Below are 48,442 nucleotides of genomic sequence, written 5' to 3' on the forward strand. Positions count from 1 at the left end.
CACATCCGTGACTCGAAGAACACCGAGGGTCCGCGATTTGCCGTCGCCTCTGCCGCATGGACGGACTTCGTGCACTTGCTGGAAGAGGTGTGATGCCCGAACTGGCCTGGTTCAAGAGCAGTTACAGCAGTGGCCCCGATGGCGACTCCTGCGTCGAAATCGCCACCGTCCCCGGCACGGTCCACATCCGTGACTCCAAGAATGTGGACGGGCCTCGATTCACGGTCGCCGCGCTCGCCTGGGCAGACTTCGTGACCTACACCTCCGCCCCAAAACTGTGACACCTCCCACCGAAGCGTCACACTTTTCTCTCCCCTCCCCCAGACCCCTTGGAAGGCGACGCGGACCGCGAAAGGATGTTCGTGCTCTGTCAGCCATGTGAGGGGATCGGTGGATGAAGCAGAATCGGCTCGGCCGGAGCAAGGTGCAGGTCACGGAGCTGGGGTTTGGGGGCGGTCCGCTCGGCGGGCTCTTCGAACCGCTCGACGACGAGACCGCGGCGGGGGCTCTTGAGGCGGCGTGGGACAGCGGCATCCGCTACTTCGACACCTCGCCCCATTACGGAATCGGGCACTCCGAACGCCGTATCGGCGATCTCCTGCGGAGCAAGCCGCGCGACGAGTGGACGCTGTCGACGAAGGTCGGCAGATTACTGATTCCGCAGGACCCCGCAGGCCGGACCGACGAGCCGTTCCAGGTGCCCGCCACACACCGTCGGGTGTGGGACTTCACCCGGGACGGTGTGCTGCGCAGCGTGGAGGACTCGCTCGCACGCATCGGCGTCGACCGGATCGACGTGCTCTACCTGCACGACGCGGAGGAGCACTTCGAGGACGCGCTGCGCGAGGGCATCCCCGCCCTCACCGAACTGCGTGCCCAGGGCGTCGTGGGGGCGATCGGCGCGGGGATGTACCACCCGGGCAAACTGACCCGGCTGGTCGAGGAGTCGGACGTCGACGTCGTGATGCTCTCCGGCCGCTACACACTGCTCGATCACAGCGCTCTCGACAGCCTGCTCCCCGCCTGCGCGGATCGGGGCATCTCGGTACTCGCGGCCTCGATCTTCAACTCCGGCCTCCTCGCCACGGCCCGCCCGTCCGCGAGCGCGACCTTCGACTACGGGCCTGCCACACCGCAGACACTTGAGCGCGCACACCGCATAGCGGATGTCTGCGAGGCCCACGACGTGACGCTGCCCGCCGTGGCCATGGCCTTCCCTCTCCACCATCCCGTCGTCGCGGGCATCGTCGTAGGCATGCGCACCGAGGACGAAGTCCGGCGCAATATCGCGGCGTTCGGCCTGGACATCCCCGCACAGCTCTGGGACGACCTGCGAACCGAGGGCCTCCTGGACGAGCGAGCGCCCGCACCCACGATCAAGTGCTAGTCGCGAAGTACCGCAACAACCGCTGAACTGGCCGGTGTTGCGAGTACTTCAGTGGCGTCCAGGTGAGAAGGCCACCGGGAGCAAGCAGCCGCCAGCCGCCGGTGGGGACGCTGACGCGGTCGTCGTCCGCGAAGACACCGGCCGCCCGGCGGGCCAACTCCTGCTCACGCTCCACCGTGACCAGCCGGGCACCGGCACCGAGCCCACTGTGCAGCCAGGCGGTACCCACGCTCGAACCGGTCCCGCTCTCCGAGACGACTCCATAGGGTTTCGCGGCAACGGCCAACCCGAACAACCTGCCCACCTCAGGGACGCAGCTGTTCGCGAAACCCACCGCGGCCACCACACGAGGCGAAAGGTCGGCCTCCGCAACCAAGAACGCGAACCCGACACGGACCTCCGCCAGGAACTCCGCGGTCCGATCCCCCCCGCCCCCTCCCGATCCCGACCGAGACCCGGCCTCCATGCTTGGCTCACCCGATGAACCCGATGAACCAGATGAATCTTCTGCTGACGGCCGGCGGTCTGCGCAACAAGACGCTGCGGGAAGCCCTCCGCGACATGCTGGGCAAGCCGTTCAGCGCGGCCAACGTCGTGTTCGTCCCCACGGCCTCCGTGGCCGAACCAGGCGACCACACCTGGCTGGTGCGGGACATGAACCGGCTGCACGCCCTCGGCTGGCGGGAGTTCGACATCCTTGAACTGAACGGCCTGCCCCGGCAGTTGGTGTTCGACCGACTGCTCCGCGCCGACGTCGTCTACGTCGAGGGCGGCAACCACTACCACCTCGCCCGCAGCATCACCGGCAACGGCCTGGCCGACGGCTTCCTGAAGGCCCTGGAGAACCGGGTCTACGTCGGGGTCAGCGCAGGATCGATGATCTTCAGCCAAAACCTCACCGGGCACTCCGCCGACGTCATCGGTGACACCGCCGACCTCCGCCTCCTCGGCGCGACGACCGTGCAGCCGCCGTTCGCCCTCTTCGACTGGTACCTCAAACCCCACCTCCACTCCCCGGACTTCCCCGAGCGCGACGACGCCTGGGCCGACCGCATCACCGAACGCGCGGACTTCCCGATCTACTTCATCGACGACGACACGGCCCTGCGCGTCCGGGACGGCGAGGTGGACGTCGTCACCGAAGGCCGCTGGCGATTCCACCCGTAACTCAACACTCAACGACTGCTGCGGAGCCACGCACCCGCAGCCGCCGACGAAACGGGAGCGGGTCGTGACGGTACGGCGAGCCCGCCGCTCAGCTGGTCCCCACGCCGTCCACTTGGCAACGGACAGAGGGGCGCAACCCGCGGCGGGCTCGCCGTACCGTCGCGGCCCCGACCCCCACCACCGCCCGCGGGCGAAAACCCAGCACCCCCCTCCGCGCGGTACCTTCATCGCGACGTCGATGAGGAGAGTGAACGTACGTGAGTAAGTTCGTGCGGCCCGCCGCCGAGGGTGCCGACCCGTTCGGGACCGCCCGGCTGCGGCGTGGGGTGCTCGACGCCTGGGCGACCAGCCCGGCCCGGTTCCGGGAGGACGCCAACGCCGAGGAGGACCTCGTCCTCGGCGGCTACCGCGACCGGCTCGTCGTCGAGCTCGCGCAGAACGCCGCCGACGCCGCCGCCCGCGCAGGCGTCGCCGGCCGGCTCCGGCTCACCCTCCGCGACGGCGTCCTGTGCGCCGCCAACACCGGCACCCCCCTCGACGCGACCGGCGTCGAATCCCTCTCCACCCTCCGCGCCTCCGCGAAACGCGACGCGGGCGACAGCGCCGTAGGCAGGTTCGGCGTCGGCTTCGCCGCCGTCGTCGCAGTCACCGACGAACCCGCCCTCGTAGGACGCCACGGCGGCGTCCGCTGGTCCCTCGTCGAAGCCCGCGAACTCGCCGAGGAGACCGCCCGCCACAGCCCCGGCCTCGGCACCGAGATCCGCCGCCGGGACGGCCACATCCCCCTCCTCCGCCTCCCGTTCGCCGCCGTGGGCAGCGCCCCCGACTCCTACGACACGGTCGTCATCCTCCCGCTGCGCGACACCGCCGCCGAGGACCTGGCCGAGCGCCTCCTGAACGCCGTGGACGACGCCCTCCTGCTCGCCCTGCCGGGCCTGGTGGAGGTCGTGATCGAGGTGGGGGACCAGACCCCCCGCAGCCTCACCCGCCGCACGGTCGGCGCCGACACCGTCGTCGACGACAGCCGCGACGGAACCACCCGCTGGCGTACGGTCGACGCCCACGGCGAACTCGCCAAGGAACTCCTCACCGACCGCCCCGTAGAGGAACGGCTGCGCCCCTACTGGTCCGTCACCTGGGCCGTCCCCGTCGACACCGACGGCACCCCGGCCCACCCTCGCACCAGCCCCGTCGTACACGCGCCCACCCCCAGCGACGAACCCCTGGGCGTACCCGCGCTGCTCATCGCCTCCCTCCCCCTCGACACCACCCGCCGCCACGCCGCCCCCGGCCCGCTGACCGACTTCGTCGTGGAGCGCGCGGCCGACGCCTACGTCGAACTCCTCGCCGCCTGGCGCCCGGTGACCCCCGGCATCATCGACCTCGTCCCCGGCCCGCTGGGCAAGGGCGAACTGGACGGCACCCTCCGCCAGGCCATCCTGGACCGCCTGCCGCGCACCGCCTTCCTGCCGCCCGCCGTCGAACCCCCCACCGACGAACCCCTCACCGATGACTCGGAGTTGCCCGAGTCGCTACGCCCCCGGGACGCCGAGGTCGTGGAGGGCGCGGGCGCCGACACGGTCCGCGTGCTCGCCGAAGTCCTCCCCACCCTCCTCCCCGCCGGCCTCGAACGCCGCGTGGAACTACGGACGTTGGGCGTAGCCCGAGTCCCCCTCACCGACGCGATCGACCGCCTGGCCGGCCTGGAGAAGGCCCCGGACTGGTGGCGACGGCTCTACGACAGCCTCGCGGGCGTAGACCCCGACCGCCTCTCCGGCCTGCCGGTACCGCTCGCCGACGGGCGCACGACCATCGGCCCCCGCCAGGTCCTCCTCCCCACCCCCGACTCCGCGCACGTAGAACCCGAGATCCTCGCCCGCCTGGGCCTCAAGGTCGCCCACCCGGACGCGGCGCACCCCCTCCTGGAGAAGCTCGGCGCCCTGCCCGCGACCCCCCGCGCGGTCCTCACCACCCCCCAGGTACGGGCCGCCGTGGCCGCCTCTCTCGACGACGAGGGCGGCGCCGTATGGGACGAACCCACCCCGGACGCCGAGGAGTTGGCGGACACGGTGCTCGCCCTCGTCCGGGACGCGGGCCTGGAACCCGGCGACGAACCCTGGCTGGGCGCGCTCGCCCTCCCCGACGAAGAGGGCGAACTGGCGCCCGCAGGCGAACTCGTGCTCCCCGGCAGCCCGTTCGCCCAGGTGATGCGCGAGGACGAGCTGGCCTTCGTCGACCCCGAGTTGGCAGACCGCTGGGGCGAACAACCCCTGGCCGCCTGCGGAGTCCTCGCCAACTTCGCCCTCGTCCGCGCCACCGACGTGGTCCTCGACCCGGACGAGCTGGAGCCCCGGGACAGCGACTTCGCGGAACCGGACGACCCCGGCCTGCTGGACTCGGTGGACGTCTGGTCCGAGGACGTCCTGGACCGCTTCCCCGACACCCCGGTACCCCCTGTCGCCACCGAACTCGTAGCGGTCCGCGACCTCGACCTCGTCGACGACGACCGCTGGCCCCAGGCCCTCGCCCTCCTCGCCCAGCCGCCCCTCCGCGACGCGATCACGCAACAGGTCCGCATCCTGCTGCCCGACGGCTCCTACGAGGTCGTACGGCCGTACACGGCCTGGTGGCTGCGCGGCCACCCGGTGCTCGACGGCCGCCGCCCGGCGGGCCTGCTGGCGTCGGGCGGCGACCCGCTCCTCCGAGGCCTCTACGACGAGGCCGACGCGACGGGCTTCGACGACGAACAGGTACTCCGCGCACTCGGCGTACGGACCTCCGTGGCCGCGCTCCTCGAAGAACCCGGCGGTGCCGCCGAACTCCTCGACCGCCTCGCCGACCCGGACCGCGAGGTCACTGGAGCCCAACTGCACGCCCTGTACGGAGCGTTGGCCGACCTGGACCCTGAACAGGTCACCCTGCCGGACGACTTGAGGGCCGTGGTCGACGGCGAGGTCACGGTCGTGGACGCGGCGGACACGATGGTGGTCGACTCACCCGACCTGCTCCCGTTCACGGCGGGCGTCCCCCTGCTCCCCGTACGCCCGTCCAGGGCGGCCGAGTTGGCCGAACTCTTCCAGGTCCGGCGCCTGAGTGAGTCCGTCACCGGCGAGGTCACCTCCGAGGGCACCGAACACGACGTACCGGAATCCGTCCGCGTCCTCCTCGGCCCCCGCACCCCCGCGACCTACGTCGAACACGAGGAACTCGTCGTCGACGGCTTGGAGATCGACTGGCGCCGCACCCGAGACGGAGTGCTCCACGCCTCGACCCTGGAAGGCGTAGCCGCCGGACTCGCCTGGGCGGCGGGCCAGTGGCCGCGCCGCTTCGAGGTCGCCGCCCTCCTGGAGGACCAGTCCCGGACGGAGGAACTCGCCAGGGACCGCTGGTTCGACTGATCCCACTGATCCCACTGATCCGACTGGCCGGACAACAACCGGGGGCCCGAAGGGATCTTCACCATCACCCCAAGAAAAAGTCACGAGATGTACAACCATTCCCCCGGCTCGCGAATCTGATCACCTGAGCCACCCGGTTCCATGATCTCGTTCACGTTCCACAGGGGGAACACATGCGCATACGTGCCACCGTCGTCGCCGTCTCCGGCGCCCTCGCCCTCTCCGCCCTCGCGGTCCCGGCCGCCCAGGCGGACGGCGGTGCGGGCGACACCAAAGTCACCAAGGTGGTCGTCGACGGCGACAACACGGTCAGCGTGAGCGCCGCCAGCACCAAGAGCATCAAGGTCAGCGTGACGGCCACCGACAACTCGGGCATCGCGAGCGCCGACGAGTTCAACCTGATCGGCCCCAACTACGGCTACCTCTCCACCGCCAAGCCGACCTGCGTGAAGGTCAACGCCACCACCTCGACCTGCTCCGCCACGGTCCTGGTCGACCCGAGGGTCGGCGACCTCTTCAACGACGAGGCCGGCACCTGGTACGTCGACGCGTGGGTCGACGCCAAGGACGGCGACTTCATCTGGAAGGAGAAGGCCGGTTCCTTCAAGGTCCAGCGCGCCTCCCAGCTGACCGCCAACGCCACCCCCGAGCCGGTCAAGAAGGGCAAGACCATCACGGTCACCGGCAAGCTGTCCCGCGCCAACTGGGAGACCCACAAGAACGCGGGCTACGCGGGCCAGTCGGTGAAGCTCCAGTTCCGCAAGAAGGGCTCCAGCACCTACACCACGGTCAAGACCATCAAGACCAGCTCCACCGGCACCCTGTCGACCACCGTGAAGGCGACCGTCGACGGCTACTTCCGCTACAGCTTCGCGGGCACCTCGACCACCCCGGCCGTCAACGCCGCCGGTGACTTCATCGACGTGAAGTAGTCCGGGCGGCGATGGCGGAGCCTCCACACTTCATCACGGGTTGGCAATACCCGTACAAAATCTCGATCCGGCGTACAACCATCCCCACGCGTCACGGATCAGATCTTGCGAGCCAACAGGCTCCGCCATCACTTGGGCCCCGGCGCCGACGACGAGCCGTACGGAACGACCACCGCGCCGGGACCCCCTTTCTCCACTTGGGGAACGCATGCGCATACGCGCCACTGTGGCTGCCGTTTCCGGCGCCCTGGCCCTCTCCGTCTTCGCCGTACCCGCCGCTCACGCGGACGAGGTCCAGGGAGACACCACGATCTCGGGCGTCGTGGTGAATGGTGGGAAGGCGGTCGTCGTCGGCGCGACCGCGAAGAAGACGATCACCGTCAGCTTCACCGTGAAGGACGCCTCGGGCGTCGGCTGGGCGCAGGCCGTCCTGTACCACGGCACCGACATCGACTCCTCCGACACCGGTTCGGTCGCCAACAGCAGCAACCACCGCGCCACCTGCACCACGGTCAACGCCACGACGTCGACCTGCAAGTCGACCTTCGACCTGGAGCCGAACACCGAGGTCTTCAACTTCGCGGCCGGCGGTTGGAAGGTCTGGGCGATCGCCACGGGCAAGGACAACGACTACGTCCAGAAGGACAACGCGAAGACCTTCCAGGTCCAGCGCCTGTCGAAGCTCACGGCCGACGCCACCCCGGAGCCCGTGAAGAAGGGCAAGACCATCACGGTCACCGGCAAGCTGACCCGCGCGAACTGGGACGCCGGCACGTACTCCGGCTACGCGGGCCAGTCGGTCAAGCTGCAGTTCCGCAAGAAGAGCTCCAGCACCTACACCACGGTCAAGACCATCAAGACCAGCTCCACCGGCGCCCTGAAGACCACCGTCAAGGCGACCGTCGACGGTTACTTCCGCTACAGCTTCGCGGGCACGTCGACCACTCCGGCGGTCAACGCGACGGGTGACTTCGTCGACGTGAAGTAGCAGTACCGAAAGCAGCGACCGCGCCCCTGAGAACGGGGGCGCGGTCGCTGCTTTCAGGGGCGCACCGAACCCCGCCGATCGACCACCCTCCACACCCCCTCCAGCAGAACCCCCGCCACCCCCGCGATCCCCACCGCGACCCACGGCATGGTCACCCCCACCAGCTTCAACGCGAAGAAGTGCTGGAGCCACGGCACGATCAGCACCACCACGAACGCCGCCCCCATCGACGCCACCAGCGTGACCCGCCACCACGTGTACGGCCGGGCGATGATCGCCAGCACCCACATCGAGATCAGGAACAACGTCAGGGTCGCCGCACTGGTCTCCGCCCCCAACGACCCCTTCCCCGTGTAGTAGTGACGGGCGATCAGATACGTCACGAACGTCGCCGCCCCGGCGATCACCCCACCCGGGATCGAGTACCGCATCACCCGTCGCACGAAGTGGGGCCGCGCCCGCTCCGTATTCGGCGCCAACGCGAGAAAGAACGCCGGCACCCCGATCGTCAACGTCGACAACAGCGTCAAGTGCCGTGGCAGGAACGGATATTCGACCCGCCAGCACACCACCAGCACAGCCAACAGCACCGAATACACGGTCTTCACCAGAAACAGCGTCGCCACCCGGGTGATGTTCCCGATGACCCGCCGCCCCTCGGCGACGACCGAAGGCAGCGTCGCGAAGCTGTTGTTGAGCAGCACGATCTGCGCGACCGCCCGCGTGGCCTCGGACCCGGAGCCCATGGACACCCCGATGTCGGCGTCCTTGAGGGCGAGTACGTCGTTGACGCCGTCCCCGGTCATCGCGACCGTGTGCCCGCGGGACTGCAACGCCCCCACCATGTCCCGCTTCTGCTGCGGAGTGACCCGCCCGAACACCGTGCCCTCGTCGAGGGACGTCGCCATCTCCCCCTGATCCGACGGCAGTTGACGCGCGTCCACGACCTGCCCGGTGAGCCCCAGCTTCCCGGCCACCGCGCCGACGGACACCGCGTTGTCCCCGGAGATGACCTTGGCCCGTACATCCTGCTCGGCGAAGTAGCGCAGCGTCTCCGCCGCGTCGGGCCGCAACCGCTGCTCCAGGACGACGAGCGCGGTCGCCTCGGCCTCCCGCGCGACCTCGGGATCGTCCAGCTCGCCCGCGACCCGGGCCAGCAACAGCACCCGTAGCCCCTGCTCGTTCAGCCGCCCGGTCTCGGCCAGCGCCGGATCATCCGCACCCAACAACACATCCGGCGCCCCGAGCAGCCAGGTACTGGACTCCCCGTCGCCCTCGCTGAAGGACGCCCCGCTGTACTTGCGCGCGGACGAGAACGGCAGCGACTCCACGCACCGCCACTCCTCGCTGTCCGGGTAGGCGGTGATGATCGCCTGCAACGACGCGTTCGGCCGCGGGTCCGACTCACCCAGCGCGCCCAGGACTTTGCGTACGTACGTTTCGTCGGCCCCGCCCAGCGGACGCAGCTCGGTGACGTCCATGCCGCCCTCGGTGAGCGTGCCCGTCTTGTCGAGGCAGACCGTGTCGACGCGGGCGAGCCCCTCGATGGCCGGAAGCTCTTGAACCAGGCACTGTTTCCGGCCAAGCCGGATGACCCCGATCGCGAAGGCCACCGAGGTGAGGAGGACCAGCCCCTCCGGGACCATCGGCACGATCCCGCCGACGGTCCGCGCGATGGAGTCCTTGAACCCGTGCTGTTTGACGACGAGTTGGCTGATGACCAGGCCGATCGCGGTCGGGATCATCATCCACGTCACGTACTTGAGGATCGTGGAGATACCGGTCCGCAGCTCGGAGTGGACGAGCGTGAACCGCGAGGCCTCCTCGGCGAGTTGGGCCGCGTACGCCTCACGCCCGACCTTCGTCGCCTCGAACGCGCCACCGCCGGCGACCACGAAACTCCCGGACATCACCGCGTCCCCCGGCCGCTTCACGACCGGATCCGCCTCACCGGTGAGCAGCGACTCGTCGATCTCAAGACCGTCCGCCTCGACGCACTCACCGTCGACCACGACCTTGTCCCCGGGCCCGATCTCGATGAGATCCCCGAGCACGATCTCGGAGGTGCTCACCTCCACGGCGGCGCCGTCCCGCCGTACCGTCGGCTTCGCCTCGCCGATCACCGCGAGGGAGTCGAGGGTCTGCTTCGCCCGCCACTCCTGGAAGACCCCGATCCCGGTGTTGGCGAGGATCACGTACCCGAACAGGCTGTCCTGCAACGGCGCCACGAACAGCATGATCAGCCAGAGCACACCGATGATCGCGTTGAACCGGGTGAAGACGTTCGCGCGCACGATCTCGCCGAGGGACCGGCTGCTGCGCACCGGGACGTCGTTGACCTCCCCGCGCGCCACCCGTTCGGCGACCTCGGCGGTGCTGAGTCCATGGGCCCGCCGCGCCGGAATGGGCACGGGGTGCACAGGGTCGAGTTCGGCGCCCGCGTCGGTGTGCGTCATGCATTCGACGGTACGTGCGGATTTACGGCTTCACCCGCCGAGTGCCCGGAAGATCCGACCAGGGGAGGACGGCGGGCGGGGCGGAGTGATGCCGTGGTTGTAGGGGAGTGTCCTTACTCGGCAGCAGTCGCCGCAGAGGCCTCCGCCGCCCGCTTGAGGGCCGCGTCCCGCCCCCGGACGTACCAGATGCCGATCAGCCCGAGCCCGGCCCCGGCCAGGCAGGTCCACAGCCACCACAGATGGCCGTGGTCGTCGAACCAGCCGTAGAACGGGAGCTGTACCAGGAAGAGGACGAACCAGAGGATCGTGAGGCCGGTGATGGTCGGGACGATCGGGCCCTCCAGGGGCTCCGGTGCCTCGTGTGTCGGTGTCCACTTCGCCATGCCCACAGCTTACGAGGCAGCGCAACACTCTCGGATCTACGCGCGGAGATAGCGCCTGACGTCTTCATATGTTCATACTGAAACGGTTTCCGTCTGTCCACTTCTGCTCGTAGGAACATCCAATGCAGACCGCCCTCGACCGCTACTTCAAGATCTCCGAACGGGGCAGCAGCCTCCCTCGCGAGATCAGGGGCGGGTTCGCCACCTTCTTCGCGATGGCGTACATCATCGTGCTGAACCCGATCATCCTCGGCAGCGCGAAGGACATGTACGGGCACCACCTCGACAACGGCCAGCTGGTCACCGCCACCGCCGTCACCGCCGCGTTCACCACCCTCCTCATGGGGGTCATCGGCAACGTCCCGATCGCGCTGGCCGCCGGACTCGGCGTGAACTCCGTCGTCGCCCTCCAGCTCGCGCCCCGCATGACGTGGCCGGACGCGATGGGCATGGTCGTCCTGGCCGGCCTGGTCGTGATGCTGCTGGTCGCCACCGGGCTGCGTGAGCGCGTCATGAACGCCGTGCCCTACGGCCTGCGCAAGGCGATCTCGATCGGTATCGGCCTGTTCATCATGCTGATCGGACTCGTGGACTCCGGGTTCATCACCCGCATCCCGGACGCCGCCCAGACCACCGTCCCGCTCCAGCTCGGCGCCGACGGTCACCTCAACGGCTGGCCCGTGCTGATCTTCATCCTCGGTGTGCTGCTCACGCTCGGGCTGATCGTCCGCAAGGTGTCCGGCGCGATCCTGATCTCGATCGTCACCATGACCGTCCTCGCGGTGATCGTGAACGCGGTCGCGACGATCCCCTCCTGGGGCCTGACCACCCCGAAGTGGCCCGGAAACCCGGTCGCCACCCCGGACTTCGGCCTGATCGGCAAGTTCAGCCTGTTCGGCGGCTTCTCCAGGGTCGGCGTGCTGACCGGCGTCCTCTTCGTCTTCACGGTCCTGCTGTCGTGCTTCTTCGACGCGATGGGCACGATCATGGGCATCAGCGACGAGGCGAAGCTGACCGACGGCGAGGGCAACATGCCCGGCATCAACAAGGTGCTCTTCGTCGACGGCATCGCGGTCGCGGCCGGCGGCGCCAGCTCCTCGTCCGCGACCACCTGCTTCGTGGAGTCCACGGCCGGGGTCGGCGAGGGCGCCCGCACCGGCTTCGCGAACGTCGTCACGGGTGCCCTCTTCGCCGTAGCGCTGTTCCTCACGCCCATCGCCACGATGGTCCCCTCCCAGGCGGCCACCCCGGCCCTGCTCGCGGTGGGCTTCCTGATCCTGGCGGGCTCCGTCAAGGAGATCGACTGGGCCGACTACACCATCGCCATCCCGGCCTTCGTCACGATGGTGATGATGCCGTTCACCTACTCGATCACCAACGGCATCGGCATGGGCTTCATCACCTTCGTGGTGCTGCGCCTGGTGGCGGGCCGGGGCCGTGAGGTCCCGGTGCCGATGTACGTCGTGGCGGCGGTCTTCGGCTTCTACTACCTGATGCCGGCCCTGGGCCTGACGTGACCCGATGGGTCACGTGACCCCGTTGACCCCGTAGAACTTCTCGGTCTCTTCCACCGCGGTCTGGAACCGCTCGTCGAAGTCGTCCCGAATGAGCGTCTGGACCACGTAGTCCTGGACGCTCATTCCCCTTTTCGCCGCATGGTGTCGGAGCCGCTGAAGCAGCTCCCCGTCTATCCGCAGGCTGAGCACGCTGGTCCCCATGAAGACGAGGGTCCGGGGCGGTTCCGGGCGATGGGTGACGTTCCGCGCCGCTATCACTCATATGGGTGACGGAAGGGTTCAGTGGCCAGGGTCACGGGCATCCCGGCGTGTCGCGTCGGCATCCAGTTGGTCTTTAGCGAGAGTAATGAGTTACGCTAAAGAACATGCCGGACCTTACCCATGGCGACGACGCTGCCGCTGTGAACTCCCTGCGGTCAGCCGTGATGCGGTTGTCCCGTCGACTCAAGCACCAGCGCGTCGACGAGTCACTGAGCCCCACCGAGATGTCGGTGCTGGGCACCCTGTCCAACTGCGGCAGCGCGACCCCTGGCGAGCTCGCTCGCAAGGAGCATGTGCAGCCGCCCTCGATGACCCGCATCGTGGCGCTGCTCGAAGCCAAGGGACTGGTGCAGCTGGAGCCGCACCCCGAGGACCGGCGCCAGAAGGTCGTCACCAAGACCCCCCAGGCCGAGGCGATGCTCGAAGAGAGCCGCCGCAAGCGCAACGCGTTCCTGGCCGGCCTGGTCGACGGCCTCGACGAGGACGAGTGGGCGAAGATCGCCGCCGCCGCCCCCGTACTGGAGAAACTCGCACACCTGTAGACCCACCTAATTTGGAGGCGACCTTTTGAGTTCGGGACCCGGAGCAGACTCCGCCCCCGCGCCAGCCACCCCCGACTCCCCGCCCGCACCCCCAGGCAAGTCCTCCAAGTCCTCGATGTTCAGCTCGCTGAAGATCCGGAACTACCGCCTGTTCTTCATCGGCCAGGTCGTCTCCAACACCGGCACCTGGATGCAGCGCATCGCCCAGGACTGGCTGGTCCTCAGCCTCACCGGCTCCTCCGCCGCCGTAGGCATCACGACCGCCCTCCAGTTCCTGCCGATGCTCCTCTTCGGACTCTACGGCGGTGTCCTCGTCGACCGGCTGCCCAAGCGCCCCACCCTCCTGGTCACCCAGTCCGCGATGGCCCTCACCGGCCTGGCGCTCGCGTTCCTGACCCTCTCCGGCCACGTCCACGTCTGGCACGTCTACGTCGCCGCCTTCGCCGTCGGCCTCGCCACGGTCGTCGACAACCCGGCCCGCCAGTCCTTCGTCTCCGAGATGGTCGGCCCCGAGCAGCTCCAGAACGCGGTCAGCCTCAACTCGGCGAACTTCCAGTCCGCCCGCCTGGTCGGCCCCGCCGTCGCGGGCGTCCTGATCACCGGTGTCGGCACCGGCTGGGCGTTCCTCTTCAACGGCCTGTCGTTCGTGGCGCCCCTGGCGAGCCTGCTCCTCATGCGCAACCGCGACCTGCACTCCGTCCAGCGCGCCCCGCGCGGCAAGGGCCAGCTCCGCGAAGGCCTGCGCTACGTCGCCGGCCGCCCCGACCTGATCTGGCCGATCGTCCTCGTCGGCTTCATCGGCACGTTCGGCTTCAACTTCCCGGTGTGGCTGTCGGCCTACGCGGACGACATCTTCCACGCGGGTGCCGGCGCCTACAGCCTGTTCAACACCCTGATGGCGGCCGGCTCCCTGATCGGCGCCCTGCTCGCCGCCCGCCGCGGCACCACCCGCCTCCGGATACTCATCGCGGCGGCAGCGGCCTTCGGCCTGCTGGAGATCGTGGCCGCGGTGGCCCCCTCCTACTGGCTGTTCGCCCTGCTCATGGTCCCGATCGGCATCGCGGGCCTGACGGTCAACGTCACGGCCAACACCGCCGTCCAGATGGGCACCGACCCGGCCATGCGCGGCCGGGTCATGGCCCTGTTCATGATGGTCTTCATGGGCGGTACGCCGGTGGGCGCACCGATCGTCGGCTGGATCACGGACGCCTACGGCCCCCGCGTGAGCTTCGCCCTCGGCGGTGCCATCGCGGCCCTGGCCGCCGCCACGATCGGCGTGATCCTGGCCCGCATCGGCGATCTGCGCCTGTCGTTCGACTGGAACCACGGCCACCCGAGCGTGGCCTTCGTCCCGCGAGAGCGGGAGCAACTGACCGCGGCGGCATGACACTTGGGGCAGGTGCTACACCTTCCGGCCCAGCACCTGCCCCGGCCACGTGTCCTCCCCGACGACGAAGGCCTCCGTTGAACCGGCGGTCGGAGGCGAGGAGACGCACATACCGCTCGGGCTCGTCGACGGCTTCGACGTACGACCCGGGGGAGTCGGTGAGGGTGAGCGTGCCGACGGGGACGCCGTCGACCTCGGCGATGTACGGCGACCCCTCCGCCTGCTGGCTGTGCGTTCACGATGGCAGGCTGGGGCTCATGAGACTCTTCGCCGCCGTGCTGCCCCCTGAGGACATCGCCGCCGAACTCGCCTCACGCGTCGAGGAGTTGAGGCGGCTGCCGGGCGCGGACGCGCTCCGCTGGACGGGGCGCCCGGGTTGGCACTTCACCCTCGCGTTCTACGGCGAGGTGGACGAGGACGCCGTACCGGAACTGTCGGCCGCGCTGGAGCGGACCGCGCGCCGGAGCGAACCGTTCGGGCTGGCGGTGCGCGGGGGTGGGCAGTTCGGGGAGGGGCGGGCGCTGTGGGCGGGGGCGGCCGGGGATCTCGCCGCGTTGCGCCTGCTGGCGGGGCGGTGCGAGGAGGCCGTAGTGGGGGAGCACCGGCGCTACCGCGCCCACCTGACGCTGGCGCGGAGCCGGGACGCGGTGGACGTGCGGCCGTATGTCGACCGGCTCGACGCGTTCGCGGGGCGGACGTGGACGGTGGACGAGCTGGTGCTCGTGCGCAGCGACCTGCCGCGGTCGGGGGTTCCGGGGGAGCGGCCGCGGTATGAGGCGGTCGCCCGCTGGGGGTTGGGGGCGGGCGGTTAGGCTCGGGTACGTGGACCCGAAATTCCGGAACCGGATCATGGCCGGTGTGCTTGTGCTGTTGTTCGTTGTCGTGGGGCTTTCGGCGGCGCTCGGTAAGTGAGGACCGGGGAACTGCGGGTCGCGTTTCGGCCGGGGGCCGGATGTGGCCGGTCGCGCAGTTCCCCGCGCCCCTAAAGGAAGGGGCGTTTGCCCTCATGGCGCCACTACCAGGCGAAGGCCTCCGGGGACGGGCCCGGCCCCGGGAAGATCTCGTCCAGCGAGGTCAGGATCTCCGCACTCAATTCCAGCTCTACGGCGCGCAGCGCTGACTCCAGTTGCTCCGCCGTGCGGGGGCCGACGATCGGGCCGGTGACGCCGGGGCGGGTGAGGAGCCAGGCCAGGGCGGCCTCTCCGGGCTCGATGCCGTGCTTGTCGAGGAGGTCCTCGTAGGCCTGGATCTGGGCGCGTGAGGTCGGGTTGGCGAGGGTGTCGGCGGCCCGGCCGCTCGCCCGGCGCCCGCCCGAGATCTCCTTCTTGATGACCCCGCCCAGCAGCCCGCCCTGGAGCGGGGACCAGGGGATGACCCCGAGGCCGTACTCCTGCGCGGCCGGGATGACCTCCATCTCGGCGCGGCGCTCGACGAGGTTGTAGAGGCACTGCTCGCTGACGAGCCCGATGGTGCCGCCACGGCGGGCGGCGACCTCGTTGGCCTGGGCGATCTTGTAACCGGGGAAGTTCGAGGAGCCGACGTAGAGGATCTTGCCCTGCTGGATCAGGGTGTCGATCGCCTGCCAGATCTCCTCGAAGGGCGTGACGCGGTCGACGTGGTGGAACTGGTAGACGTCGATGTAGTCCGTCTGGAGGCGCTTCAGCGACGCGTCCACCGCCCGCCGGATGTTCAGGGCGGAGAGCTTGTCGTGGTTGGGCCAGGCGTCGCCGTCGGCGGCCATGTTGCCGTAGACCTTGGTGGCGAGGACCGTCTTGTCGCGGTGGCCGGGGCTCTTGGCGAACCAGTTGCCGATGATCTCCTCGGTCCGCCCCTTGTTGTCACCCCACCCATACACGTTGGCGGTGTCGAAGAAGTTGATACCGGCGTCCAGCGCCACGTCCATGATCGCGTGACTGTCGGCCTCGTCGGTCTGCGGACCGAAGTTCATCGTCCCGAGGACGAGCCGGCTGACCTTGAGACCTGTGCGTCCGAGCTGCGTGTACTTCATGAGTACTTAGCCAACGGCTTCGAGTGCGCTCGATGCAAGGGGGGTCAGTCGCGGGGGAAGTCGTCGGTCTTGAGGGTGAGGCCTACTACGGTGCCGGTGAGATCCACGGCGTCCCCGAACGCCACCTTCGTCTCGGTCGCGTAGTCGTCGCCCTTGGGGTGGGTGTAGATGTGGCAGCGGCCCTGGTACGGGTCGGCGATGACGTAGACCGGGACTTCGGCGAGGGCGTACGCGGCCTTCTTCGGGCCGTAGTCGTTGGCCGCGGTGCCCTTGGAGATGACCTCGGCGACGAACTCGACGTCCTGGTGGCGCCAGCCCCCGCCCTCCGTCTTCTCGGCACCCTCGCTCATCACCGTCACGTCCGTCGCGAATCCGTTGAGGTGACCCGGGTAGTCGATACGGACGTCGGACTTCACGCGCTTCCGGGGGTACTTGGTCCGTAGCTGCTCGTAGATATCCGCGATGATCTCCCAGTGGGTATCCCACTGCGGTGACATGAAGACGGTCCCCTCGACGATCTCGACCTTGTATCCCTCGGGGGCGGGCATCTTCTCGATCCGCTCGAACCACTCGTCGAGCGTGATCTCGTCGTCGCTCTTGGCCATCGCGATCCTGTCTTCAAGGACGGTCATCGTGGCGCTCCTCCCCGGCCGCCCTCCACACAAGTGCAGCCGCGCGGTACAACGATACGCACGGTGACCGGGATGCGTAGTGATCACGCCAATGACCGCCGGTTGTCGGTCGGCCTACCTGTGCCTGCGGGAGGACCGATGCGAGGACCGATGCGAGGACCGGTGCGAGGACCGGTGGAAGGGCCCCGCGTCGGCCACCGGTTCCGGGCCGCCGTACTCCCCGTACTCCCCGTACTCCCCGCCCATCCCCCACGCCTGGTGCATCGCCGCCGCGAACGCCCCCGCGATCCGGTGCTCGCCGGAGGCGTTCGGGTGGGTGCCGTCGTATGTGTCGTGGGTGACGTCGTACGACTCCGGGAGGGAGGCCAGGAGGAGCGGGGAACGCGGGTCGTCCAGGTCGGCGACCGCCTTCGCCTGGAGTTCGTTGAAGAGGGCGACCTCGGTGGCGAAGGGGACGTCCGTCCGGGCGCGGACGTTCGGGATGACCGGCAGGAACACCATGCGGACGGAGGGCTTCGCGGCGCGGGCCTCCGCCACGAAGGCGCGCAGGTTGTCGGCCGTCTGGGCCGCGTTCGTGTAGAAGCCCAGGTCGATCAGGCCGAGGGAGACCAGGAGGACGTCCGCCCGGTGCGCGCGGACCGCCTCGCCGATCAGCGGGGTGATGTGCAGCCAGCCCTCGCCCCACCCGGCGAGGTGGAAGTGCGGGAAGTCGGGGTCGGCGTACTCGTACGACGTGGGCGTGTCCGTCGCCTTGTCGTGCAGCGTCTCGCGCGGGCCGACCACGGCGAACGGGCCGCCGTAGGTGGCGCGCAGGTGCTGCCAGATCCGGTAGCGCCATGTGTGTTCGCCCGCGCTCCCGATCGTCATGGAGTCGCCTACGGGCATGAACCTGAGCATCCGCTCATGATGGACGATCAGTGGTCGATCACCGGAGCCGGTGGGATGTGAGGCCCACCACGCCCGCCCGGTCGGGGCACTCCCGTGCCGCACCGCCGGGGATGGCAGGCTGGGGGCATGCGTCGCTTCCTCGCGTTCCTCGGCGCCGGCTTTCTCGTCGGCGCGCTCGCCCTGCCCGCAGCCGCAGCACCCGCCGACGACGGTGACGGCAAGGGCGACAAGGGGTTCACGATCACCGACTCCCGGATCACCGAGTCCAGCGGCCTCGCCGCCTCGCAGCTGCACCCGGGCATCTACTGGACGCACAACGACAGCAACGACGGCCCGTACATCTACGCCGTCGACAGCGGCACCGGCAAGACGGTCGCGACCGTCACCTTCAGCGGAGTCGGCAAGCCGCGTGACGTCGAGGCCATCTCCATCGGACCGGACAACCAGATCTACGTCGGTGACATCGGCGACAACCTCGACGGGACCTGGCCCTTCGTCTGGATCTACCAACTGCCCGAGCCGAAGGTCCTCAAGGACCAGACGATCAAGGCCAAGCAGTACGTCGTGAAGTACTCGGACGGGGCCCGCAACGCCGAGTCGCTGGTCGTGCACCCCAAGACCGGGCGCGTCTACATCATCGACAAGAAGGAGGACGGGGGGCACCTCTTCGAAGGCCCCGCGAAGCTCTCCACCTCCGGCACGAACTACTTCAAGCCCATCGCCTCCGTCGACCTCTGGGCCACCGACGCCGCGTTCTCGCCCAACGGCCAACAGCTCGCCGTACGCGGCTACTTCGGCGGTATCTACTACGACTGGAACGGCGGGAAGATCAAGCGCAAGGGGCGCCTGGACGTGCCCTTGCAGGGGCAGGGGGAGTCCGTCAGCTACTCCGCCGACGGGACCAAGCTGATGTACGGCAGCGAGGGCACCGACAGTCCCGTGCAGGCGGAGGACGCGCCGGACGGTGCCACGTCCGCCTCCAAGTCGCCCTCGGAGGGCGGGAGTTCGGCGAGCGGCGACGACGGCGGCAGCGGCTCGGGGAAGAACCTGAAGGTGGGTGCCGTCGCCGTCGTGATCGTCCTCGGGGCCGTGTTCGGGCTGCGGCGCCTCACGCGTCGTAGCTGAACTCGCTTGTGCCGCCGCGCTGTTGGACGACGACCTCAAGACCGTCCAGGATGCGGCCGAGCCCGAACTCGAAGTGGTCGAAACCGGCGGTGAAGGTGTCGGGGGAGAGGGACGCGAGGGTCGGGTAGGCGCCGGTCGCCATGGCCTTCTCCAGGGCCGGGACCTGGGCGCCGTAGAACTCCGCGTCGGTCAGGCCGGTGGAGCGGGCCGCCTCCTCCTGGTGGACCTGGGTGCGGGCGGCGCCGACGACATAGCCGTCGATCATGACGACCGTCGAGACGAGTTCCGGGTCGGTCAGGCCCATCGGGCGGATGCGGCCGAGCAGGTGCTCCAGGGTCGCGAGGGCGCGCGGTCCGAGCAGGGGGCGGGACTGGTTGACGCGCAGCAGCCAGGGGTGGCGGCGGTGCACGGCGAGCGCGTCGCGGGCCGCACCTTCCAGGGCGGCGCGCCAACCGGCGGCGGTGGCTTGGGTGTTGGGGCGGTCCGGGAGGTCCGGGAAACGGACGCGGTCCAGCATCAGGTCGAGGAGTTCGGCCTTCCCCGGGACGTACCGGTACAACGACATGGCGCCCGTGCCCAGTTCGGTGGCCACCCGCCGCATGGAGACCGCGTCGAGCCCCTCCCCGTCCGCGATGCGGATGGCCGCGTCCACGATCCGGTCGACGCTCAGGCCCGGCTTCGGGCCGCGGCTGGGGCGGGGGCCGGTGTCCCACAGCAGTTCGAGGGTGCGGCCGATGTCACCGCTGCCGCTGGATTCCTGACCGCCGCTGGCCGGCCTGCTCGTCATGGGGGGAGTCTAGGTCCGGGACCAAAACCGAGTACACCGTACGCGCAATCGGATACGGTGCACTCAGTCCGGGAGGGAGGGAGCCATGAGCAGCCACGGATACGTAGTGGAGGCCGAGGCGCTGGAGAAGCGCTACGGCGACAAGCGCGCCCTCGACGGCTTCGACCTCGCCGTCCGCGAGGGCACCGTGCACGGCCTGCTCGGCCCGAACGGCGCCGGCAAGACCACCGCCGTGCGCATCCTCTCCACGCTCGTCCGGCTCGACGGCGGCAGCGCGACCGTCGCCGGACTCGACGTGGCCCGGCAGCCGCGCCAGGTGCGTTCGCGCATCGGGCTGACCGGCCAGTACGCGGCGATCGACGAGATCCTCACCGGCCGGCAGAACCTGGAGATGTTCGGCCGCCTCTTCCATCTCGGCCGCAGGCGCGCCAAGTTGAGGGCGACCCAACTCCTGCGCCAGTTCGACCTGGAGGCCGCGGCCGACAAGGGCGCGGGCGGCTACAGCGGTGGCATGCGCCGCCGCCTGGACCTCGCGGCATCGATGATCCTGGCCCCGGCCGTCCTCTTCCTGGACGAACCGACCACCGGCCTGGACCCGCGCAGCCGGGGCGAAGTCTGGGAAGCGGTAAGGGAGTTGGTGGCCGACGGCACCACCGTCCTCCTCACCACCCAGTACCTGGAGGAGGCCGACCGGCTCGCCTCCCGCATCACCGTCATCGACCAGGGCCGGGCCATCGCCGACGACACCCTCGACGGCCTCAAGAACCGCGTCGGCGGCGACCGTGTCGAGGTCGTGGTCCGCGAACCCGCGCACATCCCCTACGCGTTGCAGGCCGTCGGGCGGGTCGCGTACGGCGGTCAACCCGAGGCCGACATCGCGGAGTTGCGCGTCCACGCGCCCGTCGCCGACCGGGTCGGCTCCCTCACCGAAGTCGCCCGGTTCCTCCAGCACTACGGCATCCCGGTCGAGGACATCGGCCTGCGCCGCCCGAGCCTGGACGACGTGTTCCTCCGGCTGACGGGCCGCCGTACCGAAGAAGAACCGGCGCCGGAACCGGAACCGGAGACCGAGGGGGCGGCGGTATGAGCGGCGCGGGCGCCTCGACGGCGGACGGCACCGGACGCACGTACCGCAGACGGCCGCAGCACGGCCGCCTGTTCTGGACGGTCGCGGACTGCTGGAACGTCGTACGGCGCGGCCTGACCCACTACCGGCGCCAACCAGTCAGCATCCTCTGGCAGTTGGGCTTCCCGATCCTGTCCGTGCTGCTGTACGGGTACGTCTTCGGCAAGGCCATCCAGGTGCCGGGCGGCGGCGACTACAAGGCGTTCCTGATGCCCGGGATGTTCGTGATGACGGTCGCCATGGGCTTCGTCTCCACGGCGACGATCTTCGTCAACGACTCCAAGAAGGGCGTCATCGACCGCTTCCGCTCGATGCCGATGGCACCGTCGGCGGTGGTGGCCGGCCGCGGGGCGACCGATCTCATCGTGTCCTGCGCGGAGTTGGGCATCATGATGGCCACGGCGTACGGCATGGGCTGGCGCCCGGAGTTCGGCACGGGCCCCGATTTCGGGATCGGCTTCGCGAAAGCCGTCGTACTCCTCCTCTCCCTGCGCTTCGCGCTGATCTGGGTGGGCGTCTGGCTGGGGTTGCTGCTGCCGGGCCCCGAGCAGGTCGGCGGCCTCTTCGCGATCGTCTTCCCGCTGACGATGATCTCCAGCATCTACGTCTCCCCGCAGCAGATGCCCCACTGGCTCGGCCAGGCCGCCCTCTGGAACCCCCTCTCCTCGACGGCCGGAGCCACCCGGGCGCTCTTCGGCGCGCCGACGGCGCGGGGCGCGTCCTGGCCGGAACAGCACGCGCTGCTGCTGGCGGGGGCGTGGCCGGCGGCGCTGACGCTGCTGTTCCTGCCGCTGGCGGTACGGCGGTTCCGCAGGCTCAGCCGGTAGGCGTCGCCCGCGTCGAAGGGGCGGCCGGGTCCGCGTCCCGTGCGCGGATGACGGCGTCGTAGAGGGATTTCGGGTCGTCCGCGTGCAGTCTGATCACGGTGACGGGGCGGGGCCTGCCGAGGAACGTCGGTACGTCGACCGGTTCGGTCAGTCGGAGGGTGAGGGAGGTCCGCGAGCCGATGGGGAGGTTCAGTTCGCCGTCCTTCTTCTCGTGCGTGAAGCGCGTCTCGCGACGGAGGGACGCGATCTGGTCGAGGGGAAGGCGGAAGTCCACGCCGGCGGCCTGCCGGATGCGCAGGGTCCGGCCGGTGAGGACGTGCGGCCGGGTACGGGACGCGGCGTGCAGACCGAGGACGAACAGGACCGTGTAGACGTCCACGACCAGCGCGACGGTGTGGACGACGGGCCAGTCGGCGAGGAGGAAGGACACGGCCACGGTCTCGACCACACAGGCGAAGACGAGGCCGTACATCATGACGGCCTGGTCCCGGCCGTGGCTGAAGACCCCGTCGGCTCTCTCGATGCCGTGCGGCCGGCGGGCGGCCCACCGGACCAGGCTCTCCATGATCCGGCCCTCGTGCGCGAGGAACCGCCGTACGGGCGCGGTGACGTCGCTGATTCGCATGAAGCCAGTGAAAACCGTGACGTCGCGACAAGGTCAAGCACGAAGGTCCGTGGTGGCCCCGATCGCGGCGGGGCCACCACTCCTGCTCGGTCACCACTCCTGCTCGGCCTGCTCCGCCTGCTCGGCCGGGTCAGCAGAGTCAGCCGCAGACGTCCAGGTCGACCTTCTCGCCGCCGTGCAGAACCGTCGGGGCGAGGGGCGAGACCGAGATGATCGTGCCCGGCTCGCAGTTGTCGACCACCCCGTGGGTGACCGCGCCGACCTTGAGATGGGCCACCGCCAGCGCCTTCTCGGCCGCCGCCAGGGGCACGCCCCCCAGGTCGAACGGCTTCACGTACGGCACGGTGGTGACGTCGCCCTTTACCGGGCCTGCCGACGTGCTCGCGGTGGTGTGGGCGGCGGCAGGCCGCGAGGAATGCGAACCGGTGCTGGTGCTGGTGCCGGTGCCTGCGGCGGCCAGGGCGGTGCCGATGCCGGCCGCGACGACGACCGCGGAGACGGCGGCGACGAAACCGGCGCGCTTGCGGCGGGTGTGCCGCCTGATGCCGGCGGCGTCGAAGTGGGGTGCCGGGGAGGTGTTGGCGAAGTCGTTCAAGACGGTTACCAGTTCCTGTTCGAGGAATTCGAGGTGGATGTCACCGTCGCGGCCGTCCGAGGGCGGCGATACGTAGCCGGTCATCGGGTCTGGGTTCCTTTCCGGGACCGCGGTGACGACGAAGGTTCGGAGAGTGCGGGTATCCGGGCCCGGAGCTTTTCGAGGCCGCGGGTGAGCTGGGACCGTACGGCGCTCGGTGATATCCGCAGGTCCTCGGCGATCTCGGCATCCGAGAGGTCGTGGAAGTAGCGCAGGACCACGACCGTGCGCATACCGATCGGCAACTCCTGGAGGGCGCGCACCAGTTGGTCCCGGCTGTCGACCCGGCCGTAGTCGTCCCCCGGGGCGGGCCGGTCGTCACCGGCGTCGTGCTGGGGGACGACCCGGCGGAATCGCTTCCACCGACGGTTGGCCAGATTGACCATGATGCGGCGCACATAGGCGTCCGGTGCGTCCATCGTGGCGATGGTGCGCCAGCGACCGCAGGCGCGCTCCAGGGTTTCCTGGACCAGGTCCTCGGCGGCCTCACGGCTCCCGGTCAGGACCAGGGCACCGCGGAACAACGCCCCCGAGCGGGTCACGACGAAGGAGTCGAAATCCGCCCCCGGCCCCAAACCGACGGACGTCGTCTCACCCCGACCACGACGGCCGGGCCGACCGCTTCGCCCCGCCTCGGAAAGCAGTGCATTCCACTTCGCTGCCAGAGCCACACCGCTCCTCCCTTCCTGTCCCCCCTATGAGCCCGAAGCGCCCCGTTCTGCTGCACCACTTCTTTGAGACGTGGGTCACACAACTGGGGGGTGGGGTGGGGGAGTGGGGGGGCGGGCGGCACGGAAGTTGATCGCACGCCGTCCGACCACCGGGCACTTGATCCTCAACTGTCCAAGGGGCAGGGCAGGTTGGGCCTGGCCCGGTTCGGGGTGCAGGTGACGAGGGCGACGGAGAGGTAAGTCGGTCGTTCGAGATAGAAGCCGTACGACGAGTCGTGGCCGGAGGCCAGCCGTGCGGTGGCGGAGGCGACGAGGGCGGCGAGGTGGCGGGCGTCGCGGTGCGCGGCGTTCGCGAACCGGGTTCGATACGCGGCGAGTTGATCACCGAGCCAGGCTGCCGCGTCGGCCGGGGCGACCCAGGTTCCGCGTACCAGCGAGGGCGGTTTGATCAACCAGTACGAGGTCTCCAACGGGGGCAGGTCGGCAGTGGGGAACTCCGCCGCCACTTCCCGGTACCGCTGGATCAACTCCGGGCGGCTGCCGGGTGGGGGCGGATCGGGGTGGGGCGGTCTGCGTAACGCCTCTTGGTCGAAGCGGGCTTTCGGGCCGGTCCACAGGTAGGCGTGGTGGTGCACCGGGGCTGGGTCCTGTTCGGGGTGTCTGCGTCTCGGGGTGCTGAAATCCCGGCCGGGCAGCGCGAGTTGGGGTCACGTCGAGGCCGGCCGGGACGGGTGAGCCGGTGGGGCCGCGCGGCTCAGCTGCCCAGCCCGAACCGCGCCGGGTCGATCCCGGCGACGCACAACTCCTCCGTGGTGAACCGCAGCGGCTCCTTGTCGGGGCGCTTGCTGTCACCGAGGGCCCAGGAGTCGTCGCCGATCCGGGCGAGGGTCACGCACCCCTCGGTACAGGGGCCGCCGCAGGCCCGGGCGAAGGCGGCCGAGGTGATGTCGAGGGCGTAGAGGTCGGTGCCGTTGAGCATGGGGGTGCCTTCCTGTCGGGTCAGTTGGAGGGGCTTGCGTGCACTCCGGAGGCGTGGTCGCGGATCTCGGTGGCGGTCTTGTCGCACGTCTGACGGTAGGAGGGGAGCGGGCGACGATTCCAGTGTTGTGCATCGATGTGCACACACGTTTTTGGGCAGCTGCTGACTGCTTTTCGCTCTTGACGATGTGCCCTTATGGAATCGAGATTGATGCACATCAGTGCACCAATTCGATGGGGGAGGTTGTCATGCGCTTACAGTTCATCGGGATCGATCCGGACACGGGACATGTCGGATCCCCAACCGCGTGGGTGGACGCGGAGAACGCGGACATCGTGCTCCAGAGCTACACGGCGGACGAGGAGACGCGAGCGCAGTGCGTGAAGAACACTGCACCCGGGCATGCGGTGGGCATCCCTGACCACGAGACCGTGATCCGTATCCCCGCCCGCCTGGTACCGATGCTGAGGGAGGCCTGCGATGCCGCAGAACGTGCCCAGCTTTGACGAACTCATCGGGGCCGCGCATCGCTCCGCCGTGCACCTCGAAATGCGCGATCAGTACGCCGTCGGCGACGAGGCGGACGACTTCAACGCGTGGCTGAGCACAGGGCAGCGGGACACCGATCCCACCTCGGAGTACTGGGCGTCCTGGGTCGACCTGATCTCCCGCACAGTCGCCCGCGGTGTCGTCGTACGCCGGGCCCGGATCGTCTCCGAACCAGTCACCGACTACATCCGCTACGAGCACGCGAGTACCGACGTCAACGTGGCGGCCGGCGAGCAGGTTCGGTGGCTGCCACGCCCTCGATCGGCCGACCTGATGCTGCCGGGCGCGGATCTGTGGATTTTCGACGGGGCACAGGTCCTCTTCAACCACTTCACCGGCGTCGGCGAATGGGCCGATCCGGCCCATTCGCTGCGCACAGAGCCGAGTATCGTCAAGCAGTGCTCGGATGCCTTCGAGGCGGTCTGGGAACGCGCGACCCCACACGACGAGTACGAGATCCACTGACAGAAAGCATCGTTGGCCGGTTCCATGCCCAAGTCCCCGTCCTCCTCGGCCCAAGCCGCGCGCGAAAACGTGGCACGTCGCCTGCGCGACCTGAGGAAGAACGCGGGCCTGACAGTCACCGGGCTGGCCAACGAGTGCGGTTGGCATCATGCCAAGACCTCACGCATCGAGAACGCCCGCACTCCTCCGTCGCCGACGGACATCCGCTTGTGGTGCCGTGCGACCGGCGCCATAGATCAGACCCCGGACCTGATCGCGGCCTCACAGAACGCGGAATCCCTGTACCGGGAGTGGCGGCAGCGCGTGCGCACGAGCCTGGCCAAACTGCAGGACAGCTACGTCGAGCAGTACCGGTCGACCGAGTTGCTACGCCAATACTCCCCGGTGCTTGTCCCCGGGGTGCTCCAGACCGAGGGGTACGCGCGCGCTCTGTTGGGCATAATTTCCCGCTTCCACGGAGTCATCGACGATGGGGCGGAGGCTGCCGCGGCCCGTGTTCGACGGTCGCAGGTTATCCATGAGCCTGGCCATCGGTTCGTACTCCTCATTGAGGAAGCGGTTCTCTACTACCAACTTGCCGATGCTGAGGACATGGCGGCGCAATTGGGCTACCTGCTCACCGCCGGAGCACTCCCACAGGTGTCGTTCGGCATCATCCCGACGACGACGCGCGAGCGAGCGATGTGGCCGCAGGAGACATTCACCATGCTTGACGACACGTTGGTGTCTGTCGAGTTGGCCACTGCCGAGGTGAGTATCACCCAGCCCTCCGAAATCGCCCTCTACATAAAGGCGTTCGGTCAGCTCCGGGGCATGGCCGTGTACGGGGCGGAAGCCCGGTCCCTGATCGTGAAGGCCATCGACGCACTGCGCTGATCCGGCCCCCGTCCCCACGCTCAGATCTTGGTTGCGTTTAGGAAGGTGCACGATGCCGCAGAACATTCCGAGCTTCGCTGAACTCCTGGACAGTGCGCGACACTCTGCCGTCCACCTGGAGATGCGAGACGCGTACGGAGTCGCCGGCGAGGCCGACGATTTCGACCACTGGCGGCGGACAGGCGAACGGGACAACGACCCGGAGTCTCCGTACTGGGGTCCTTGGACGAGTCTCATCCGCCGTACGGTCGCTCGTGGCGTGGTCGTGCGCCGGGCCCGCATCGTGTCGGAGCCGGTCAGCGACTACATCCGCTACGAGCACGCGGGTACGCCGGTCAACATCGAGGCCGGTGAGCTGGTGCGGTGGCTTCCGCGTCGGCAGGCCTCCGACATCGCGCTGCCGGGCAACGACTTCTGGCTCCTGGACGACCGGCTGATCCGCTGGAACCACTTCACCGGAGACGGTGCGTCCGGTGGCGGAGAGATCAGCGAGGATCCGGCCGCGGCGAAACTGTGCGTCGAGGCGTTCGAGGCGGTGTGGGCGCGAGCTACCCCGCACCAGAAGTACGAGATCAGCTAGCGCGCGGGGCCCACGGTCGGTTCAAGTCTGTCTCTCCCGTCGCAGCCCGCACACCGGCCCGTCCGCGAGGAGTGGTTGCGTCTCCCCGGGAAGGGGGTTGCCCGGGTCCGTCGGGACCTCGACGTCTGAGCGTAGTACGTAGAAGCGGGCTGGATCGTTTTCGCTCTGCCAGAGCGGGAGTTGGGGGCGCGGCGGGGACTGCCAGCACGCTTCCTCGGTCGGGAACGGCAGGTGGCCGCCGACCGCGCGGGAGCGTTTCGACCAGCGGCGCCAGCGGGCGTCGTAGGCGGTCGGGAGGCGCCAGACGTATGGGTCCGGGGTGCGGGGTTCCCGTGCAAGAGCCTTGTCGCTCAAGGGGGTTCGGGGAGTGAGGAGGCGGGTCGTTGCCTCATAAAGCCGCCGGAGCATGAGCCGCCTCCAGTCCGAACCGGGCCCATACGCACTTCGCGTACGGCTCCTGGCGGCATCCCCAGTGGTCGGCCAGTGCCGCGACCAGTGCGAGACCCCGGCCGCCTTCCTCCTCCGGGGTCGAGTCGTGGGGGCGGGGCAGTCTGTCCCGGTCCGGGTCTGAGATCTCAAGGAGCAACTCCGTCTTGCTGAGGGTGAGTTCGACCTTGATCTCGGAGTAGGGGACCCGGCAGTGGGTCACGGCGTTGGTGACGAGTTCGTTCGCCAACAGGGTTACCGCGTCGGCGAGTTCATCGGTGATGCCCCAGTCGGCGAGTGTCTTGCGGAGCCGTTGGCGGGCGGTGGGGACGTGCCGGCGGTGCTTGGGGATGCGGAAGCTCTCGGACGCGGGCATGGGGGAACTCCGTCCTGACGTGCCGTCAAGGTGGGTTGCGCTGCGGCGCGTTCAAGAAGTTAGGGCTGGATGCGCGATCCGCGCAATGTGAATCGGCGAATACATTCGCGAGTGTCACTCGATCGAGTGATGAGGCCCTGAGGTTGACGCTCGGTGTGGCATCGTTGCCGCAGAAGAGGGGAGGGCCCATGCCCGCAGGTGGACGGCCGACGGTGCGCAGTAGGCGCTTGGGTACGGCACTCAGGCAGTACAGGCTGGCCGCCAAGCTCGATCAACCGCAGGCCGCCGAAGTCATCGCGTCAAGTCAGGCCAGGATCAGTCGGGTTGAGAGCGGGCATGCGACGCCGCGCGTCATCGAGGTGCGGTTGCTGCTGGAGGAGTACGGCGTCACTGACCTGGAAGTACGTGCGAAGCTGGAGGAGTTGGCCAAGTACCCCAAGAAACGGGGGTGGTGGCTGGAGCACGCTGCGCATCTGCGTCCGGACTACTTGGATCACATCGCGCTGGAGGACGACGCGAGCCATATCTGGCAGTGGCATCCGGTTCTGGTTCCAGGACTTCTGCAGAGCTCGGCCTACGCCGGGGCGGTCATCGCAGAAGGGCCCAGCCTTCTCTCATCTGAGTACGTCACGCGATTGGCGAAGGTGAGGGCGCAGCGGCAGGAGAAAATCACGGAAGGCGGCGTTCCTTACCACGTCGTCATCTGGGAAGCCGTCGTCAGGCACCCTCTGGTGAATGATGCAGAGATCCACCGAGGGCAATTGTCGGCGCTCCTCGAAGCCGGGAAGCGGACGAACGTCACTTTGCAGGTTCTGCCGTTCAGCGCTGGCGCGCTGGTAGCCGCCGGTACCCCCGCCTTCGTCGCTTTCAGCTTCGATTCCGAGCCGACGTTCGAGGCTGTGACCATGGACGACTTGATGAGTACCTCGGTCCTTGAGTCCCCGCAGGATCTGGCTGTTTACGCCAGCGCGTATGACCGGCTGAGGTCGTCGGCATTGACGTCGGAGGAGAGTGCAAAGCTCATCCGGAGCGCGTTGCAAGCCGCCGAGAAAGGCGAATCGTGATCGAGTTGGTTGGGCCGTTTCGGAAGGCTTCCTACTCCACACAGTTGGGCGAATGCGTCGAGGTCGCCGAAACAGTCACCCACGGCCGAGCCGTCCGCGACAGCAAGCACTCGGAACACGGGCCTCTCCTCACCGTCTCCGGCGAGAGTTGGCGCGACTTCCTCCGGCAGTTCTGACGCCCCCCACCACCACACCCCCTCCCAAAAAGTGTGACACTCCCCCACGAAGCGTCACACTTTTCTAGAGTCACCCCGGGAGGCTACGTGCGCGGCAACGACGTGTTCGTGAGGGGGAGTTGCCGCGTCGCCCCCGCCACTTCAGGAGACCCGCAGGACGCTCTTGCCCAGGGTGGTGCCGTCGGTGAGGCGCTGTACGGCGACGGCCAGGTCGGGCAGTTCGTACTCCGCGGTGATGTCCACGCGCACGTGACCGTCCGCGACGAGGTCGAGTGCGCGGCGGGCGCTGTCGGCGAGTTGCTCCGGGTGGGTCTGGCTGAGCAGGTTGCCGTTGTAGGTCATGAGGGACGCGCCCTGTGTGAGGAGGTCGTTGGCGTTGGCCAGGACGGGGTCGTACGTGCTGAGGTTGCCGTATGCCACCAGTCGGCCGTGCGCCGCGAGTTGTTGCAGGCCGTACCGCCTGGTCGCGCCGCCGACCGGGTCGAGGATCACGTCGAACTTCTCGTCGCCGGGCTTGTCCTGGAACTCCTCGCGCAGCAGGACCTGGTCGTAGCCGAACTGGGCGGCGTAGTCGGCCCTGGCGCTGTTGCCCGCCACTCCGACGACCCGGCCGGCGCCGGCCAGGCGGGCGAACTGGGCGGCCAGGGTGCCGACCGAACCGGCGGCGGCGTGGACCAGCACACTCTCGCCGGGCCGTACCCGCGAGACGGTGTTGATCAGGTCGTAGGCGGTCGGTGCGCCCCAGCCGAGGCCTGCCGCCGTCCGTAGCGGCAGGTCGCCGATGTTCAGCGTGAGCGCGGCGGGTGCCAGGGCCACCTCGGCGAAGGCTCCCGCGGGCGTCAGCGCGGCGACAGGCTCGCCGATACGGCTCGCGTCGACGCCGTCACCGACCCCCACGATGTGCCCGGAGGCCTCGAAGCCCGGTACGAAGGGGCGCGGCACGGGGAAGTGACCGTCGCGGATCATGGTGTCGCCCCACTGGATCCCGGCGTAGGCGACGCGGATCGCCACCTGGCCGGGGCCCGGGGAGGGTTCGTCGAGGTCGGTGACGCGGTAGTGGTTCTCGGCGTCGAAAAGGACAGCCTTCATTACAGCCCCTTGTGCTGACTCAGTATCCTTATAGTCGTCAGTCGAGGACTGTAGGTATGTAAGGTTCCTGAGTCAATCCATGAACCTGTTAATGGAGTGGGAGAACACGATGGAGGCTCCGGTCGAGGACGACCTCTGTGTCCGGATCAGGCGCTCCGAGCAGGCGCTGATGGCACACCACGAGGCGGTGTTGCGGGCCTACGGGCTGACCATGACGCAGTACACCGTGCTGTTGACCCTCTCGCGCGAGGGGGGCATGTCCGGCTCTCAACTGGCCCGCTCCTGCGGGGTGACGCAGCAGACCATGAGCAGCGTGCTCACCAATATGGAGACCAAGGAGCTCATCCGCCGCGAGACGTCCCCCGTCCACGCCAAGGTGCAGATCGCCACGCTCACGGACGAGGGCCGGGCACTCCTGGACCGCGCCTACCAGGAGGTGGTCATCCTTGAGCGTGCCCTCGCGGACGCGTTCACGCCTTCCGAACATGCCGCACTGCGCGAGCTCCTGGAGCGGGCCACCACCGTGCTGATCCAACAGACGCGCCAGGCGGCCGGCCCGCCCCCCGTCTGAGGCTTCGGCTGCTTGCCCGTTACCCGCGCGGCAACGACGTGTTCGTGATGGGGAGTTGCTGCGTCGCCCCCGCCACGTACATGTCCCTCGGTGCCGTGCGCAGCGTGAACGTGTCGTCGTAGCCCGTGACGCGGACCGACAGGGCGAACGTGCCGCCGTACGTGGCGATCGTCTTCACGTCGTACTCCTGCTCCCAGTAGGTCTGTAGGAAGACCTCGGTGCCCGCGGGCTGGACCCCCTTGGGGAGCGTGACCCGGCCCGTGACGGTGAGGATGTCGCCGGACTTCACCTTCTTCTTGCTGACCCGGTAACTGACCGAGCTGGACTGGGCGTTGGCGGTCACCGTGGTGTCCGCGTAGTAGCCGTCCTGCGGGGTGTTGAGGTTGCCGTCCACGTCGTACAGGGCGGTGATCTCCACCCCCTGCTGGACGTTGAGCAGGCTGCTGCCGGTCGTGTGGTCGATGGTGACGTCGGGGATGGTGAACTTCCCGTTCGCGTCGGTGACCGGCGTGCCCAGGTCGCGGGGTTCGTAGTAGGTGGGGTCGATCGGGTCGCCCCACGGGTTCCACGTGGTGAACTTGACGACTTCCTGGACCGTGACGGGGATGTTCGGCGCGGGCGTACCGTCGGCCTTGGTGACCGTGCCGGTGACGTCGACGCGACGGTTGGCGGAGGTGGTGGCGGCCGGGTCGGTGGTCACCTTCAGGACGTAGGCGTCGCCGGGGGAGGGGTCCGCGGAGGCGGCGGGCGCGGACAGGGCACCGGCGGCGAGCAGCAGCGCGGCGGTGGCGGCGAGCCGCGTCGGCAGGGGCTTCCTGGTCATGGGGCAACTCCAACTTCGGTCGGGAGTGCAGGAGTTGCGCCGCGAGGGTGCGACGCAACGGGTTCGACCGGTGGTGTGGAGTGAGAGTTGTTCGCTGTGCTGTCGCTGTTACGTGACTGTGGCGGTGTGGGTGATTTGCCCGAGTTCTGGGTTCACCTCGATGTCGGGCGTAGGCCGCCCGCCGTCCTCTACGACGACAAGACGACGAAGGGCGCCCCGCAACCAGCTCGCGGGGCGCCCTTAACGTCGTAGCCGAAAAGTCAGAGCTTCTCGATCACATAGTCGATGCACTTCGTCAGGGCCTCGACGTCCGCCGGGTCGATCGCCGGGAACATCGCCACGCGGAGCTGGTTGCGGCCGAGCTTGCGGTAGGGCTCGGTGTCGACGATGCCGTTCGCGCGCAGGACCTTGGCGATCGCCGCCGCGTCGATCTCGTCGGCGAAGTCGATCGTGCCGATGACCTGCGAGCGCTTGGTGGGGTCGGTGACGAAGGGGGTCGCGTGCTTCGAGTCCTCCGCCCAGCTGTAGAGGCGGCTCGACGAGTCCTTCGTGCGGGCCGTCGACCAGGCCAGGCCGCCTTGGCCGTTGATCCACTCCAGCTGCTCGTTGAGGAGGAACAGGGTGGACAGCGCCGGGGTGTTGTACGTCTGGTTCTTGCGGGAGTTGTCGATCGCGGTCGGGAGCGAGAAGAACTCCGGGACGTGGCGGCCGGACGCGTGGATGCGCTCCGCGCGCTCGATCGCGGCGGGGGAGAACACGCCGATCCACAGGCCGCCGTCGGAGGCGAAGGACTTCTGCGGGGCGAAGTAGTAGACGTCCGTCTCCGAGATGTCCACCGGGAGGCCGCCCGCGCCCGACGTCGCGTCGACCAGGACCAACGCGCCCTCGTCGGCTCCCGCCACGCGCTTGATCGGAGCCGCCACACCCGTCGACGTCTCGTTGTGCGTGAACGCGTACACGTCCACGCCCGCCTCGGCGGTCGGCTCCGGGTGCGTGCCGGGGTCGGACGCGATCACCGTCGGCTCGGCCAGCCACGGGGCCAGCTTGGCCGCCTTGGTGAACTTGGAGCTGAACTCGCCGAAGTTCAGGTGCTGCGACTTGTTCTCGATGAGGCCGTGGGTCGCGACGTCCCAGAAGGCCGTCGAGCCGCCGTTGCCGAGGACGACCTCGTAGCCCTCGGGGAGGGAGAACAGCGCGGAGACGCCCTCGCGCACCTTGCCGACCAGGTTCTTCACCGGGGCCTGGCGGTGGGAGGTGCCCAGCAGAGACGTACCGGTGGCGGCCAGCGCGTCCAGCGCCTCCGTCCGCACCTTGGAGGGGCCAGCGCCGAACCGTCCGTCGGCGGGCTTGATGTCAGCGGGAATCTCGATATCAGCCACGAGCCGGAGCGTATCCCCTCGGTGAAACCGGACGGAAACGCGTCCGTTCGATGAGACGACGGCTCCGGCCGCTGGACAGACGGTGAGCTACGGCGTCAGCCGTACCGGCAGCTCGAAGATGTCGTTCTGCGTCACCACCGGCTTGTTGCGGAGTTCGGCCGCCGGGACCGCCAGGTCCAGCTGCGGGAAGCGCTCGTACAGGGCCGGGAGCGCCACGTCCGCCTCCAGCCGGGACAGGGCCGCGCCGGGGCAGACGTGCGGGCCGTGGCCGAAGGAGATGTGCCGGTTCTCGCTGGTGCGCGTGATGTCGAACGCGCCGGCCGTCGGCCCGTGGGCCTCCTCGTCGCGGCCGATCGCGGCGTACGACACGATCAGCGCGTCCCCGGCCGGGAGCACCTTGTCGCCGACCGGGACGTCCTCCGTGGCGAACCGGATCAGGACGTGCGAGGTGGGCGTGGAGTGGCGCAGGGTCTCCTCGACCACCGAGGACCAGTCGGCCTCGCCGGCCAGCACCAGGGCGCGCTGGACGGGGTGCGTCGACAGGTTGACGACCGCGTTGACGATCAGCGAGATCGTCGTCTCATGGCCCGCGGCCACCATCAGCTGGAGCGTGGAGACGATCTCCTCGTCGGTGAGGTGGTCGCCGTCCTCGGAGGCCGCGATCAGGGCCGACGTCAGGTCGTCGCCCGGTTCCGCGCGCTTGGCCGCGACCGTCTGCGCCATGATGCCCGCGAGTTCCGTCAGCGTCGCGATGACCTCGGCCGGCGGGGTCTGCGTCGAGAAGAACTTCTCGAACAGCTGCTTAAGGCGCGGGAGTTGGGACTCGTCTATGCCCATGAGGTCGGCGATGACGTACATGGGCAGCGGGTACGCGAACTCCGCCTTCAGGTCCACGACTTCGCCCTCGGCCGCCTCAACTCCGTTGAGCAGGCCCTCCGTCAGCTTCGCGATCCGCTCCCGCATCTGCTCCACCCGGCGCGGGGTGAGCGCCTGCGCGACCAGCGTGCGCATCCTGCGGTGGTCGGCGCCGTCCACGGTCAGCATGGAACGGCCCGGGTTCGCCAGCCCGATCAGCGGCCAGTCCGCGGGTATCTCCCCGCGCTGCCAGGCCCCCCACACGTTGATGTCCTTCACCAGCCGCGGATCCGTGAGCAGCTGTTTCGCCTCGGCGTGCCGGGTCACGGCCCATACGGGCACCCCACCGGGGAGTTCTACGGCGGCCAGCGGACCGGCCGCCCGAAGCCTGGCGCTCTCGCCGTCCAGGTCGCCGACGAAGGGGTCGAGAACGATACGGGTCTCTTCAGTACCGGTGCTCATGCGGGAGTGCCTCCAAGGGCGTGACGGACGCAGGACGTACGCGAGACGTGAGGTGCGCGGGATCAGAGCGCCGGTACGGGCGTGAATCGCACCGGCAGCGCGGTCAGTCCCCGCAGCCACGGCGAGGGCCGGCGCGTCAGGGACTCGGCGGGGACCGCCAGGTCGATGTCCGGCAGCCGGTCCAGTACGACCTCGATGCCCGTCCGCGCGATGACCTCGGCGACCTCCTGCGCGGGGAACGGACACCGGTGCTCCCCGTGCCCGAAGGAGAAGTGCGCGTTGTTGCCGCCGGTGAGCGAGGCGCCGTCGGTGCGGACCTGGGGGTCGGAGTTGGCGCCCTGGAGGCCGAGCAGCAGCAGGTCGCCGCCGCGGATGCGCCGGCCGCCGAGCTGGGTGTCGCGGGAGGCCCAGCGCCCGGCGACGTTCTGCGTCGGGGTGTCCTCCCACAGGACCTCGTTCATCGCCTCGGCGACACTGTTGCGGCCACCGAACAGCGAGGCCGCGAAACGGTCGTCGGTCAGCATCAGCCGCAGCGAGTTGCCGATCCAGTCGGCGGTCGGCTGGTGGCCCGCCGCCATCATCACCATCAGGTCCTGCGCGATCTCCACGTCGTCGAAGCCGGACTCGTGCGCCAGCATCCGCGACACGACGTCGTCGGCCGGCTCGTCCTTCCGGTCGGCCAGCAACCGCCCCATGGACGTGGCGAGATGGGTCTGCCCGGCGATCGCGCGATCCCGGCCGTCGATCATGTCGTTGAGCGCGGTGACCAGTCCCGGGCCCTGCTCGTCCCGGAAGCCGTAGAGCCGGGCCAGGACCCGCACCGGCAGCAGCATCGCGTAGTCGCCGACGATGTCCGTCTCGCCCTTGGCGCAGATCCCGTCGATCAGCTCGTCCGCGAACTTCTCGGTGTACGAACGCAGTTCGGACGGGTCCACGGCCTCCAGCGCGTCGCTGATCATGCCGACGCGCTCACGGTGCCGTTCGCCGACCGTGTAGAGGATCGACGGCTGCTTGCGGCCGATCATCGGCAGCAGCGGCCAGTCGTCGGGGATGTGGTCCCACTGGCTCCACAGGTCCGAGTCACGGCTGAACAGGACCGGATCGCCGGTGACTTGGTGCAGTTCGCGGTAGCCGAGCACCAGCCAGGCCGGGATGTCGCCGTCCAGCACCACGGGCGTCACGGCGCCGTGCTCGCGCCGCATCTCCCGGTACAGCTGCGCCGGTTCGGTCTGGAACCTGGGTCCACTCAGCGGTACGGGCGCGGTCACAGGGCCAACTCCTGGTGGGGGACGGGGACTTGGAGACGGGCGGGGCCCTGGGTGCCGTAGGAGCTCTTGACGTGTTCGACCAGGGTGATCAGGACCTGCTTCGCGGACGCGCGGGAGCGGGCGTCGCAGTCCAGGAGGGGGACGTGCGGGTCGAGGTCGAGGGCCTCGCGGATCTGCCCCGGGGCGTGGGCGGGACCGCCGAAGTCGTTGCAGGCCACGATGAAGGGCGTGCCGTGGTGTTCGAGGCGGTCGATGGCGTACCAGGAGTCGCCGATCCGGCGGGTGTCGACGAGGACGACCGCGCCGAGCGTCCCGGAGAACAGCCTGTCCCACAGGAACCAGAACCGTTCCTGACCGGGGGCGCCGAACAGGTACAGCACATTGCGGGCGTCGAGCGTGATGCGGCCGAAGTCGAAGGCGACGGTCGTCGCGGACTTGCCGCGCACCTCGCTGATGTCGTCGACGGCCTCGCCGGCCTTCGTCATCGTCTCCTCGGTGTTGAGGGGACGTATCTCGCTGACCGAACGGACCAGTGTGGTCTTGCCGACGCCGAAGCCGCCGACGACCACGATCTTGAGGCCGTTGTCGGCGGAGGCACCCAAGGGGGTGCGCGCGTCAGAGGTTGCGGAGTCCAACGAGCACCTGTTCCAGGACGTCGGGATCGGACACGGCCTTGCGCGGATGCCGGGCACTGACCCGGCCGGCCGCGAGAAGGTCGGAGAGGAGGATCTTGGTGATGCTCACCGGGAGCCTCAGCTCGGCCGCCAACTCCACCACCGCGGTGGGGTGTTCGGTGAGCCGCAGGATCGCCGCGTGCTCCGACTGCATCCCGGTCACCGGATCGCACTCGGCGACCACGAGGGTCACCAGGTCGAACGGGTTGTCCGGTGCGGAACGGGCGCGGCCCCCGGTGAGCGTGTAGAGGCGGTCGGGCGAGTCGTCCCTGCCGGGGCGGCTCATCACGTACGGGGTTCCGCGCGCAGGTGCTCGCCGAGCTGCTCGACCAGCTCGCTCATGTTGTGCCCGATCAGCCCCGCGTCCGCGTCCTCCGCGGTGACCAGGGCCAGATGCGCGCCCTCGCCCGCCTCGACGATGAACAGCACCCCGCCGTAGAACTCCGTCATCGCGGAGCGCACACCCCCGCTGCCGTCCCCGAACTCCACCGACGCGCCGTGCGACAGCGACTGGATTCCGGCGGCGATCGCGGCGAGCTGGTCGGCCTGGTCGACGGAGAGTTCGGGCGTCCGGCACAGCTTCAGGCCGTCCCGGGACAGCACCAGCGCGTGTCGCGCGCCCGGGGTGCGCTCCAGGAGGCCCTCGATGAGCCAGGTGAGCTTCTCGTCGGCGGTGGTCGTGCCGGTCATGAGGTGGGGTTGCCTTCCGGGTGCGGACGGGTGAGGGACGTGGCCGGTTCGGAGCGCTCCGGCTCCGACTCCGGTACGGACGCGGGCTGTTCGGTCAGCACGCCGAACTCCCGTACGGGCGCGGACTGTTCGGCGGTCGCACTGAACTCCCGTACGGGCGTGCGCTGTTCGGCCTGTTCGGCGGTCGCGCCGAACTCCCCTGCGGGCATGGCCTGTTCGACCGGCGCGCCGAACTCCGGTACGGGCGGCAGCTGTTCGATCATCGCGCCGCGTACGGCCTGGCGGAAACTGTTGAAGCGGGCGGCCCGGGCCAGGGTGTCGTCGGCCGTGGGCGCGGGGCGCGGCAGCACGGGAGCCGCGGCCTCCGCACGCGCGCGTGAACGCTCGGCCTCCGCCAGCGCCTGCCCCCGGCGCCGCTTGGGCAGGCCTTCGGGGAGGTCGCCCGGGGCGATGTCCGGCGCGGTGTCCGGGGCGCTGTCCGGCCGCGACTCGGCCAGGACCTCCGACAGGGCGTCGGACAACTCGTCGCCACGGTCCGGGGACTCGTGCGTGGGCACCGGGTCCGGGTCCAGGTCGGAACCGGCGCGCGCGGAGGCGTACGACACCCGCAGCTGTCCCGGGACGAGCGGTTCCGGCGTGGTCTCCGGCTCGGGGATCCTGCGCAGCGGCGCGGCCGACGGCTCGGGAAGCGCGAGGACCTCGTGCGGAGCCGCCGGAGTGTCCTGCGGCACCAGGATGTCCTGCGGTACGAGCATCAGCACGCCCGTGCCGCCGCGCGCGGAGGGCCGGTACGACACCCTCAGACCGTACTTGCGGGCCAGCCGCCCGACGACCGCGAGGCCCAGCCGGGTCCCGGTGAGACCGCCCAGCTCGGCGGAGTCACCGCCCACGGCCCGTTCGGCACGCCGGAGTTGGATGTCGCCCATGACCAGACCGCTGTCCTCGACGGACACGATGACCCCGGCCGGCACCTCCTCGACGTACACATGCACCTCGGCGGTCGGCGGCGAGAAGTTCGCCGCGTTGTCGAGGAGTTCGGCGAGCGCGTGCATCACGCCCTCGGCCGCGTGCCCGGCGACGGCGGCGTCGCTCGCGGAGTGCACCCGCACCCGCTGGTAGCCGCTGATCCGGCCCATAGCGCCGCGCAGGATCGACTCCATGGCGATCGGCCGGGCCCAACGACGCCCGGAGCGCGCCCCGGTGAGGACGGCGACGGAGTCGGCGAGACGGCCCGCCTGCGCGGTGCGGTGGTCCAGGTGCAGCAGATCGGCGAGGACGTCCTCGTCGGAGTGCCGCTCCTCCATCGCGCGCAGGTCGGCGAGCATGCCGGTGGCCAGCGCCTGCATACGGCCCGCCGCGTTGGCGGTCGCGGAGAGCGCGGCGGCCCGCTCGTGGGAGTCCCGGCGGGCCCGCTCGGCCAACTGCTTGTTCTCGGCGGTCAGTCGGGCCCGCTCCAGGGTGGATTCCTCCGTGAGGCGGCTGCGCTCCTCCGCGAAGGACGTGGTGAGCCGCATCCGCTCCTGGGAGAACTCGGAGGTCAACCGGGCGCGTTCCTGCGTGAGTTCCGCGGTCAGCCGGGCCCGCTCATGGGTCAGCTCCTCGGTCAGCTGGACGCGCTCGCGATCCAACTCCGTGCTCAGCCGGGCCCGTTCCTGCAACAGGCGGCCCGCGTCCAGGGTGACGGCCTCCAGTCGGCGGCGGGTGACACGGGCGGTCTGGTAGGCGTGCGCCGCCGCAGCTACGGCCGCGCACAGCAGCAGCGCGCCGGCGCCCGCCGCGCAGGCGACCGCGAGGCGCTGCGAGTGGGGTGCCACGGAGACCGCGCCGGCGACCGCGAGTCCGGCCAGGACGGCGGTGAGCAGCGGGGCGGGGGCGAGGGTGCGGAAGGTGGGTCGTTCGCCGGGAAGTATGGGGGCGGTCATGAAGGGGGTCCTCGGTCGGTCCTCGGGCGTCTTTGGTCGGGTCCTCTGTCGTCCTCGGTCGTGTCCTCGGGGGGTGCTCGTCGGGTTCCTGGGCGAGAAGCGACACCGGGTGCTCAACTGTCGGTCACTATATGAGAGTTAGTGATCGAACTGGGGAGGTTCTGGATGCGTTTACAGAATCCGTCCATGCTGGGGGCATGCCGGATCTTCAGTCGCAGCTGACGAGAACCGTCCGGGGCGAGGTCGGTTTCGACGTCACGTCCCGGGCGCTGACGACGATGGACGCGTCCAACTACCGACGCGTCCCCCTCGGCGTCGTCGCACCCCGTGACGCCGACGACGTGGCGGCGACCCTCGCCGCCTGCCGGGCCCACGGAGTCCCGGTCGTGGCCCGCGGCGGCGGCACCTCCATCGCCGGCCAGGCGACCGGCACCGGGGTCGTCCTCGACTTCACCCGCCACATGAACGCCCTGCTGTCCCTGGACCCCGCCGCCCGCACCGCGGTCGTCCAGCCCGGCCTGGTCCTCGACCGCCTCCAACAGGCCGCCGCCCCCCACGGATTGCGCTTCGGCCCCGACCCCTCGACCCACAGCCGCTGCACCCTCGGCGGCATGATCGGCAACAACTCCTGCGGCTCCCACTCGGTCGCCTGGGGCACCACGGCGGACAACGTGAGCGAGCTGTCGGTCCTCACCGCACGCGGCGAGGCCTCGCGCCTCGGCCAGGACTGGGCGGGCGCCCCGTCAGGCCTACGACCGCTCGTGGAGGGCGAGTTGGCCCGCCTGCGCACCGGCTTCCCCGACCTCCCCCGCCGTATCTCCGGCTACGCCCTGGACGCCCTCCTCCCCGAGAAGGGCGCCGACGTCGCCCGCTCCTTCTGCGGCAGCGAGGGCACCCTGGGCATCCTCACGGAAGCGGTCGTACGACTCGTCGAAGCACCCCGCGCACGGGCCCTCGCCGTGCTGGCGTACGCCGACGAGAGCGCGGCGGCGGAGGCGGCGGCGGGCCTGCTGCCCCTCGCCCCGCTCACGGTCGAGGGGATGGCCGCAGACCTGGTCCGCTCCACGGCCGACCTCCCTCGGGGCGGTGCCTGGCTGTTCGTGGAGACGGGCGGCGACACGGCGGCGGAAGCACGCGCGCATGCCGAGACGATCGTCCGCGCGGCCGACGTCGTCGACTCCCTGGTGGTGACGGACCCGGCGGCCCAACGCGCGCTGTGGCGCATCCGCGAGGACGCGAGCGGCACGGCGACGAGGATGCCCGACGGCTCCGAGGCGTGGCCCGGCTGGGAGGACTGCGCGGTACCACCGGCCCAACTGGGGCCGTATCTAAGGGACTTCAGGACGCTGCTCGGGTCGTACGACCTACGAGGCACGCCCTACGGCCACTTCGGGGACGGCTGCATCCACGTCCGCATCGACTTCGACCTGCTGACGGAACCGGGCGTGGCCCGCTTCCGCCGCTTCTCCGAGGACCTGGCCGACCTGGTGGTGGCCCACGGCGGCTCCCTCTCCGGCGAACACGGCGACGGCCAGGCCCGCGCGGAGCTGCTGCCGAGGATGTACGGCGACGAGATGGTGACCCTCTTCGAGCGCACGAAGGCGGTCTGGGACCCGGACGACCTCCTCAACCCCGGCATGCTGGTGCGGCCCGCCCCCCTCGACACGAACCTCCGCTTCGCCGTCCTGCCCCGCGAACCGGTGGACGTCGTCTTCGGCTACCCGTCCGACGGCGGCGACTTCACGGCGGCGGTACGGCGCTGCGTAGGAGTCGCCAAGTGCCGTACGACAGAGGTGTCCGGCCCCTCCGTGATGTGCCCGTCGTTCCGCGCGACCGGCGAGGAAGCGCACTCCACGCGTGGCCGGGCCCGGCTGCTGCACGAGATGCTCGCGGGCGAACTGGTCACCGACGGCTGGCGGTCCACGGAGGTCAGGGACGCGCTGGACCTGTGCCTGTCCTGCAAGGGCTGCCGCACGGACTGCCCCGTCGGGGTCGACATGGCCACGTACAAGGCGGAGTTCCTGCACCACCACTACGAGGGAAGGCGCAGGCCCGCGTCCCACTACACGATGGGGTGGCTGCCGCGCTGGCTGCGGCTGGTGGAGCGGACGCATACGGCCTGGCTGGTCAACTCCCTTGCTTCGGTGGGGCCGTTGGCGTGGGCGGCCAAGCGGCTGGGCGGGATCGCGCCCGAGCGGAGGATTCCGCGGGTGGCGGGGGTGACGTTCACGCGCTGGTCGAAGCGGTGGTTCAGGGCGAAGGTGCGGGGGATGCGCGCGGATTGGCGGGCGGGTCGGGAACCCGAACGTCCGCGCGGCGGCTCCGTCATGATCTGGCCGGACACCTTCACCGAGCACCTCTCGCCGTCGGTGGGGGAGGCGGCCGTGCGGGTGCTGGAGGCGGCCGGGCTCTTCGTGGTGCCCATGCCGACGAAGACCATGGGTGTGACGGAGCTGCCGGACGAGGACGGCGAGGGGACGTCGTACACCTTCAGCCCCTGGAAGGCCCGCCGGGCCCGCGTCTGCTGCGGCCTGACGTACGTCTCGACCGGTCAACTCGACCGCGCGCGGACGGTGTTGCGCGACACGCTGGAGCTGCTGGACGTGTTCCTGAGCGAGGACCGTTCCGACCCGGACGAGATCCCGATCCACTTCGTCGTCCTGGAGCCGAGCTGCGCGGCGACCCTGCGCACGGACCTCCCCGAACTCCTCCCCGACGACCCCCGCGCGGCCCGCCTCGCCGCCAGGGTGCTCACCTTCGCCGAGGCACTGGACCGCCATGCCGCCCCCGGCTGGACCCCGCCCCGCGTCGACCGTCCGACGGTCGGCCAGACCCACTGCCACCAGCACGCGGTACTCGGCGACACCGCCGACCGCCGCCTGCGCGCCGCCGCCGGCCTCACGGGTGAACTGTCCGGCGGCTGCTGCGGGTTGGCGGGTAACTTCGGCTTCGAGAAGGGTCACTACGAGGTGTCGGCGACCTGCGCGGAGGAACAACTCCTCCCCTCCGTACGGCAGGCACCGCAGGACGCGGTGATCCTGGCGGACGGCTTCTCGTGCCGTACGCAGCTGGATCAACTGGCCGGGGTACGGGGCAGGCACTTGGCAGAGGTCCTGGCGGAAGCACTGGAGGCAGAAACAAATTGACGGACGAACTCGACCGGGTCGCGGTCCTCTCCGACATCCACGGCGTGCTCCCCGCCCTGGAAGCGGTTCTCGCCGAACCGGAGGTGGCCGCCGCCGACCGCGTCGTCCTCACCGGCGACATCACGGCCGGCCCCCAACCGGTCGAAGTAGTAGACCTGTTGCGCGCGCAGGGCGACCGAGTGCTGTGGCTGTCGGGCAACGCGGACCGCGAGTTGGTCGAGTACCGCAGAGGCGAACGCACCGAAATCCCCGACCCGATAGCCCCCTACGCGGCAACGGCCCTCCGCCCCGACCAGATCGACTTCCTCGCCACCCTCCCCAAAACCCTGACCCTCTCGGTCCGGGGCCTGGGCAAGGTCCTCTTCTGCCACGCAACTCCCCGGGACGACGAGGAAGTTGTCCTGGTCGACTCCCGCCTGTCCCGCTGGGCGGAGGTCCTGGCCGACCTGGACGACTCCGTCCGCACGGTGGTCTGCGGCCACACCCACATGCCGTACGTCCGCCTGGCCCACGGCCGCCTGATCATCAACCCCGGCAGCGTCGGTATGCCGTACGGCCGCACCGGCGCCCACTGGTGCCTCCTCGGCCCAGGCACGGACCTCCGCGTCACGCCGTACGACATCCCGACGGCGATCACCCGCCTCGTCCGCGAGTCCGCCTACCCGGAGATCGCCGACTGGGCGGACTACTTCCTCAACGCCCGGGCGACGGACACGGAGGCGCTGGAGACGTTCGGACCCCGGGACGGGCGATGACGGTCGACTATCCCTAGCCGGTCGGCGGGCGCGACCGCCGCGCTCTCCGCTCCGCCAGGTAGCTGATCGCGACTATGACCAGCAGCACCAGAGCCATGGCAACCCCGCTGAAGAGCCAACTGACTGGAGCGCCTTTGGCTCTTTCCACGCCCCAGAAGACCATGGTCAGCACGACCCAGCGGGTGGAGAGGCGTGCGAGAGTCCGTCCCGGCCCGCCGGCGCGTGGACGGTGCACGAACGGCCGGGTGGCGGGGGCGTAGCCGACGCGCTCGTAGTGCAGTTGACTCAGGCGTTCCAACCGCATGAGCAGTGCGAAAAACAACGTCATCCCGACGCCCAACCAGACCGCCTGCAAGAAACGCGTCCCATCGGAGAACGCCCCGAAGGTCGAGCCGCCCAACGCCGCGAGCGGCACGGCCAGCGCAGCCCCGGAGCGCAGCGGCCGACTGGTGACGCGAACCGCGATGGGCGCCGGAGGCCCGTACCTTGCGCCCATGCCGAGAGCCCGCTCGGCTTTCAGGGCCGCCGCCAGCAGCAACAACTCCGCCTTCCGCAGCACCTGCTTCATGGACCCCTCGCACGTCGACGATGCCGAAAACACACAGTGGACCATCGACAGGGCGGCACGGTTGCCGTCACTGCGCGATCCGGTCGGCACCGGGCTCGTTGGACGACATCCACCGCGGCCTCAAACCAGCAGTGGCGCCGCAACATCAAGAAGGCCGAGAAGGCCGAGAAGACCGAGAAGGCCGGGGTGAAGGTGGTCCGGGGCGGTTACGACGAACTCCCCGCCTTCTACGAGCTCTACGCCGAGACCGCCGAACGCGACCGCTTCATCCCCACCAGCCGCCGACGTCGAGTACCTGGGGGAGTGGGACTTCCCCCTCAACCGGCTGCTGCACAAGGCGCTGGACCTCTACATGGCGCGCCGCTGAAGGTCCTGTCTGAGGGCGGAAGCACAGGTTCGTTAAGGCTGCTCTCAGGTTTATTAGAGAACTCTCAGGTTGGCGGACCTCGCTCAGGATTCACATAGGTATTCACAGCACCTGCTTGCCGTTCGCTTGCCGACTTTGCTGCTTCTTGGCGTCGGTGGCGTGTAAGTTTCTCGGTGTCGGGAATTCCCCGGGCGGTAAAACGCTCGACTTTGACGCACAAATTCCTCAGCACAACCTAGGAGTTCGGAATGGGCCTCAACAAGCTCGCCCCGCTGCCCAAGCCCAAGAAGCAGCAGCTGCCGCCCCCGCCGCCCCCGAAGCCCCGCAAGAAGCACGAGCCGAAGCCCCTGCCGAAGCCGCTGCCCGGCCAGGACAGCTGATCCGGCAGTAGGAGGAGGGCCGACCCACGCAGTCGGCCCTCTTTTCTTTCCTGAATTCGAAAATCCAAAGAATTCTGATGACGGAAAGTGGAGGGCGTTGTGGACATGGATACGGAAGAGGAAGACCTCGATTATGAGGGCGACGAAACTCCTACCATTCCCGCCCGCACGGCTTTCCGCCGTTTCTGGCCGCTCACCGTCGGCCTCAGACGCTGGCTGATCCTCGTCTGGGTGTGCACGGTGGTCGCCGCACTCGCCGAGACCGAGTCGATCCTCCTCTTCAGCGACCTCACCGACCGCGCCCTGGCGAAGGGATCGCTCGCCGCGTTCTGGAGCCCGGCCGTCATATGGCTGGGCGTCGCACTCGTCGGCGCGGTCGTCGCCTACGCCGGCAACTCCCTCGCCGCCTGGGCCACCGAACGCTTCGTGATGAGACTGCGCGAGCATGTCTTCGACCACGTACAGCAGTTGCCCCCGCACTTCTTCCAACGGCACCGCCAGGGCGACCTGTTGTCCCGCCTCACGAGTGACGTCGAGGCGATCGAGACACTCGTGGTCTCCGGCGTCGTAGGCACCGCCTCGGCGATCTTCTCCGCCCTCTTCTACGCCGCCGCCGCGTTCTGGCTGCGCTGGGACCTCGCCGCGGCCACCTTCGTCCTCGCCCCGCTCTTCTGGCTGGCCGCCCGCCGCTTCTCCGGCTCCATCAAGGACGTCTCGCGCGCGGGCCGCGTCGCCGACGGCGCGATCACCTCCGTCGTCGAGGAGTCCCTCGGCAACATCGTCCTCACCCAGGCCTACGGCCGCCGCGACGCGGAACGCCGACGCCTGAACGAGGAGGCGAGCGCCTGGTTCCGCGCCTCCGTCCGCTCCACTCGCCTCAACGAGGCCTACGAGCAACTCGTCAGCGTCATCGAGACCGTCTGCGTACTCGCCGTCATCGGCATCGGCGCCTGGGAGATCTCCACCGGCCGCATGACCCTCGGCCAACTCCTCGCCTTCTCCGCCTTCTTGGGCTACCTCTACCCGCCCGTCCGCGGCCTGGCCCAACTCGGCCTCACCATCACCGCCGCCACCGCGGGCGCCGAGCGCCTGATCGAGATCCTCGACGTACGACCGTCGGTCGCCGACCCCAGCCACGGCACGGAGTTCGGCCGCCCCGACGGCACCGTCGAACTCCGCGACGTCTCCTTCAGCTACCCGGGCGCGGACCGCCCCGCCCTGGAGGGCCTCTCCTTCACCGTCAACCCCGGCGAACTGGTGATCGTCACCGGCCCCAGCGGCGCCGGCAAGTCCACGGTCTCCAAAATGCTGCTCCGCTTCTACGACCCCGAAGCCGGCGAAGTCCTCCTCGACGGCGTCCCCCTGCGGGACCTCCCCCTCGCCCGCCTGCGCGAGTACGTCACCCTGCTCCCGCAGGAGACCCTCGTGCTGCACGACACCGTCCGCGCGAACATCGCCTGCGGCCGACCCGGCGCGAGCGAACAGGCGATCATGGACGCGGCGATCGCGGCCGACGCCCACGAGTTCATCCTGCGCCTCCCCGACGGCTACGACACGAAGGTCGACCCCAACTCGGCCCGCCTGTCCGGCGGTCAGCTCCAGCGCCTGGCGATCGCCCGCGCGATCCTTCGCGACGCCCCGGTCCTCGTCCTCGACGAACCGACGACCGGGCTGGACTCGATGGCGGCCCGACGGGTCGTGAAGCCGCTGCGACGACTGATGGCCGGCCGTACGACGATCATGATCACCCATGACCTCAACCTCGCCCCCGACGCCGACCGGATCCTCGTCGTCGACCGGGGACGGATCGTGGAGACGGGTCGGCACGACGAGCTGATGGCGCGGGGTGGGGCGTACTCGCGACTGCATCGTTCGCAGAACAACGCGGTGATGGACACCGGGGAGCTGCGGTTGCCGCTGTTCGCCGAGGCAGGGGCAGGGGCGGGGGCAGGAGCAGGGGTTGCGTACGCCGCGGCGCCTCCGGTCTTCGTCGAGAGTTGGGCGCCACAGCCGCAGGGATATCAGGCGTATCCGGCACAGCAGGTACAAGAGGTGCAGCAGACGCAGCAGGTGTACCAACCTGCTTACGTCGAGGCCGAGTACGCCTCCGATCCGCTCTTCGGGCCCATGCCCGCCACTCTCCCCGACGGGCGGCCGCTGTTCCGTGACGAGGTTCCCTGGAGCGGCATCTGAACCACTGATCATCCGGCGGGCCGACTCCGGGACAGTTGCATAAAGGGTTCTCACACCTGTCTCGGTCCATTACCATGGACCGAGCAGTGCATCGTGATGGACGAATCCCGAGCTGATCCCCTGGAAGCGCCGTGAGCATCCCCAGTACGTCGACGACCGCCCCCGTGGCGGCGACCTCCGTTGCCGCTCCTCGTCGGTTCGGTCCGGTGGGCCTCGTGCTGGCCGGGGGGATCTCGGTTCAGTTCGGTGGAGCGCTGGCCGTCACGATGATTCCGCGGGCCGGATCACTGGGCGTGGTGACGCTTCGCCTGCTGGTGGCAGCCGTGGTGCTGCTCGTGGTCTGCCGCCCGAGTCTGCGCGGTCACTCGCGTACGGACTGGGGCACAGTCGTCGTCTTCGGTGTCACGATGGCCGCGATGAACGGGCTCTTCTACCAGTCCCTGGCCCGCATCCCGCTGGGCCCGGCGGTGACCCTGGAGGTACTGGGCCCGCTCGCCCTCTCTGTGCTGACTTCCAGGCGTGCGCTGAACGCGGTGTGGGCGGGACTCGCTCTGGCGGGCGTGTTCCTGCTGGGCGGGGGAGGCTTCAGCAGCCTGGACCCGGTAGGTGTGGCCTTCGCGTTGGGGGCCGGCGCCATGTGGGCGACGTACATAGTTTTCAGCGCTCGTACGGGGCGGCGCTTCCCGCAGGCCGATGGGCTGGCGCTGGCGATGGTCGTGGCGGCGGTGGTGTTTCTGCCGCTCGGTGTCGCGGAGTCCGGTACGCGGCTGCTGAACCCTGGGACCATCGCGCTCGGGTCGGCGGTGGCGGTTCTTTCGTCCGTCCTTCCCTACACGCTTGAACTTCTGGCGCTGCGACGGCTGCCTGCTTCCACCTTCGCCATCCTGATGAGCCTGGAGCCTGCCATCGCGGCCACGGCGGGCTTCCTGATCCTTCACCAGGCGCTGTCTGTCCCTGAGGCCTTGGCTATTGGGCTGGTCATCGGGGCGAGTATGGGGGCTGTGCGGACTCAGGTGGGGCGGGGGAAAGTGAAGCGGGAGGCAGTGCAGGAAGCTGCTGGGGTTGGGTCTTAGGCGTATGTGAACGTTGGGCCACTCGCTTCTTGTCAGTGTCGGGCTGGAACGGACCGAGTAAAGGGCGCTTCGCTTCGCTACGCGTCGCCTGCGGCGATGACCCTTCGGGTCACCCTTGACTAGGTCCGTTCCAGCCCGGTTTAGAAGCGAGCGAGCGGCCCGGAGGAATGGGGGGCCCGGGTATGTCAGCCCTTCACGTGGGCTGCGTACGTACCCGGCGGAGAGGATGCGCGTCCGCGCCTCGCCAGCACGCCGCGTCGGCTCAGCGGCCAACGCCGAGTGGGTGGATCCCTTGGGAGTGAGCGGGGGTGCAGGCTTTGCACGCCAGGTCTCCGGGACGTCGTCGCGGATCAGGATGTCTTCCAGGAGGTCGGCAGGTGCGGCCTCCTGTATCTGGCCGGGTTGTGGTGTGGCTTCCCGGCCAGGGACGGCCATCACGCTGCTCCGCGAACTCCAGGGCTCGCAGAGTCCCATGTGGCATGCGGCGGTGGGCGACGGCGAGCGAGGAAAGGTCCCCGAGGAAGGGTCCCCGGGGGGTGGGGGTGGGCTTGAAAAAGTGTGTCACTTTCCGCCCAAAGTGACACACTTTTTCAGACCCACCCCCACCCCCTCCTCCTTCCACCGTCGTCAATGGCGCCGCCGTGGGGTCTCCGACCTATTCGCTTTGCAACTCCGGACACTCGACCTCCACTGAGGCCTTCAGTACACGCGCATCCGGCAACGACCCCACCAAGTCCAGGTCGAAGAAGCCCATCCCCCCCCGCCGGGGGTTGGCCGCTAAGCCAGCCCGGCGTGCTGGCGAGACGCGGATGCGCCCCTTAGCACTGGCCCGCGACGCAGCCGACGTAAGGGACGGGCATACCCGGGCCCCCCATTCCTCCCGGCCGCTCGCTCGCTTCTAAACCGGGCTGGGGCGGACCTAGTCAAGGGTGACCCGGAGGGTCATCGCCGTAGGCGACGCGACCGTAGGGAGCGCCCTTTACTTGGTCCGTTCC

General features: G+C 69.4%; 50 protein-coding genes and 1 pseudogene. 27 read left to right on the forward strand and 24 right to left on the reverse strand.

Annotated features, from left to right (window positions below):
* Nucleotides 1-3: 3 nt before the first annotated feature.
* The 3 genes from ACWIHT_RS45725 (at nucleotide 4) to ACWIHT_RS45735 (ending at nucleotide 1,387) form a co-directional block, all read left to right on the forward strand.
* Complete coding sequence (locus tag ACWIHT_RS45725; RefSeq protein ID WP_456174611.1) at nucleotides 4-93, forward strand: DUF397 domain-containing protein; 90 nt, start codon at nucleotides 4-6, stop codon at nucleotides 91-93.
* Nucleotides 93-281: a DUF397 domain-containing protein gene (locus ACWIHT_RS45730; RefSeq protein WP_456174570.1), complete on the forward strand. Its 189-nt coding sequence runs from the start codon at nucleotides 93-95 to the stop codon at nucleotides 279-281. The genes ACWIHT_RS45725 and ACWIHT_RS45730 overlap by 1 nt, the downstream gene beginning before the upstream one ends.
* A gap of 113 nt (nucleotides 282-394) precedes the next feature.
* On the forward strand, nucleotides 395-1,387 hold the full coding sequence (locus tag ACWIHT_RS45735) for an aldo/keto reductase (RefSeq protein WP_456174571.1): 993 nt from the start codon (nucleotides 395-397) through the stop codon (nucleotides 1,385-1,387).
* Here the strand turns inward: ACWIHT_RS45735 and ACWIHT_RS45740 are convergent.
* On the reverse strand, nucleotides 1,377-1,616 hold the full coding sequence (locus ACWIHT_RS45740; RefSeq protein ID WP_456174572.1) for a hypothetical protein: 240 nt from the start codon (nucleotides 1,614-1,616) through the stop codon (nucleotides 1,377-1,379). The two genes, ACWIHT_RS45735 and ACWIHT_RS45740, sit on opposite strands and share 11 nt — an antisense overlap.
* Nucleotides 1,617-1,885: 269 nt before the next feature.
* Between ACWIHT_RS45740 and ACWIHT_RS45745 the strand changes: the two genes are divergently transcribed.
* The 4 genes from ACWIHT_RS45745 (at nucleotide 1,886) to ACWIHT_RS45760 (ending at nucleotide 7,872) form a co-directional block, all read left to right on the forward strand.
* Entirely contained in the window at nucleotides 1,886-2,554 is a 669-nt protein-coding gene (locus tag ACWIHT_RS45745; RefSeq protein WP_456174612.1) for a Type 1 glutamine amidotransferase-like domain-containing protein, read from the forward strand.
* Between the two features lie 257 nt (nucleotides 2,555-2,811).
* A complete protein-coding gene (locus ACWIHT_RS45750) occupies nucleotides 2,812-5,952 on the forward strand; it encodes a sacsin N-terminal ATP-binding-like domain-containing protein (RefSeq protein WP_456174573.1) in 3,141 nt (1,046 codons plus the stop codon).
* A 173-nt stretch (nucleotides 5,953-6,125) separates the two neighbouring features.
* Nucleotides 6,126-6,884 (forward strand): calcium-binding protein, encoded by a 759-nt coding sequence (locus tag ACWIHT_RS45755; protein ID WP_456174574.1) that lies wholly within the window; start codon nucleotides 6,126-6,128, stop codon nucleotides 6,882-6,884.
* Between the two features lie 208 nt (nucleotides 6,885-7,092).
* Nucleotides 7,093-7,872 (forward strand): calcium-binding protein, encoded by a 780-nt coding sequence (locus tag ACWIHT_RS45760; RefSeq protein WP_456174575.1) that lies wholly within the window; start codon nucleotides 7,093-7,095, stop codon nucleotides 7,870-7,872.
* 53 nt (nucleotides 7,873-7,925) lie between these two features.
* On the opposite strand, the gene ACWIHT_RS45765 is transcribed toward ACWIHT_RS45760, so the two are convergent.
* Both ACWIHT_RS45765 and ACWIHT_RS45770 read right to left on the reverse strand, forming a co-directional pair.
* Nucleotides 7,926-10,328 (reverse strand): HAD-IC family P-type ATPase, encoded by a 2,403-nt coding sequence (locus tag ACWIHT_RS45765; protein ID WP_456174576.1) that lies wholly within the window; start codon nucleotides 10,326-10,328, stop codon nucleotides 7,926-7,928.
* Between the two features lie 113 nt (nucleotides 10,329-10,441).
* The gene (locus ACWIHT_RS45770; RefSeq protein WP_456174577.1) at nucleotides 10,442-10,711 is read right to left on the reverse strand and encodes a DUF2530 domain-containing protein; all 270 of its coding nucleotides are present in this window, start codon (nucleotides 10,709-10,711) and stop codon (nucleotides 10,442-10,444) included.
* 122 nt (nucleotides 10,712-10,833) lie between these two features.
* Between ACWIHT_RS45770 and ACWIHT_RS45775 the strand changes: the two genes are divergently transcribed.
* The gene (locus ACWIHT_RS45775) at nucleotides 10,834-12,228 is read left to right on the forward strand and encodes an NCS2 family permease (RefSeq protein WP_456174578.1); all 1,395 of its coding nucleotides are present in this window, start codon (nucleotides 10,834-10,836) and stop codon (nucleotides 12,226-12,228) included.
* Nucleotides 12,229-12,237: 9 nt separating this feature from the next.
* Here ACWIHT_RS45775 and ACWIHT_RS45780 read toward each other — a convergent pair whose 3' ends face one another.
* Entirely contained in the window at nucleotides 12,238-12,429 is a 192-nt protein-coding gene (locus ACWIHT_RS45780) for a ribbon-helix-helix protein, CopG family (RefSeq protein WP_201056140.1), read from the reverse strand.
* A gap of 164 nt (nucleotides 12,430-12,593) precedes the next feature.
* Between ACWIHT_RS45780 and ACWIHT_RS45785 the strand changes: the two genes are divergently transcribed.
* The 3 genes from ACWIHT_RS45785 (at nucleotide 12,594) to thpR (ending at nucleotide 15,230) form a co-directional block, all read left to right on the forward strand.
* Nucleotides 12,594-13,031, forward strand: coding sequence for a MarR family winged helix-turn-helix transcriptional regulator (locus ACWIHT_RS45785; protein WP_362971343.1), 438 nt, complete (start codon nucleotides 12,594-12,596; stop codon nucleotides 13,029-13,031).
* A 115-nt stretch (nucleotides 13,032-13,146) separates the two neighbouring features.
* Nucleotides 13,147-14,418, forward strand: coding sequence for an MFS transporter (locus ACWIHT_RS45790; RefSeq protein ID WP_456174579.1), 1,272 nt, complete (start codon nucleotides 13,147-13,149; stop codon nucleotides 14,416-14,418).
* Nucleotides 14,419-14,675: 257 nt separating this feature from the next.
* Nucleotides 14,676-15,230 carry an RNA 2',3'-cyclic phosphodiesterase gene (gene thpR, locus ACWIHT_RS45795; protein WP_456174580.1) on the forward strand — a complete coding sequence of 185 codons (555 nt, stop codon included), beginning with the start codon at nucleotides 14,676-14,678 and terminating at the stop codon, nucleotides 15,228-15,230.
* A gap of 203 nt (nucleotides 15,231-15,433) precedes the next feature.
* Here the strand turns inward: thpR and ACWIHT_RS45800 are convergent, their stop codons facing one another.
* The 3 genes from ACWIHT_RS45800 to ACWIHT_RS45810 form a co-directional block, all read right to left on the reverse strand.
* Entirely contained in the window at nucleotides 15,434-16,426 is a 993-nt protein-coding gene (locus ACWIHT_RS45800) for an aldo/keto reductase (RefSeq protein ID WP_456174581.1), read from the reverse strand.
* Nucleotides 16,427-16,470: 44 nt separating this feature from the next.
* Complete coding sequence (locus ACWIHT_RS45805) at nucleotides 16,471-17,058, reverse strand: Uma2 family endonuclease (RefSeq protein WP_456174582.1); 588 nt, start codon at nucleotides 17,056-17,058, stop codon at nucleotides 16,471-16,473.
* A gap of 114 nt (nucleotides 17,059-17,172) precedes the next feature.
* The gene (locus ACWIHT_RS45810) at nucleotides 17,173-17,955 is read right to left on the reverse strand and encodes an SGNH/GDSL hydrolase family protein (RefSeq protein WP_456174583.1); all 783 of its coding nucleotides are present in this window, start codon (nucleotides 17,953-17,955) and stop codon (nucleotides 17,173-17,175) included.
* A gap of 117 nt (nucleotides 17,956-18,072) precedes the next feature.
* Here ACWIHT_RS45810 and ACWIHT_RS45815 point away from each other — a divergent pair, with 117 nt between their 5' ends.
* Nucleotides 18,073-19,071, forward strand: a complete 999-nt coding sequence (locus ACWIHT_RS45815; protein WP_456174584.1) for a WD40 repeat domain-containing protein — start codon at nucleotides 18,073-18,075, stop codon at nucleotides 19,069-19,071.
* Here ACWIHT_RS45815 and ACWIHT_RS45820 read toward each other — a convergent pair.
* On the reverse strand, nucleotides 19,055-19,858 hold the full coding sequence (locus ACWIHT_RS45820) for a TetR/AcrR family transcriptional regulator (protein ID WP_456174585.1): 804 nt from the start codon (nucleotides 19,856-19,858) through the stop codon (nucleotides 19,055-19,057). The genes ACWIHT_RS45815 and ACWIHT_RS45820 overlap by 17 nt on opposite strands.
* An 85-nt stretch (nucleotides 19,859-19,943) precedes the next feature.
* On the opposite strand from ACWIHT_RS45820, the gene ACWIHT_RS45825 reads away from it, so the two are divergent.
* Together ACWIHT_RS45825 and ACWIHT_RS45830 are read left to right on the forward strand one after the other, a co-directional pair.
* Nucleotides 19,944-20,945 carry an ATP-binding cassette domain-containing protein gene (locus ACWIHT_RS45825; protein ID WP_456174586.1) on the forward strand — a complete coding sequence of 334 codons (1,002 nt, stop codon included), beginning with the start codon at nucleotides 19,944-19,946 and terminating at the stop codon, nucleotides 20,943-20,945.
* Nucleotides 20,942-21,811, forward strand: coding sequence for an ABC transporter permease (locus ACWIHT_RS45830; protein WP_456174587.1), 870 nt, complete (start codon nucleotides 20,942-20,944; stop codon nucleotides 21,809-21,811). The genes ACWIHT_RS45825 and ACWIHT_RS45830 overlap by 4 nt, the downstream gene beginning before the upstream one ends.
* Here ACWIHT_RS45830 and ACWIHT_RS45835 read toward each other — a convergent pair.
* From ACWIHT_RS45835 to ACWIHT_RS45855, 5 genes are all read right to left on the reverse strand, one after another.
* Entirely contained in the window at nucleotides 21,801-22,436 is a 636-nt protein-coding gene (locus ACWIHT_RS45835; protein WP_456174588.1) for a hypothetical protein, read from the reverse strand. The two genes, ACWIHT_RS45830 and ACWIHT_RS45835, sit on opposite strands and share 11 nt — an antisense overlap.
* Nucleotides 22,437-22,575: 139 nt before the next feature.
* Nucleotides 22,576-23,115 carry a hypothetical protein gene (locus ACWIHT_RS45840; RefSeq protein ID WP_456174589.1) on the reverse strand — a complete coding sequence of 180 codons (540 nt, stop codon included), beginning with the start codon at nucleotides 23,113-23,115 and terminating at the stop codon, nucleotides 22,576-22,578.
* The gene (locus ACWIHT_RS45845; protein WP_456174613.1) at nucleotides 23,112-23,645 is read right to left on the reverse strand and encodes a SigE family RNA polymerase sigma factor; all 534 of its coding nucleotides are present in this window, start codon (nucleotides 23,643-23,645) and stop codon (nucleotides 23,112-23,114) included. Before ACWIHT_RS45845 ends, ACWIHT_RS45840 begins: the two co-directional genes overlap by 4 nt.
* Before the next feature lie 260 nt (nucleotides 23,646-23,905).
* Nucleotides 23,906-24,376 carry a hypothetical protein gene (locus tag ACWIHT_RS45850; protein ID WP_456174590.1) on the reverse strand — a complete coding sequence of 157 codons (471 nt, stop codon included), beginning with the start codon at nucleotides 24,374-24,376 and terminating at the stop codon, nucleotides 23,906-23,908.
* A 119-nt stretch (nucleotides 24,377-24,495) separates the two neighbouring features.
* Entirely contained in the window at nucleotides 24,496-24,720 is a 225-nt protein-coding gene (locus tag ACWIHT_RS45855; protein WP_456174591.1) for a DUF397 domain-containing protein, read from the reverse strand.
* A 248-nt stretch (nucleotides 24,721-24,968) separates the two neighbouring features.
* Here ACWIHT_RS45855 and ACWIHT_RS45860 point away from each other — a divergent pair, with 248 nt between their 5' ends.
* The 4 genes from ACWIHT_RS45860 to ACWIHT_RS45875 are packed head-to-tail and all read left to right on the forward strand — an operon-like array spanning nucleotide 24,969 to nucleotide 27,190.
* Nucleotides 24,969-25,226, forward strand: a complete 258-nt coding sequence (locus ACWIHT_RS45860; protein ID WP_456174614.1) for a hypothetical protein — start codon at nucleotides 24,969-24,971, stop codon at nucleotides 25,224-25,226.
* Complete coding sequence (locus tag ACWIHT_RS45865; protein ID WP_456174592.1) at nucleotides 25,201-25,734, forward strand: DUF6879 family protein; 534 nt, start codon at nucleotides 25,201-25,203, stop codon at nucleotides 25,732-25,734. The genes ACWIHT_RS45860 and ACWIHT_RS45865 overlap by 26 nt, the downstream gene beginning before the upstream one ends.
* 24 nt (nucleotides 25,735-25,758) lie before the next feature.
* Entirely contained in the window at nucleotides 25,759-26,610 is an 852-nt protein-coding gene (locus ACWIHT_RS45870; protein WP_456174593.1) for a helix-turn-helix domain-containing protein, read from the forward strand.
* 52 nt (nucleotides 26,611-26,662) lie between these two features.
* Nucleotides 26,663-27,190 (forward strand): DUF6879 family protein, encoded by a 528-nt coding sequence (locus tag ACWIHT_RS45875; protein WP_456174594.1) that lies wholly within the window; start codon nucleotides 26,663-26,665, stop codon nucleotides 27,188-27,190.
* Nucleotides 27,191-27,578: 388 nt separating this feature from the next.
* Here ACWIHT_RS45875 and ACWIHT_RS45880 read toward each other — a convergent pair whose 3' ends face one another.
* Complete coding sequence (locus ACWIHT_RS45880; protein ID WP_456174595.1) at nucleotides 27,579-27,992, reverse strand: ATP-binding protein; 414 nt, start codon at nucleotides 27,990-27,992, stop codon at nucleotides 27,579-27,581.
* Nucleotides 27,993-28,180: 188 nt separating this feature from the next.
* Between ACWIHT_RS45880 and ACWIHT_RS45885 the strand changes: the two genes are divergently transcribed.
* Nucleotides 28,181-29,056, forward strand: a complete 876-nt coding sequence (locus ACWIHT_RS45885; RefSeq protein ID WP_456174596.1) for a helix-turn-helix domain-containing protein — start codon at nucleotides 28,181-28,183, stop codon at nucleotides 29,054-29,056.
* The gene (locus ACWIHT_RS45890; RefSeq protein WP_456174597.1) at nucleotides 29,053-29,232 is read left to right on the forward strand and encodes a DUF397 domain-containing protein; all 180 of its coding nucleotides are present in this window, start codon (nucleotides 29,053-29,055) and stop codon (nucleotides 29,230-29,232) included. Before ACWIHT_RS45885 ends, ACWIHT_RS45890 begins: the two co-directional genes overlap by 4 nt.
* 141 nt (nucleotides 29,233-29,373) lie before the next feature.
* Here the strand turns inward: ACWIHT_RS45890 and ACWIHT_RS45895 are convergent, their stop codons facing one another.
* Nucleotides 29,374-30,321: a quinone oxidoreductase family protein gene (locus tag ACWIHT_RS45895; protein ID WP_456174598.1), complete on the reverse strand. Its 948-nt coding sequence runs from the start codon at nucleotides 30,319-30,321 to the stop codon at nucleotides 29,374-29,376.
* A gap of 79 nt (nucleotides 30,322-30,400) precedes the next feature.
* On the opposite strand from ACWIHT_RS45895, the gene ACWIHT_RS45900 reads away from it, so the two are divergent.
* The gene (locus ACWIHT_RS45900) at nucleotides 30,401-30,892 is read left to right on the forward strand and encodes a MarR family winged helix-turn-helix transcriptional regulator (RefSeq protein WP_456174599.1); all 492 of its coding nucleotides are present in this window, start codon (nucleotides 30,401-30,403) and stop codon (nucleotides 30,890-30,892) included.
* A gap of 19 nt (nucleotides 30,893-30,911) precedes the next feature.
* Here the strand turns inward: ACWIHT_RS45900 and ACWIHT_RS45905 are convergent, their stop codons facing one another.
* The 8 genes from ACWIHT_RS45905 to ACWIHT_RS45940 all read right to left on the reverse strand — a co-directional run bounded on the left by ACWIHT_RS45905 (nucleotide 30,912) and on the right by ACWIHT_RS45940 (nucleotide 38,965).
* Nucleotides 30,912-31,715 carry an acyl carrier protein gene (locus ACWIHT_RS45905; protein WP_456174600.1) on the reverse strand — a complete coding sequence of 268 codons (804 nt, stop codon included), beginning with the start codon at nucleotides 31,713-31,715 and terminating at the stop codon, nucleotides 30,912-30,914.
* 260 nt (nucleotides 31,716-31,975) lie between these two features.
* Nucleotides 31,976-33,094, reverse strand: a complete 1,119-nt coding sequence (serC, locus tag ACWIHT_RS45910) for a phosphoserine transaminase (RefSeq protein WP_456174601.1) — start codon at nucleotides 33,092-33,094, stop codon at nucleotides 31,976-31,978.
* An 87-nt stretch (nucleotides 33,095-33,181) separates the two neighbouring features.
* Entirely contained in the window at nucleotides 33,182-34,411 is a 1,230-nt protein-coding gene (locus ACWIHT_RS45915; RefSeq protein WP_456174602.1) for a cytochrome P450 family protein, read from the reverse strand.
* Between the two features lie 62 nt (nucleotides 34,412-34,473).
* Nucleotides 34,474-35,679, reverse strand: coding sequence for a cytochrome P450 (locus tag ACWIHT_RS45920; protein ID WP_456174603.1), 1,206 nt, complete (start codon nucleotides 35,677-35,679; stop codon nucleotides 34,474-34,476).
* Nucleotides 35,676-36,314 carry a GTP-binding protein gene (locus ACWIHT_RS45925; protein ID WP_456174604.1) on the reverse strand — a complete coding sequence of 213 codons (639 nt, stop codon included), beginning with the start codon at nucleotides 36,312-36,314 and terminating at the stop codon, nucleotides 35,676-35,678. The genes ACWIHT_RS45920 and ACWIHT_RS45925 overlap by 4 nt, the downstream gene beginning before the upstream one ends.
* Entirely contained in the window at nucleotides 36,295-36,639 is a 345-nt protein-coding gene (locus ACWIHT_RS45930; RefSeq protein ID WP_456174605.1) for a DUF742 domain-containing protein, read from the reverse strand. The genes ACWIHT_RS45925 and ACWIHT_RS45930 overlap by 20 nt, the downstream gene beginning before the upstream one ends.
* Nucleotides 36,639-37,043 carry a roadblock/LC7 domain-containing protein gene (locus tag ACWIHT_RS45935; RefSeq protein WP_384164273.1) on the reverse strand — a complete coding sequence of 135 codons (405 nt, stop codon included), beginning with the start codon at nucleotides 37,041-37,043 and terminating at the stop codon, nucleotides 36,639-36,641. Before ACWIHT_RS45935 ends, ACWIHT_RS45930 begins: the two co-directional genes overlap by 1 nt.
* Nucleotides 37,040-38,965: an ATP-binding protein gene (locus ACWIHT_RS45940; RefSeq protein ID WP_456174606.1), complete on the reverse strand. Its 1,926-nt coding sequence runs from the start codon at nucleotides 38,963-38,965 to the stop codon at nucleotides 37,040-37,042. The genes ACWIHT_RS45935 and ACWIHT_RS45940 overlap by 4 nt, the downstream gene beginning before the upstream one ends.
* A 197-nt stretch (nucleotides 38,966-39,162) precedes the next feature.
* Here ACWIHT_RS45940 and ACWIHT_RS45945 point away from each other — a divergent pair, with 197 nt between their 5' ends.
* On the forward strand, nucleotides 39,163-42,111 hold the full coding sequence (locus ACWIHT_RS45945; RefSeq protein ID WP_456174607.1) for an FAD-binding and (Fe-S)-binding domain-containing protein: 2,949 nt from the start codon (nucleotides 39,163-39,165) through the stop codon (nucleotides 42,109-42,111).
* Nucleotides 42,108-42,866, forward strand: a complete 759-nt coding sequence (locus tag ACWIHT_RS45950) for a metallophosphoesterase family protein (RefSeq protein WP_456174608.1) — start codon at nucleotides 42,108-42,110, stop codon at nucleotides 42,864-42,866. The genes ACWIHT_RS45945 and ACWIHT_RS45950 overlap by 4 nt, the downstream gene beginning before the upstream one ends.
* 13 nt (nucleotides 42,867-42,879) lie before the next feature.
* Here ACWIHT_RS45950 and ACWIHT_RS45955 read toward each other — a convergent pair whose 3' ends face one another.
* Nucleotides 42,880-43,434, reverse strand: coding sequence for a hypothetical protein (locus ACWIHT_RS45955; protein WP_456174609.1), 555 nt, complete (start codon nucleotides 43,432-43,434; stop codon nucleotides 42,880-42,882).
* Nucleotides 43,435-43,529: 95 nt separating this feature from the next.
* Here ACWIHT_RS45955 and ACWIHT_RS45960 point away from each other — a divergent pair.
* The 4 genes and pseudogenes from ACWIHT_RS45960 to ACWIHT_RS45975 all read left to right on the forward strand — a co-directional run.
* Nucleotides 43,530-43,701 (forward strand): annotated as a pseudogene (locus tag ACWIHT_RS45960) (peptidoglycan bridge formation glycyltransferase FemA/FemB family protein); the annotation flags it as partial.
* Between the two features lie 348 nt (nucleotides 43,702-44,049).
* Nucleotides 44,050-44,181: a hypothetical protein gene (locus ACWIHT_RS45965; protein ID WP_019072556.1), complete on the forward strand. Its 132-nt coding sequence runs from the start codon at nucleotides 44,050-44,052 to the stop codon at nucleotides 44,179-44,181.
* Between the two features lie 105 nt (nucleotides 44,182-44,286).
* Nucleotides 44,287-46,374 (forward strand): ABC transporter ATP-binding protein, encoded by a 2,088-nt coding sequence (locus tag ACWIHT_RS45970; protein WP_456174610.1) that lies wholly within the window; start codon nucleotides 44,287-44,289, stop codon nucleotides 46,372-46,374.
* Between the two features lie 137 nt (nucleotides 46,375-46,511).
* On the forward strand, nucleotides 46,512-47,447 hold the full coding sequence (locus ACWIHT_RS45975) for an EamA family transporter (protein ID WP_456174615.1): 936 nt from the start codon (nucleotides 46,512-46,514) through the stop codon (nucleotides 47,445-47,447).
* Nucleotides 47,448-48,442 lie beyond the last annotated feature (995 nt).

It is taken from the genome of Streptomyces sp. NPDC002276, from assembly GCF_053891435.1.

What these genes read in the sequence shown, in the direction of transcription:
- ACWIHT_RS45730 (WP_456174570.1), top strand. Translation starts at nt 93, where the DNA reads ATGCCCGAACTGGCCTGGTTCAAGAGCAGTTACAGCAGTGGCCCCGAT.
- ACWIHT_RS45735 (WP_456174571.1), top strand. Translation starts at nt 395, where the DNA reads ATGAAGCAGAATCGGCTCGGCCGGAGCAAGGTGCAGGTCACGGAGCTG.
- ACWIHT_RS45745 (WP_456174612.1), top strand. Translation starts at nt 1,886, where the DNA reads ATGAATCTTCTGCTGACGGCCGGCGGTCTGCGCAACAAGACGCTGCGG.
- ACWIHT_RS45755 (WP_456174574.1), top strand. Translation starts at nt 6,126, where the DNA reads ATGCGCATACGTGCCACCGTCGTCGCCGTCTCCGGCGCCCTCGCCCTC.
- ACWIHT_RS45760 (WP_456174575.1), top strand. Translation starts at nt 7,093, where the DNA reads ATGCGCATACGCGCCACTGTGGCTGCCGTTTCCGGCGCCCTGGCCCTC.
- ACWIHT_RS45765 (WP_456174576.1), bottom strand. Translation starts at nt 10,328, where the DNA reads ATGACGCACACCGACGCGGGCGCCGAACTCGACCCTGTGCACCCCGTG.
- ACWIHT_RS45770 (WP_456174577.1), bottom strand. Translation starts at nt 10,711, where the DNA reads ATGGCGAAGTGGACACCGACACACGAGGCACCGGAGCCCCTGGAGGGC.
- ACWIHT_RS45775 (WP_456174578.1), top strand. Translation starts at nt 10,834, where the DNA reads ATGCAGACCGCCCTCGACCGCTACTTCAAGATCTCCGAACGGGGCAGC.
- ACWIHT_RS45780 (WP_201056140.1), bottom strand. Translation starts at nt 12,429, where the DNA reads ATGGGGACCAGCGTGCTCAGCCTGCGGATAGACGGGGAGCTGCTTCAG.
- ACWIHT_RS45785 (WP_362971343.1), top strand. Translation starts at nt 12,594, where the DNA reads ATGCCGGACCTTACCCATGGCGACGACGCTGCCGCTGTGAACTCCCTG.
- ACWIHT_RS45790 (WP_456174579.1), top strand. Translation starts at nt 13,147, where the DNA reads ATGTTCAGCTCGCTGAAGATCCGGAACTACCGCCTGTTCTTCATCGGC.
- thpR (WP_456174580.1), top strand. Translation starts at nt 14,676, where the DNA reads ATGAGACTCTTCGCCGCCGTGCTGCCCCCTGAGGACATCGCCGCCGAA.
- ACWIHT_RS45800 (WP_456174581.1), bottom strand. Translation starts at nt 16,426, where the DNA reads ATGAAGTACACGCAGCTCGGACGCACAGGTCTCAAGGTCAGCCGGCTC.
- ACWIHT_RS45805 (WP_456174582.1), bottom strand. Translation starts at nt 17,058, where the DNA reads ATGACCGTCCTTGAAGACAGGATCGCGATGGCCAAGAGCGACGACGAG.
- ACWIHT_RS45810 (WP_456174583.1), bottom strand. Translation starts at nt 17,955, where the DNA reads ATGCTCAGGTTCATGCCCGTAGGCGACTCCATGACGATCGGGAGCGCG.
- ACWIHT_RS45815 (WP_456174584.1), top strand. Translation starts at nt 18,073, where the DNA reads ATGCGTCGCTTCCTCGCGTTCCTCGGCGCCGGCTTTCTCGTCGGCGCG.
- ACWIHT_RS45820 (WP_456174585.1), bottom strand. Translation starts at nt 19,858, where the DNA reads ATGACGAGCAGGCCGGCCAGCGGCGGTCAGGAATCCAGCGGCAGCGGT.
- ACWIHT_RS45825 (WP_456174586.1), top strand. Translation starts at nt 19,944, where the DNA reads ATGAGCAGCCACGGATACGTAGTGGAGGCCGAGGCGCTGGAGAAGCGC.
- ACWIHT_RS45830 (WP_456174587.1), top strand. Translation starts at nt 20,942, where the DNA reads ATGAGCGGCGCGGGCGCCTCGACGGCGGACGGCACCGGACGCACGTAC.
- ACWIHT_RS45835 (WP_456174588.1), bottom strand. Translation starts at nt 22,436, where the DNA reads ATGCGAATCAGCGACGTCACCGCGCCCGTACGGCGGTTCCTCGCGCAC.
- ACWIHT_RS45840 (WP_456174589.1), bottom strand. Translation starts at nt 23,115, where the DNA reads ATGACCGGCTACGTATCGCCGCCCTCGGACGGCCGCGACGGTGACATC.
- ACWIHT_RS45855 (WP_456174591.1), bottom strand. Translation starts at nt 24,720, where the DNA reads ATGCTCAACGGCACCGACCTCTACGCCCTCGACATCACCTCGGCCGCC.
- ACWIHT_RS45860 (WP_456174614.1), top strand. Translation starts at nt 24,969, where the DNA reads ATGCGCTTACAGTTCATCGGGATCGATCCGGACACGGGACATGTCGGA.
- ACWIHT_RS45865 (WP_456174592.1), top strand. Translation starts at nt 25,201, where the DNA reads ATGCCGCAGAACGTGCCCAGCTTTGACGAACTCATCGGGGCCGCGCAT.
- ACWIHT_RS45870 (WP_456174593.1), top strand. Translation starts at nt 25,759, where the DNA reads ATGCCCAAGTCCCCGTCCTCCTCGGCCCAAGCCGCGCGCGAAAACGTG.
- ACWIHT_RS45875 (WP_456174594.1), top strand. Translation starts at nt 26,663, where the DNA reads ATGCCGCAGAACATTCCGAGCTTCGCTGAACTCCTGGACAGTGCGCGA.
- ACWIHT_RS45880 (WP_456174595.1), bottom strand. Translation starts at nt 27,992, where the DNA reads ATGCCCGCGTCCGAGAGCTTCCGCATCCCCAAGCACCGCCGGCACGTC.
- ACWIHT_RS45885 (WP_456174596.1), top strand. Translation starts at nt 28,181, where the DNA reads ATGCCCGCAGGTGGACGGCCGACGGTGCGCAGTAGGCGCTTGGGTACG.
- ACWIHT_RS45895 (WP_456174598.1), bottom strand. Translation starts at nt 30,321, where the DNA reads ATGAAGGCTGTCCTTTTCGACGCCGAGAACCACTACCGCGTCACCGAC.
- ACWIHT_RS45900 (WP_456174599.1), top strand. Translation starts at nt 30,401, where the DNA reads ATGAACCTGTTAATGGAGTGGGAGAACACGATGGAGGCTCCGGTCGAG.
- ACWIHT_RS45905 (WP_456174600.1), bottom strand. Translation starts at nt 31,715, where the DNA reads ATGACCAGGAAGCCCCTGCCGACGCGGCTCGCCGCCACCGCCGCGCTG.
- ACWIHT_RS45915 (WP_456174602.1), bottom strand. Translation starts at nt 34,411, where the DNA reads ATGAGCACCGGTACTGAAGAGACCCGTATCGTTCTCGACCCCTTCGTC.
- ACWIHT_RS45930 (WP_456174605.1), bottom strand. Translation starts at nt 36,639, where the DNA reads ATGAGCCGCCCCGGCAGGGACGACTCGCCCGACCGCCTCTACACGCTC.
- ACWIHT_RS45935 (WP_384164273.1), bottom strand. Translation starts at nt 37,043, where the DNA reads ATGACCGGCACGACCACCGCCGACGAGAAGCTCACCTGGCTCATCGAG.
- ACWIHT_RS45940 (WP_456174606.1), bottom strand. Translation starts at nt 38,965, where the DNA reads ATGACCGCCCCCATACTTCCCGGCGAACGACCCACCTTCCGCACCCTC.
- ACWIHT_RS45945 (WP_456174607.1), top strand. Translation starts at nt 39,163, where the DNA reads ATGCCGGATCTTCAGTCGCAGCTGACGAGAACCGTCCGGGGCGAGGTC.
- ACWIHT_RS45955 (WP_456174609.1), bottom strand. Translation starts at nt 43,434, where the DNA reads ATGAAGCAGGTGCTGCGGAAGGCGGAGTTGTTGCTGCTGGCGGCGGCC.
- ACWIHT_RS45965 (WP_019072556.1), top strand. Translation starts at nt 44,050, where the DNA reads ATGGGCCTCAACAAGCTCGCCCCGCTGCCCAAGCCCAAGAAGCAGCAG.
- ACWIHT_RS45970 (WP_456174610.1), top strand. Translation starts at nt 44,287, where the DNA reads ATGGATACGGAAGAGGAAGACCTCGATTATGAGGGCGACGAAACTCCT.